Annotated in this window: 50 protein-coding genes and 1 pseudogene (1 of these 51 running past the window's edge); 3 read left to right on the top strand and 48 right to left on the bottom strand. The window is 53.0% G+C overall.

Annotated features, from left to right (window positions below):
• The 34 genes from Q5911_RS08120 to Q5911_RS07955 all read right to left on the bottom strand — a co-directional run.
• On the bottom strand, nucleotides 1-1,087 hold the 5' portion of the coding sequence (locus tag Q5911_RS08120) for an ABC transporter substrate-binding protein (protein WP_303182306.1). 212 nt of this gene lie to the left of the window's left edge; only the first 1,087 of its 1,299 coding nucleotides appear in the window; the start codon lies at nucleotides 1,085-1,087; the stop codon falls past the left edge of the window.
• Between the two features lie 75 nt (nucleotides 1,088-1,162).
• Nucleotides 1,163-1,999 (bottom strand): carbohydrate ABC transporter permease, encoded by an 837-nt coding sequence (locus Q5911_RS08115; RefSeq protein WP_303182304.1) that lies wholly within the window; start codon nucleotides 1,997-1,999, stop codon nucleotides 1,163-1,165.
• A 15-nt stretch (nucleotides 2,000-2,014) separates the two neighbouring features.
• Nucleotides 2,015-2,896 (bottom strand): carbohydrate ABC transporter permease, encoded by an 882-nt coding sequence (locus Q5911_RS08110; RefSeq protein WP_303182302.1) that lies wholly within the window; start codon nucleotides 2,894-2,896, stop codon nucleotides 2,015-2,017.
• Nucleotides 2,880-4,172, bottom strand: coding sequence for an MATE family efflux transporter (locus Q5911_RS08105; protein WP_303182300.1), 1,293 nt, complete (start codon nucleotides 4,170-4,172; stop codon nucleotides 2,880-2,882). Before Q5911_RS08105 ends, Q5911_RS08110 begins: the two co-directional genes overlap by 17 nt.
• A gap of 170 nt (nucleotides 4,173-4,342) precedes the next feature.
• Nucleotides 4,343-5,194 carry a MurR/RpiR family transcriptional regulator gene (locus tag Q5911_RS08100; protein WP_303182297.1) on the bottom strand — a complete coding sequence of 284 codons (852 nt, stop codon included), beginning with the start codon at nucleotides 5,192-5,194 and terminating at the stop codon, nucleotides 4,343-4,345.
• A 103-nt stretch (nucleotides 5,195-5,297) separates the two neighbouring features.
• Entirely contained in the window at nucleotides 5,298-7,040 is a 1,743-nt protein-coding gene (locus tag Q5911_RS08095; protein WP_303182295.1) for a [FeFe] hydrogenase, group A, read from the bottom strand.
• Nucleotides 7,034-8,866 carry an NAD(P)-binding protein gene (locus Q5911_RS08090; RefSeq protein WP_076779227.1) on the bottom strand — a complete coding sequence of 611 codons (1,833 nt, stop codon included), beginning with the start codon at nucleotides 8,864-8,866 and terminating at the stop codon, nucleotides 7,034-7,036. Before Q5911_RS08090 ends, Q5911_RS08095 begins: the two co-directional genes overlap by 7 nt.
• 155 nt (nucleotides 8,867-9,021) lie before the next feature.
• Nucleotides 9,022-11,313: an adenosylcobalamin-dependent ribonucleoside-diphosphate reductase gene (locus Q5911_RS08085; protein WP_303182293.1), complete on the bottom strand. Its 2,292-nt coding sequence runs from the start codon at nucleotides 11,311-11,313 to the stop codon at nucleotides 9,022-9,024.
• 93 nt (nucleotides 11,314-11,406) lie between these two features.
• The gene (locus Q5911_RS08080; protein WP_076779231.1) at nucleotides 11,407-12,042 is read right to left on the bottom strand and encodes an endonuclease III domain-containing protein; all 636 of its coding nucleotides are present in this window, start codon (nucleotides 12,040-12,042) and stop codon (nucleotides 11,407-11,409) included.
• Nucleotides 12,043-12,084: 42 nt separating this feature from the next.
• Nucleotides 12,085-13,173: a DUF3878 family protein gene (locus Q5911_RS08075; RefSeq protein WP_303182291.1), complete on the bottom strand. Its 1,089-nt coding sequence runs from the start codon at nucleotides 13,171-13,173 to the stop codon at nucleotides 12,085-12,087.
• A complete protein-coding gene (locus tag Q5911_RS08070) occupies nucleotides 13,170-13,829 on the bottom strand; it encodes a YkgJ family cysteine cluster protein (protein WP_303182289.1) in 660 nt (219 codons plus the stop codon). Before Q5911_RS08070 ends, Q5911_RS08075 begins: the two co-directional genes overlap by 4 nt.
• 18 nt (nucleotides 13,830-13,847) lie before the next feature.
• Entirely contained in the window at nucleotides 13,848-17,048 is a 3,201-nt protein-coding gene (locus Q5911_RS08065) for a UvrD-helicase domain-containing protein (protein ID WP_303182345.1), read from the bottom strand.
• A 215-nt stretch (nucleotides 17,049-17,263) separates the two neighbouring features.
• Entirely contained in the window at nucleotides 17,264-17,932 is a 669-nt protein-coding gene (locus Q5911_RS08060) for an Rpn family recombination-promoting nuclease/putative transposase (RefSeq protein WP_303182288.1), read from the bottom strand.
• A gap of 227 nt (nucleotides 17,933-18,159) precedes the next feature.
• Nucleotides 18,160-19,110, bottom strand: coding sequence for a D-alanyl-D-alanine carboxypeptidase family protein (locus tag Q5911_RS08055; protein ID WP_303182286.1), 951 nt, complete (start codon nucleotides 19,108-19,110; stop codon nucleotides 18,160-18,162).
• A gap of 132 nt (nucleotides 19,111-19,242) precedes the next feature.
• Complete coding sequence (locus Q5911_RS08050) at nucleotides 19,243-20,298, bottom strand: sensor histidine kinase (protein ID WP_303182285.1); 1,056 nt, start codon at nucleotides 20,296-20,298, stop codon at nucleotides 19,243-19,245.
• The gene (locus Q5911_RS08045) at nucleotides 20,285-20,980 is read right to left on the bottom strand and encodes a response regulator transcription factor (protein WP_303182283.1); all 696 of its coding nucleotides are present in this window, start codon (nucleotides 20,978-20,980) and stop codon (nucleotides 20,285-20,287) included. The genes Q5911_RS08050 and Q5911_RS08045 overlap by 14 nt, the downstream gene beginning before the upstream one ends.
• 120 nt (nucleotides 20,981-21,100) lie before the next feature.
• Nucleotides 21,101-21,292 carry a hypothetical protein gene (locus Q5911_RS08040; protein WP_076779246.1) on the bottom strand — a complete coding sequence of 64 codons (192 nt, stop codon included), beginning with the start codon at nucleotides 21,290-21,292 and terminating at the stop codon, nucleotides 21,101-21,103.
• A gap of 28 nt (nucleotides 21,293-21,320) precedes the next feature.
• On the bottom strand, nucleotides 21,321-22,319 hold the full coding sequence (locus Q5911_RS08035; protein WP_442913482.1) for an SPFH domain-containing protein: 999 nt from the start codon (nucleotides 22,317-22,319) through the stop codon (nucleotides 21,321-21,323).
• Nucleotides 22,320-22,503: 184 nt separating this feature from the next.
• On the bottom strand, nucleotides 22,504-23,121 hold the full coding sequence (locus Q5911_RS08030; protein ID WP_331592145.1) for a sugar O-acetyltransferase: 618 nt from the start codon (nucleotides 23,119-23,121) through the stop codon (nucleotides 22,504-22,506).
• Nucleotides 23,122-23,182: 61 nt separating this feature from the next.
• On the bottom strand, nucleotides 23,183-23,368 hold the full coding sequence (locus Q5911_RS08025) for a hypothetical protein (protein WP_076779250.1): 186 nt from the start codon (nucleotides 23,366-23,368) through the stop codon (nucleotides 23,183-23,185).
• 86 nt (nucleotides 23,369-23,454) lie between these two features.
• A complete protein-coding gene (locus tag Q5911_RS08020; protein ID WP_281725861.1) occupies nucleotides 23,455-23,994 on the bottom strand; it encodes a prolyl-tRNA synthetase associated domain-containing protein in 540 nt (179 codons plus the stop codon).
• Between the two features lie 5 nt (nucleotides 23,995-23,999).
• Nucleotides 24,000-24,164, bottom strand: coding sequence for a hypothetical protein (locus tag Q5911_RS08015; protein ID WP_226394903.1), 165 nt, complete (start codon nucleotides 24,162-24,164; stop codon nucleotides 24,000-24,002).
• A gap of 4 nt (nucleotides 24,165-24,168) precedes the next feature.
• Nucleotides 24,169-27,276 carry a SpaA isopeptide-forming pilin-related protein gene (locus Q5911_RS08010; protein WP_303182276.1) on the bottom strand — a complete coding sequence of 1,036 codons (3,108 nt, stop codon included), beginning with the start codon at nucleotides 27,274-27,276 and terminating at the stop codon, nucleotides 24,169-24,171.
• Between the two features lie 290 nt (nucleotides 27,277-27,566).
• Nucleotides 27,567-27,932: an MGMT family protein gene (locus tag Q5911_RS08005; protein WP_303182274.1), complete on the bottom strand. Its 366-nt coding sequence runs from the start codon at nucleotides 27,930-27,932 to the stop codon at nucleotides 27,567-27,569.
• 5 nt (nucleotides 27,933-27,937) lie between these two features.
• Entirely contained in the window at nucleotides 27,938-28,681 is a 744-nt protein-coding gene (gene yaaA / locus Q5911_RS08000) for a peroxide stress protein YaaA (protein ID WP_076779258.1), read from the bottom strand.
• Nucleotides 28,678-29,589, bottom strand: coding sequence for a Cof-type HAD-IIB family hydrolase (locus tag Q5911_RS07995; RefSeq protein ID WP_303182272.1), 912 nt, complete (start codon nucleotides 29,587-29,589; stop codon nucleotides 28,678-28,680). The genes yaaA and Q5911_RS07995 overlap by 4 nt, the downstream gene beginning before the upstream one ends.
• Nucleotides 29,590-29,708: 119 nt before the next feature.
• Complete coding sequence (locus tag Q5911_RS07990; RefSeq protein ID WP_303182270.1) at nucleotides 29,709-30,431, bottom strand: AlkZ-related protein; 723 nt, start codon at nucleotides 30,429-30,431, stop codon at nucleotides 29,709-29,711.
• 31 nt (nucleotides 30,432-30,462) lie between these two features.
• Nucleotides 30,463-32,613, bottom strand: coding sequence for an ATP-dependent helicase (locus Q5911_RS07985; RefSeq protein WP_303182268.1), 2,151 nt, complete (start codon nucleotides 32,611-32,613; stop codon nucleotides 30,463-30,465).
• The gene (locus Q5911_RS07980; RefSeq protein WP_303182266.1) at nucleotides 32,597-35,281 is read right to left on the bottom strand and encodes a DEAD/DEAH box helicase; all 2,685 of its coding nucleotides are present in this window, start codon (nucleotides 35,279-35,281) and stop codon (nucleotides 32,597-32,599) included. Before Q5911_RS07980 ends, Q5911_RS07985 begins: the two co-directional genes overlap by 17 nt.
• Before the next feature lie 71 nt (nucleotides 35,282-35,352).
• The gene (locus tag Q5911_RS07975; protein ID WP_303182264.1) at nucleotides 35,353-36,399 is read right to left on the bottom strand and encodes an RQC-minor-1 family DNA-binding protein; all 1,047 of its coding nucleotides are present in this window, start codon (nucleotides 36,397-36,399) and stop codon (nucleotides 35,353-35,355) included.
• 9 nt (nucleotides 36,400-36,408) lie between these two features.
• Nucleotides 36,409-38,109, bottom strand: a complete 1,701-nt coding sequence (locus Q5911_RS07970) for an SWIM zinc finger family protein (protein WP_303182262.1) — start codon at nucleotides 38,107-38,109, stop codon at nucleotides 36,409-36,411.
• 224 nt (nucleotides 38,110-38,333) lie between these two features.
• Complete coding sequence (locus Q5911_RS07965; RefSeq protein ID WP_303182260.1) at nucleotides 38,334-39,137, bottom strand: MerR family transcriptional regulator; 804 nt, start codon at nucleotides 39,135-39,137, stop codon at nucleotides 38,334-38,336.
• A gap of 131 nt (nucleotides 39,138-39,268) precedes the next feature.
• Nucleotides 39,269-39,871, bottom strand: a complete 603-nt coding sequence (locus Q5911_RS07960) for a hypothetical protein (RefSeq protein ID WP_303182258.1) — start codon at nucleotides 39,869-39,871, stop codon at nucleotides 39,269-39,271.
• On the bottom strand, nucleotides 39,868-40,902 hold the full coding sequence (locus Q5911_RS07955; RefSeq protein ID WP_303182257.1) for a threonine aldolase family protein: 1,035 nt from the start codon (nucleotides 40,900-40,902) through the stop codon (nucleotides 39,868-39,870). The genes Q5911_RS07960 and Q5911_RS07955 overlap by 4 nt, the downstream gene beginning before the upstream one ends.
• 168 nt (nucleotides 40,903-41,070) lie before the next feature.
• Here Q5911_RS07955 and Q5911_RS07950 point away from each other — a divergent pair, with 168 nt between their 5' ends.
• The gene (locus Q5911_RS07950) at nucleotides 41,071-43,368 is read left to right on the top strand and encodes a glycoside hydrolase family 3 C-terminal domain-containing protein (RefSeq protein WP_303182255.1); all 2,298 of its coding nucleotides are present in this window, start codon (nucleotides 41,071-41,073) and stop codon (nucleotides 43,366-43,368) included.
• Between the two features lie 424 nt (nucleotides 43,369-43,792).
• Here Q5911_RS07950 and Q5911_RS07945 read toward each other — a convergent pair whose 3' ends face one another.
• Nucleotides 43,793-43,984 carry a DUF6472 family protein gene (locus tag Q5911_RS07945; protein ID WP_303182253.1) on the bottom strand — a complete coding sequence of 64 codons (192 nt, stop codon included), beginning with the start codon at nucleotides 43,982-43,984 and terminating at the stop codon, nucleotides 43,793-43,795.
• Nucleotides 43,985-44,014: 30 nt separating this feature from the next.
• Entirely contained in the window at nucleotides 44,015-44,374 is a 360-nt protein-coding gene (locus tag Q5911_RS07940; protein ID WP_076779288.1) for a molecular chaperone Hsp90, read from the bottom strand.
• A 258-nt stretch (nucleotides 44,375-44,632) separates the two neighbouring features.
• On the opposite strand from Q5911_RS07940, the pseudogene Q5911_RS07935 reads away from it, so the two are divergent.
• Both Q5911_RS07935 and Q5911_RS07930 read left to right on the top strand, forming a co-directional pair.
• Nucleotides 44,633-45,502 (top strand): annotated as a pseudogene (locus Q5911_RS07935) (phosphoribosylaminoimidazolesuccinocarboxamide synthase); the annotation flags it as partial.
• Nucleotides 45,503-45,731: 229 nt separating this feature from the next.
• Nucleotides 45,732-45,926: a hypothetical protein gene (locus Q5911_RS07930; protein ID WP_076779292.1), complete on the top strand. Its 195-nt coding sequence runs from the start codon at nucleotides 45,732-45,734 to the stop codon at nucleotides 45,924-45,926.
• Here the strand turns inward: Q5911_RS07930 and Q5911_RS07925 are convergent, their stop codons facing one another.
• From Q5911_RS07925 to Q5911_RS07870, 12 genes are all read right to left on the bottom strand, one after another.
• Nucleotides 45,927-46,700, bottom strand: a complete 774-nt coding sequence (locus Q5911_RS07925; protein WP_076779294.1) for a hypothetical protein — start codon at nucleotides 46,698-46,700, stop codon at nucleotides 45,927-45,929.
• 23 nt (nucleotides 46,701-46,723) lie between these two features.
• Entirely contained in the window at nucleotides 46,724-48,346 is a 1,623-nt protein-coding gene (locus Q5911_RS07920) for a phosphotransferase (RefSeq protein WP_303182250.1), read from the bottom strand.
• Nucleotides 48,347-48,466: 120 nt separating this feature from the next.
• Nucleotides 48,467-49,291 carry a helix-turn-helix domain-containing protein gene (locus Q5911_RS07915; protein WP_076779298.1) on the bottom strand — a complete coding sequence of 275 codons (825 nt, stop codon included), beginning with the start codon at nucleotides 49,289-49,291 and terminating at the stop codon, nucleotides 48,467-48,469.
• Nucleotides 49,292-49,427: 136 nt separating this feature from the next.
• Nucleotides 49,428-49,952: a GNAT family N-acetyltransferase gene (locus Q5911_RS07910; protein ID WP_303182248.1), complete on the bottom strand. Its 525-nt coding sequence runs from the start codon at nucleotides 49,950-49,952 to the stop codon at nucleotides 49,428-49,430.
• Nucleotides 49,945-50,946 (bottom strand): choloylglycine hydrolase, encoded by a 1,002-nt coding sequence (gene bsh, locus Q5911_RS07905; protein WP_303182246.1) that lies wholly within the window; start codon nucleotides 50,944-50,946, stop codon nucleotides 49,945-49,947. Before bsh ends, Q5911_RS07910 begins: the two co-directional genes overlap by 8 nt.
• A gap of 44 nt (nucleotides 50,947-50,990) precedes the next feature.
• The gene (gene deoC, locus Q5911_RS07900; protein WP_303182244.1) at nucleotides 50,991-51,662 is read right to left on the bottom strand and encodes a deoxyribose-phosphate aldolase; all 672 of its coding nucleotides are present in this window, start codon (nucleotides 51,660-51,662) and stop codon (nucleotides 50,991-50,993) included.
• A gap of 1 nt (nucleotide 51,663) precedes the next feature.
• Nucleotides 51,664-52,629, bottom strand: a complete 966-nt coding sequence (add, locus tag Q5911_RS07895; RefSeq protein ID WP_303182242.1) for an adenosine deaminase — start codon at nucleotides 52,627-52,629, stop codon at nucleotides 51,664-51,666.
• 36 nt (nucleotides 52,630-52,665) lie between these two features.
• Nucleotides 52,666-53,478, bottom strand: a complete 813-nt coding sequence (locus tag Q5911_RS07890) for a purine-nucleoside phosphorylase (protein ID WP_303182240.1) — start codon at nucleotides 53,476-53,478, stop codon at nucleotides 52,666-52,668.
• A 16-nt stretch (nucleotides 53,479-53,494) separates the two neighbouring features.
• A complete protein-coding gene (locus Q5911_RS07885) occupies nucleotides 53,495-54,226 on the bottom strand; it encodes a Crp/Fnr family transcriptional regulator (RefSeq protein ID WP_076779310.1) in 732 nt (243 codons plus the stop codon).
• Nucleotides 54,227-54,246: 20 nt separating this feature from the next.
• Nucleotides 54,247-55,515 carry an amidohydrolase family protein gene (locus Q5911_RS07880; protein WP_303182237.1) on the bottom strand — a complete coding sequence of 423 codons (1,269 nt, stop codon included), beginning with the start codon at nucleotides 55,513-55,515 and terminating at the stop codon, nucleotides 54,247-54,249.
• Between the two features lie 33 nt (nucleotides 55,516-55,548).
• A complete protein-coding gene (locus Q5911_RS07875; protein ID WP_303182235.1) occupies nucleotides 55,549-56,490 on the bottom strand; it encodes an ABC transporter permease in 942 nt (313 codons plus the stop codon).
• 17 nt (nucleotides 56,491-56,507) lie between these two features.
• Complete coding sequence (locus Q5911_RS07870) at nucleotides 56,508-57,599, bottom strand: ABC transporter permease (protein ID WP_303182233.1); 1,092 nt, start codon at nucleotides 57,597-57,599, stop codon at nucleotides 56,508-56,510.
• Nucleotides 57,600-57,671: the final 72 nt, after the last annotated feature.

Here is a 57,671-nt window from a genome sequence, read left to right as displayed (position 1 = left end):
CCGGCACTTCCTGTGTGGACTCACGCACTGCCACGTATCCTGTAGCCATGGACCATTTTGCCTGGTTCTCCGGTGTTGTGAAGTATTTCATAAATTCATACACGCCCTGCTTCTCTTCATCAGAGGATCCCTCCAGCATAACAAGCTGCAGTGCGTCTGCTGTAGGTGCGGACGGATTGTCGCCAAATCCCGGCTGCTCGATGGCTCCCACAATGCTGAAGTCAAGGTCTGCCTGGTCTCCTGAGGATCCTGTGTATCCGCCGGCCTTGTTCTGAAGCACATCGTCAATGGTTGTATACCAGTACTCCCATCCCTGTCCACCGGAATGTACTTTCATGATCTGGTCATCGTGGATCCACTGACGGAAGCTCTCCCACACATCTACCCACTCTGGGGAGTTGATCAGACATGTCTCCCCGTCCTCGCTGATCAGGGAAGCGCCGTTGCTTAAGGCAGCATCCACCAGGTTTGCGTAGCCCCACATAGGCTCCCAACCGATGACAGAGCCGTCGTCTGTCGTGATCTTCTCTGCTGCTGCCTCAAGATCCTGCCATGTCTTGATGGTGGTGGGATCAATACCTGCGTCTGCAAAGATCTGCTTGTTGTAGTACAGTACCTGTGTGGTTCCGTATGCCGGAAGGGCAAACAGCTTTCCATCGGCATCTACGCCCTGCTCATAGAAAACTTCAATGTAGTCGTCTTTGTCAAACTCATCGTCAGCCTCTACATACTCGTTAATGTCTGCCACAAGGTTCTTTTCGGAAAGGTTTCTGGACTTGTCTGTGTCAAGAAGTGCCATGTCCGGCGCGTTCTTTCCGGCAATACCTGCCTGGAGCTTCTCGTATGTCTCTGTGTAGTCAGCCTGGGTTGTAGTCGCTACCTCGTACTGATCCTGTGATGCATTGAAATCATCCACGATCTCCTGGAACACATTTACGGCTGTCTTTCCGCCGGAATACCACAGATCGATCTGGATCTTGCCGTCTGCTGTGGTTGTTGTCTCAGAAGCGGAGTTGCCGCCGCATCCAGCCAGAAGAGAGGTTGCCATTGCGCATAATAAAAGTGCTGATACAATTCTTTTTTTCATGTCATTTCTCCTTTTTTGTTCAATTCCTTTTTTACTTTTCCTTTGTTCAGTTAAAAATAATCTATGTAAGAGGGACTAGCCCTTCATACCCGTATCTCCGCCGATGCCGTTGATAAACCATTTCTGGGTAAAGGCAAAAAGGATCAGAAGCGGCAGGACGATGATGGCGCTTCCCGCCATAACGAGGGGCCACTCGGTTCCGTAGGCGCCTCCTTCGATAAAGAACTTTCTAAGTCCCTGGGACACCAGCATTTTCTCGTCTGAGTCTGTGATCAGGGACGGCCACATGTAGTTGTTGTAGCAGGTGATAAAGTTCATAAGTCCCATGGTGATAAAAGAGGACTTTGTCATGGGGCACACCACTCTCCAGAGGATCTGCCAGTGGCTTGCCCCGTCTATCCTGGCCGCCTCGATCATTCCCGCAGGCACCTGCATGAAGGCCTGTCTGAGAAGGAAGATGCCGAATATGCTGACACATCCCGAGATAATAAGGCCTGTGTATGTATTCAGAAGTCCCCAGTTGGCCAGAATGATGTAGCTGGGTATATAGGTGGCTGCCGTGGGCAGCATGTACGTTCCCATGATAATGGCAAACAGAACTTTCTTACCCTTAAAGTTCATAAACACGATGGCATAGGCGATCATGGCCCCTGTGACAATCTGTATCAGCAGTGTAAATGCAGATACATACAAGCTGTTTGCCACGTATTTCAGAAGCGGGGAGTTAAAGATGACTTCATAAAAATTCTGCCACTGAAATTCTGCCGGGAAGAAGGCAGACACATCCATAACTTCCGCCTTTGTCTTCAGCGCACTCAGCACCATCCAGATGAAAGGGAACACTGTAAATACGCAGAACACAAGAAGTATGATGATTTTTCCTGTCTTTTGAATTCCTGTTTTTATCTTCATATTTTTTCCTCTTTTCTAATAGTGAACCCATTTTTTGGATGCTGTGAACTGTATGGCTGACAGGAACACCGTCAGAATGATCATGACGATAGCCACCGCTGTAGCCTGTCCCATATTAAATTCCTCAAATCCAAGCTGATAGTACATATACAGAAGCGTCCTTGTGCTTCCCGACGGGCCGCCCTGGGTCAGGATCTGTATCTGATCATAGGCCTGCAGGGAACTGACCATTGTAATGATCACCAGGAAAAATGTGGTGGGGGAGATACACGGCAGCGTCACATCCCGGAATCTCTGCCAGCCCTTCGCCCCGTCAAGGCCGCTTGCCTCGTACAGCTCTCCCGGAACTTTCTCCAGAGCCGACAGGTAGAAGATCATAGCGTATCCCAGGCTCTTCCAGACAGTCACAATGATCACCGCCAGCATGGCTGTCTCGGAACTTTTTATCCACTGCAGTGCCGGAAGATGCAGAAATTCCAGCACTGCGTTTGCAATTCCGGTGTCCGGATCATAGATCCAGGTCCACACAATGGAAATTGCCACTGTAGGCGTGATCCACGGGGAAAACAGAATAAACTTCACGATCCCGCTTCCTTTGAACGCCTTCTGCATCAGCAGCGCCAGGAGCAGTCCCAGTACGATGGTGGGAACCAGGGTTCCCACAGTAAATACAAGTGTATTCCACAGTGCATCGTAGAAACGGTCGTCCTTAAAAAGCGCTATAAAGTTGTCAAGAAATACAAAATTGTATGTTGGCGACATGTAATCCCAGTCTGTAAAACTGATGTAGACTGACCGAAGTATCGGGTAAATCCAGAACACGATCAGCGGGATCAGTGCAGGCAGGACAAACAGCCACACACTTCCCACCTTTCGGAAATTAATCCTTTTTTTCATAACTCATTTCCTTTCTGTTTATAATTCCATAGATCACAAGCATTGTAACCGCCGTTGCGGGCAGTGAGATCCATATGCCGGACATCCCCACAGCCACCGGAAGCAGAAACAGGTACGCCGGCGAGACGATCAGACTTTCTGCAAACGTGAGGATCACGGCCAGCTTCGTCTTCAGCACTGCATTCAGATAGGACAGATTAAATTTGACAAAGCCTGTCACAAGAAAGGCAAGTGCGCTGATCCGCATGCCGGTTTCAAAAAATACGGCCGCCTCATCCGAAAGCCCGAACCACCGGGCCAGGTGCGGCGTAAAGATAAACACTGCCGCCATGGTGATGACTCCCAGCACACCGGCTCCGGCTCTTGCTGTCTTTCTGACCTGCGCCAGCTCAGCAGGCTTTCCCGCGCCGTTGTAGTAGCTGAGCAGCGGCTGCACGCCGTCTCCTATGCCGGTGAGAAGGTACTGTACCGGAAACACAATATAGGAGATCACTGCATAGCAGGCTACCGCCGCGTTTCCACCGTACCGCAGGCACTGCCAGTTGGTGAAGATCAGAGCCACCGTGGGAGCCAGGGATACGCCGAAAGCCGTGACGCCGCTGCGGCAGATCCCTGCGGCCAGCTTTCCCTCCAGAGCCGGACGGGCTTTCTCTTTGTAAGCCTTAAGAAGAACCGCCACGCTGATGACGAGGACCACAAGCTGGGCTGTCACCGTGCCCCAGGCCGCGCCCCGTATCCCCATTCCCATTGGAAACATCAGATAATAGTTGACTCCGATATTGACCGCAAATCCGGTCACCATGCTGATCATGGCCGCGAAGGACAGGTTCATGTTCCGCAGGATGGGAGTAATACCGGTACCGCATACCTGGAGCACGCCTCCCGCGATAATGATGCCTGTGTACTTCTGTGCCTCTTCCAGCACCTCACCTTCCGCCCCTAAGATCTGAAGAAGAGGATCTCTCACAAGAAAGAGGAAAAGTGACAGGAGAATACCAGCCAGGACAAGAAGGGTCGCTGTGGTATTGAACATTCTCCTGCAGCCTTCCCGGTCCCCCTTTCCCATCATATTGGAATAGAGGACGCTTCCGCCTGTTCCGATCCCGACTCCCAGCGCAGTGATCACTGCCGGTATCGGCCAGGCGATATTGATCGCCGCAAGTCCGATGTCCCCCGCCGCTTTTCCCACAAACAGTCCGTCCACCACACTGTACATGCCTGACATCGTGAATGCGATCATGGTCGGGAGAGCCTGTTTTAAAATTCGTCTGAACATGGATTTCTTATTCCTTTCTCCTGCGTCCTTTCGGACACAACCCGGATTATAAACAATGATTTTTAAAAAATCTTCAAAGAAATGTAAAGTCTGCGTTAAGTCATTTTCTGCGGGAGAGCATAAAAAAAGGACCTCCCGGAGCAACGCTCCGAAAAATCCTTTTCCCCATTTTATTCTTCTTTATGATGCATATCCTGCTCGAACTCCTTCGTGGACTGTATCAGCATCCTGTCAAACCGTTCCGGATCGCTGAGCATGATCGCCCCGCACAGGGCGTCCACAAAAGCCATCTGAGAGATCCTGGATGAGATCCATCTGCTGATCTCCGAAAAATGGATCGTGGGCGTAATGAAAATGTAATCCGCGATCCGTGCCAGCTCTGACGTCTGGCCGCCTGTCACAGCCACCGTCACTGCCCCCGCCTGCTTAGCCGCCGCCAGGGAATCTATGACAGCCTGGGTTTCTCCGGATATGGAGAAACCGATGGCCACGTCCTTTTTCCCCAGATGCCCGGCGCTGACTTTCTGAAAGAACAGATCCGAGTAATTCCGGCTGGTAAGTCCCAGATGAAGCATCCGCCCCGAAAGTTCAGCCGCCGCGTTGGCCGAGTTGTCTGTCCCGTATACATCGATGATCTTGGCCTTTTTAATGACTCTGACCACCTCTTCCATCTGTCTGAGATCCAGGTGTTTTGCCATATCGGATATCATGGTCAGATCATCCCGTATAATCTGAAAGACTGCCTCGTACTTCTTATTTTCACGCTTCTGCCCGGTCTGCTCACCGGACAGTTCCTGCTGCCCCTTCTCCTGCCACACAGTCTTCTGAAAGGCCGACCAGCTTTCATACCCTGCTGCCTGCAGCATGCGGATAATGGTGGCCTGCCCCACGCCGGCCCGATCTGCCAGTTCCCGCACAGTCATGTTCCCGGCCGCCTCCGGATTTTCCAGAAGCAGATCTGCCGCTTTTTTCTGGTTCCGGCTCAGCATGGCATAGCAGAGCCTCAGTTCAGTCTCCCACATATCTGTCACTCCCTTGTCCGGAACATTACTCCGTTTTTTTGACTTTTTTCAATGTCTTATTTTAGCATTGTCTGCCGGACAAGGGTGTAGAAAATCTACAATTTTACAAAGATTTAACCTCACATTCGTGTTCTGTGTGCAGCAGCATATGTGCTTTATGTGACATAGGCTGCCCCATATACTCGTCATAGAGCTTCAGGATATCCGGGTTCTCGTGTGAAAAGCGCACCTTGTAATCCCGGTCCAGGCGATAGAGCTGCTTCCCTCTTTCAAATGCCAGCTCCTGTCCGTCGTGGATCGGCTGTCCGCCGCCGCCCACGCAGCCGCCGGGACATGCCATGACTTCCACAAAGTCATACTGCACTTCCCCTTTTTCCATTCTGTCAAGAAGGGTTCTGGTATTTCCAAGGCCGCTGACTACTGCCGTGCGTACTTTGATCCCATTGATGGTAAGCTCTGCCTCTGCCACGCCGTCATTTGCGTTAAATCCGGGACTTCTGACTGCCTTGAAAGCGTCCGCGTCCGGATTTTCTCCGGTGATGATCGCATAGGCCGTACGGAGAGCCGCCTCCATAACGCCGCCTGTCACACCGAAGATGACGCCCGCTCCGGTTCCCTCCTGCATAGGGGAGTCCCCGGGAATATCCTTCAGCGTATCCGGACTGATGTGGGCTGAGCGCATCATCTTCACCAGCTCTCTTGTGGTAATGACTGCGTCCACATCATGTCCTGCGTACTCTTCATAGAAGAGTTTCTGCTCCCGCTCCGCCTTCTTGGCCACGCATGGCATGACGGATACGGTGTAGATCTCCTCCGGCTTCTTTCCGATCTTCTCCGCGAAATAGGTCTTCATGACCGCCCCGAACATCTGCTGCGGGGACTTGGCCGTGGAGAGATATTTGACAAGATGAGGGTACTGGGACTTGATAAACCGCACCCATCCCGGACAGCAGGAGGTGAACATGGGGTACGCCTTCAACTCGCCCGACGTAAATCTCTGTACAAACTCGTTGGCTTCCTCCATGATCGTAAGGTCCGCGGAGAATACTGTGTCAAATACATAGTCCGCTCCCATTCTCTTCAGAGCGTCCATGATCTTTCCAATGGTGGCATCTTCCGGCGCAAGTCCGGTCTGCTCTCCCCAGGAAGTGCGGACAGCAGGCGCCACCTGGACAACCACGGTCTTCTTCTCATCTGCCAGGGCATCCCACACCTTCTCTGTGTCGTCCCGCTCACGCAGGGCTCCCACCGGGCAGTGGGTGATGCACTGTCCGCACAGGGAGCAGGGAGCATCCTCGATATTCATGTGCCCGGACACATTGACTGTGGTCCGCGAGCCGGTTCCCTCCACATCCCAGACAGACAGCTTCTGCACCTTGTCACAGATCTGGATACAGCGCATGCATTTGATACACTTTGCCGAATCGCGGATCAGCGGGAAGTCCATATTCCACTCTCTCCGGTCTACCTCCTGCCGGTAGGGAAGATCGATAATATTCAGATCATTGGCCACCTTCTGCAGGCTGCAGTTGCCGCTGCGGGCACAGGTGACGCACTGGCAGTCGTGCTGGGAGAGGATCAGCTCCACATTGGTCCGCCTGTCCTTGCGCACTTTCGGGCTGTTGGTAAAGATGACCATGCCCTCTTCCGCCACATTGTTGCAGGATGTGATCAGGCGCTCCTTCCCCTGCAGTTCCACCACACAGACGCGGCAGGCCGCAATCTCATTGATCCCTTTCAGAAAACAGAGGCTGGGGATGGGAATGCCGTTCTGTCTTGCCGCTTCCATGATCGTTGTATTTTCTTCTACGGAAATACGCTTTCCGTCAATCGTCAGATTTACCATATACTCTCACGCCCTCCTTTGAATATTCCGTAGCCGAAATGGTCGCAGCGCAGGCACCGTCCTGCCTCCTGCTTCGCCTCGTTTTCCGTCATACAGTTTTCGACTCCTTCAAAGTCTTTCACCCGCAGACAGGCCTCGCGCTCTGTCAGGTTGACCCTGCCACACGGTGAGCGGTCTGAGAGATTGGGTTCCGGGATCTCCACATCACAGGAAATCTCGTGATGGTAGCCCAGATACTCGTCAATATTGGCTGCCACCACTTTGCCGGCCGCAATGGCGGTGATGACAGAAGCCGGACCACTTGCGCAGTCTCCGCCTGCAAAGACGCCGGGCATATTCTCAAAGGTTCCCGTGCTCTTTGTGCGGATCTTTCCTCTCTCTACCGGGATGCCCGCCTCCTCAAAGTGGCGCGTCTCAATGTTCTGGCCGATGGCTACAATAAGCACGTCGCAGGGGATGTAGAGGTCCTCTTCGCCGGTAGGCCGGATGCTGGCTCTGCCGTCCTTGATGGCGCTGACCATCTGGGGCGTCACATAAAGACCCTTCACCTGACCCGCCTCATCCACGTCAATGGCTGCCGGTGCTTTCAGTGTCTGCAGCTCCACGCCCTCAGCGATGGCTCCCTCGATCTCCTGGGGCAAAGCGGTCATATCTGCCCTGCGGCGCCGGTAAACAATGCTGACTTTCTTGGCCCCCAGACGCTTCGCTGTGCGGACAGCGTCCATGGACACGTTTCCGCCGCCTACCACGGCCACTTCCTTGCCGGTCAGATCCATGATGATATTCTTCCCTACATTTCTAAGGAACTGTACTGCCGAGAGTACGCCGTCCGCGTCCTCTCCCTCCAGTCCCAGCTTCTTGTCCGTGCTGGCGCCAATGGTGATGAGCACAGCGTCGTACTCCTTCCTGAGCTGCTGGATCGTAATATCCTGGCCGATCTTCATGCCGTATTTTACCTGTACGCCAGTCTTCAGGATACAGTTGATATCGTCCTCAAGCCGCTCCTTTGGCAGCCGGTAGTTGGGAATGCCGTATCGCAGCATGCCTCCCAGCTTCGGCAGCATCTCGTACACCACAGCCTGGTGTCCCATAAGCTGCAGATAGTAGGCCGCGCTTAAGCCTCCCGGCCCTCCTCCAAGGACAGCGATCCGCTTTCCGGTGGAAGGAGCACATGCCGGCGGGTCCACCTCGCCCGCATAGTCTGCCGCCATCCGCTTCAGTCCCCGGATGTTGATGGAGTCGTCCACCATATTCCGGCGGCATCTTGCCTCGCAGGGATGCTCGCATATGAATCCGCAGGTAGTGGGGAACGGGTTGTCCTTGCGGATCAGACGCACGGCATCTGCGTATCTTCCTTCGCCTACAAGAGCTATATACCCGGGCACGTCCACATGGGCCGGACACAGTGCCACACAGGGCACGGGCTGATTGTAGCTGCATGTACATCTTCCATTTTTTATGTGCTCAATATAGTCATCCCGATATCCGATCAGCCCTTTGTAGACCATCCGGGCCGCCTCGTAACCGATGGCGCAGTCCGCCGACTCCATAATGGAGAGCGCTGTCTCTTCCATGTAATCCAGCGTCTTCATGGTGGCTTTTCCATCCAGCACATCCTTGATAAAATGGTTGAGCTGCCCAAGACCGATCCTGCACGGCACGCATTTTCCGCAGGTCTGGGCATGGCACAATTCCAGGAAGGCTCTCGACATGTCCACAGGACACAGTCCCGGCGGACTGGACTCGATCCGTCTCTCCAGATCTTTATAGAGACCTTCCATGACAATTCTGGCTCTGTTTGGAGCCTTAATCTCTAGTCTGCTCATTTTCTTCTCTCCTCTCGACATGTTTCCCCATAGTTTTTTTATTATAACACTACCCGGACCGGTTGTAACCAGATTTGCCGGAAGTAGATTTTTTAACAAAAAAATAATTGTGCGGCACACACCGCACAATTATTTTTATCAACATGTTTTATTTTCTAATGGCACTTGCTCCATCCGCAGCTCTTGCAGATATTGCATCCTTCCTCAAATACAAGAGGCTCCCCGCACTCCGGGCAGTACATTTTATCCTTGTCCATCTCGGTGGACACTGCCTTCGGCTTCGGTACTTTCTTTACCTTTTTTACCGGCTTTTCTGACTCGCAGTTTTCTTTCGCGGCCAGCTCCTCCTGCATCTCATTGTACATATCCATGAGCGCGTTGCCCACAGCCATAGGACAACAGGCGCCCCTGCTTGTATCTTTCCTTGTCACCCTTCTTGCCGTGTAGGACGGGCAGGAACCGCTGGAATTCAGCTGATCCACGATGGTCTCAATGCTGATACCGCCTCTCGCGCTGATGGAGATCATACGGGACAGGCCCACCATGAAGTTGTTGCATCCGCCTGTGGAGCCCTTGCTTAAGTAAGTCTCCAGAAGAGCGCCTGTGTTGGGGTCAAACAGGGCGATACAGTGCAGGCTTCCGCAGCCTGTCACCAGCTTGCGCTTCTTGCCTACCACGTCGTCTGTGACAAGAAGGATCTCGCCTCTCTTCAGTCCCTCGCCTGCGGTGACTTCCTTTTTCTCCTTCTTCATATCTGTATTGAGGATACCGATCCTCTTGCAGCCATCCCGGAAAATGGTAATGCCCTTCAGCCCTTTCTCGTAGGCGTACATGTAGAGGCCTTCCGTCTCCTCCACCGTGAATCCGTTAGGCACGTTTACTGTGGAGCTGATGGAGGCGTCGATATGCTGCTGCCAGATGGACTGCATGTCGATCCTCTGACGGTAATCCAGTGTCATGGCTGTCACAAAGTAGTCCGGCAGCTCCGCGTCGCTCTTGATGCCAAACTGCTTCATGTAAGTTTCCACGATCTTTGTGTACACCTTATAGTAAACGTCTGTGCCGTGGAGAGACTCTGTCTTTCTCTCATAGTAATTTGCATAAACCGGCTCAATGCCTCCGGAAATGCCCAGCATGGTGGACAGTGTTCCCGTGGGCGCGATGGTCAGAAGCTGGGAGTTGCGAAGACCGTACTTTTTCACCAGCTCCCTTGTCTTCTCTGTCGTGTTTGCCAGGAAATAGGGGGTGCTCATAACCTCATCGATCTCACAGGCCGGGTAAGCGCCCTTCTCTTTGGCCAGCTTTGCAGAGGCGGCGATCGCTGAATCTGCCATGGCAAATCCGATCTTGTCGCACATGACCACAGCATCCTCCTCACCGTAGGCAAGTCCCAGCTTGATGAGACAGTCTGCAAGCCCCATGATGCCAAGTCCGATCTGACGCCACTTTGCCACGCTCTCCTGCTGCTCCTGCAGAGGATGCAGGGGGAGTCCTTCCTCCAGCACTTCGTTCAGAGCTCCCACAGATACTTCCACGCAGTGTTTCAGACCCTCGAAGTCAAACTGCGCATGATCTGTGAACGGGTCTGTCACAAAGGCGGAAAGGTTGATGCTTCCCAGCAGGCAGCTTCCTCCTGCCGGAAGAGGCTCCTCCGCGCAGGGGTTGACTCCGGCGTAGGAGAACTCCTTTGTGTTGCTGAGAAGGTTCCAGCCCTCAATGCGGTCCCAGAACAGAGCGCCCGGCTCTGCATAGTCCCAGTTTGTCTCCGCGATCTTGCGGAACAGATCCCTGGCATTTACCTGCTTCTCGATCACCTGTCCTGTGGCCTGCCTTGTATAGTGAAGGAGATAGTCCTCGTTCTTCTTTACTGCCTCCATAAAGTCCTCGTGAATGCGGACGGAAATGTTGGCCTTTGTCACTTTCTCCAGATCTGTCTTCAGATCAATGAACTCCTCCACATCCGGATGAGAACAGTCGATGGAAATCATCAGCGCTCCGCGTCTTCCGTTCTGTCCAATCAGCGCTGTCACAAGGGAGTAGAGCTCCATAAAAGAAACCGAACCGCTTGTCTCTTTTGCCGCATTGTTGATGCGCGCCCCTCTCGGGCTTAATCTTGAGATATCCACCCCGCAGCCTCCGCCGTAGCTGTAGGTCCGCGCCAGCTTTTTGGCGCAGTCAAAGATGCTCTCAATATTATCCTCCGGCGGGTCCACCACGTAGCAGTTGGAGTAGGTTACCTTCCTGCCTTCCTTGTCCAATCCCCTGTTGGACAGGATCCTGCCGCCGAACAGGAACTTTTTCTCGCGGATATACCGGGCGATCTCTTCATTTCCGCCGCTGATACGCCCAACCCACTCGTCAAAGCTCTCTCCCTCGTTACAGTATTTTTTTGTCCATATGTCCGTGCCGAGCTGATTGTCCTCGCCCAGCCATTCTTCTACAGTCATTCCACGTTTCTCCTTTTTTCGTATTCAGCTATACCAGAATACCACTATATCATGTGCTTTTCAAGTATACATTATACATTATCTGCACTTTATCTATACACCCTGCTTCTTGCAGATATCCTCCAGACAGCACCTGTCGCAGTAGGGCTTTGTCCTTGCCGTACACACATCCCGTCCATGGTACACAAGCCTGTGGCACAGGTCGCTTCCCTCCTCCGGGGGAATGATCTTCCAGAGAGCCATCTCCACCTTTTTGGGCTCCTTGATGCCGTCCACCAGCCCGATCCGGTTGGTGAGCCGGATGCAGTGGGTGTCTGTCACAATGGCAGGTTTTCCGAATACATCCCCCATGATCAGGTTGGCGCTCTTTCTTCCCACACCGGGCAGCTTCAGAAGCGCGTCAAAGTCGTCCGGCACTTTGCCGCCGTACTCTTCCTTTAAAATCTTCATGCAGGCGCTGATGTCCCTGGCCTTGCTCTTTCCAAGCCCGCAGGGGCGCACGATCTCCTCAATATCCGCCACATCCGCATCTGCCAGGGCGTCCACAGTGGGATACTTTTCATATAGGACTTCCACGATTTTGTTGACTCTCTCGTCCGTGCACTGGGCCGCCAGCCGCACACTCACAAGGAGCTTCCAGGCCTGATCATAGTCCAGGGTGCAGCCTGCGTCCGGATATTCTTTTTTCAGCCTCTCGATCACTTCCAGGGCTCTCTGCTTCTTTGTCATCTGTCCTTCTCCTTTTCTTATTTATCTTCCGGTTTTATCTTTTTATTCTTCCAGTTCTCCCAGCAGCAGATCCAGGTCCTCCTGTATACGGCCCTCTCTTCCTCTGCCACTGAAGAATCCGCAGTTTCTTCCCATCTCTTTTTCTTTCCTGCACCTGGAAACCATGAACCGGATACGGAAGGTAAAATCCTCCGCCTCCATGGTAGTGAAAGGATGTTCCTCCGCAGCCACGATCTGCACGTTTCCTTTTGTGTAAACCGGGTATTTCCCGGAAAATCCCGCTCTGTGCAGCTTCTGATGAATCCGCTTTCTCTCGCCAAGGATCTTTCCATCCAGCTCCTCACCGTAAACTCTCTTTGGATATTTCAGAGAGGCCGCCCGTATTTTCTCATATATATTCTCGTACAATCCCTGCCGGGCCGGGCTGCACAGCTTCTTTGCCAGCTTTCTCTTCAGAAAACCGGCCGGAAATCTGGCATAGATCCCTGCCAGCCTTGCGTATCCTTTATCCCCTGCCTCCAGGGCCATCTCCTTCATGCACAGGGCCCCCTCCCGGGTGGAGGGATACCGGTCATCCAGAGACTCGCCTACAGGGGACCAGTACCGGAAAGGCGAAAATTCGATAAGCCGCATAAATGCCTGCTCTTCCGTGTTACAGGCCGCATCTCCCAGATACTGGTATTTCTCATAGACAGTTCCCACCATATAGACAAGCTGGCGCCACTGCTCCTGACCCTGTACCCAGAAATGTCCAATCCTGTGGTACTGATAGCACTGGAACACCTCTGTCAGCTCCGTGAACCATATGGTGAATACATTTTCCTTTCCCTGTTTGACAATAAGGGCAGACTTATCGTCCCGCCAGGCAAGCTGTCCCTGTATGGGATATTCTTCCGGGTCAAGTTCCAGATAATCTCCTGTCATCCACGCGTCCCTGAGTACCAGATAGCACTCCAGGGCGTCGTTCATCATGTAGGGGATATAGAAATCTGTCTTCCTGCCCCTTTCCTCTCCCAGGTGCAGTTCAAACACCCGGTGCTCAAAGATCTCCGCCAGTTTTCCGTAGCACTCCGGCATATCCTTCTGGAGCCCCGGCAGATAGCCTCTCAGCTCTTCATATCTCTCTATCATAAACCAAGCTTCTCCTTTACCTGCGCCAGCCGGGCATAGAACTCTTCATAGAAATCGTCCCCGCTCCAGGGCATCTGATAAAATGTGCGAAGCAGATACATCTGCAATATTTTCAGACTGTCCCCATCCAGCCCCTCCGACTCCCGCTCACAGAGCTTCAGAAAGCTGTGCCATTCAAAAATGTATGCCTCATATTTCCTGAGGTCGGGGATATCCAGCCATTTCCGCACCTTGATCTTGCTCCGGTCTTTTCTTTGGCACTCATGCACCTGAAGGAAATACCGGAAGCCTGTGTCCTCATAGTACCTGCCAAGCGGAAACATCCGACAGATCCCCGGCCTGAAAGCGTGGACAGAGCACCGCCCGTTCTCATCCAGGAACGTACAGGCCTCCTCTTTTCCCGCCATCCGAAGGCTTGGAAGGATGATCCCGTCCGCCAGCCCCAGCTCAATATGTTCTGCCAGAAGTCCGGCAAAATCCTTCCCCGTACCCCTGGTCAGAAGCCAGATATCCCAGGGGTCCAGCAGGATGGAGCTGCCCACGCCATGGCAGCAGGCAGAGCATCCCTCGCAGCCCCGACAGTCTGCCTTCACCATATCCTCTGCCGTGTAGAGCTTTCCATCGGAAATGTCCTCCAGCCGTATATTTCTCCTCATCCACTCATCCTCCCGTTCTCAATCTCCCAGTTCAAAGAGGCTCATCTGATGACAACTCTCCTCTTTTTTCCGCGGTTTTTCTTTTTCCCGGAAAAGAGCGTTCCCGGAAAGATGCGCAAGGAACCTGGACTCCTCCCCGGAGCAGGTGAGGATCAGTTCCTCCTTGGCCCGGGTCATCCCCACATAGAGAAGTCTCCGCTCTTCCTCTTCGTCCGCCGGGCGCTTTTCATTTTCCAGAGGGATGTTCCCCTCTCTGGCCCCGTAAATGAACACTGCCGGGAACTCCAGACCCTTGGAACCGTGGAGCGTCATCAGCGTGACAGCGCCAGAATGATACTGTTTGCCGCCGCATCTTCTGAGGTCGCTCTCCACCCCCAGCTCAAGGTCCAGAAGAAATTCCGGCATCGTCTTATAGAAGACGGTCATGCCTGCCATCTTCTTCATGGCCTCTGCTTTCTGAAGATCCAGGTCCTCCATCCACATTTCCAGAAATTTCCCAGGCTTCTTCTTCGCATAAAGAGGGCGGTATTTTTCTGCCATGGTACGCACCATCTCCTCTGTCACCTGGTTCCACGAAAGCTTCAGGAGAAGCTCAGCCGCTGTCCGGGCCGCAGACTGGTCTTCCGGATGCTCCAGGTACCGGAAAAAGCAGATGCTGCCCTGGACCTTCTCATCCGCAAGAAAACTCTCTCTTCCAGCCACAATGTAGGGGATCCCCTCTTTGCGCAGGCAGGTCTCCACCAGCTCCGCCTGCCGGTGTGTCCGGGATAGGACGGCAATTTCCTCAAAAGATCTGTGCTTCCTCTCCCTGCTTCCGGACAGCTCCTGGGCCTCCAGCATGCCGATGCCTCCGGCCATACGCCCTATTTCTTTTGCAATAAAAATGGCCTCTCCCATCTCGCTTCCGGCTTTCACCAGGCGCACCGGCTCTCCATCCGGACAGTTGGGATGCAGAGGCACGCAGCCCTGCATCTTTTGCGCCGCCTCAAGGACCTGGGGTGTGGAGCGGTAGTTTTCTGTCAGCTCCACTGTGCAGAACTCTTCCCCGCGCTTTTCCACATCTGCCTTCAGCCGTTCAAAGCATCCTGCATCCGCTCCCCTGAAGCCGTAGATGGACTGGTTTGGATCGCCGATGACAAAGAGCTCTCTCGCCTGCCTGTCCCATGCTTTCACAAGATCATACTGGAGAGGATCTATATCCTGAAATTCATCGATCAGCAGGCAGGTGAACTGCTTTCCAGCCGGAGTGCCGTTTTCCAGAAGGCGCAGTGTCTCCAGGAGCAGGTCGTCAAAATCAAGGAGCTTCTGCTCACGCTTTTTCTTTCTGTACAGCTCCTCCGCCCGCCGGAAGCATTCTCTGTTACTCTTCTCCCCGCTTCCGTCCGGCTCTCCCAGCTCTCTCTCCCATCCCGGCATGCCAGCCTGCTTCCGGGACAGGACATCCAGGAATTTACCGCTGCCGAAGGGCAGCCCCGCCTCAGACACCGCCTCCCCGGCTATGTTTTTACACTGGGTCTCTCCTGCCAGCGAAAAATCCATTCCCTCTCTTCGCAGGAAATGCAGGCAGATACTGTGGAAGGTGCCGATCTGCAGGCCGCTGATCCGCCTGGCTCCCAGCTCTTTTTTCAGGCGCTCCCGCATTTCCCCGGCAGCCTGATTGGTAAAGGTGACCGCTGTGATCTCAGAGGGCTTTACTTTCCTGTGCTCCAGCATATACTGGATCCGGGATACAAGCGTCCGGGTCTTCCCGGTTCCCGGCCCGGCCATGACTGCCAGATGGCGGCAGATCTTCTGCACCGCCTCCTGCTGCCCCGGATTGAGGGACGCAGCTCTCCCTGACGTCTGAATCTCTGCCTGACTCTGATGCTGCTCTTCCGCTTCTCCTGGCTGGACAGACGCCGGCTCTTCCGGCTGTCTCTTCCCCATCGTTTCCGGCTCCACACCGATAAGGCTGAAAAAATCCATCTGCCCATCTGTATTCTGGATCTCCTCTGCCGTGAAGAGCCTGACCGTGCCGTACTCCCCGTCAAAGCCCGGTATTCTCTCTACTTTTCCCTGTCTTAGCCTCATGATCCCCTGCGCGATCCGATGCCCCGCAGCCCTCTGGATCTCCTCTTGGGGGATTGTCCTCAGGATTTCAAACTCCGGTCCCAGTTTCGCCAGCATCTCTTCATACTCTCTCTGGACTTTCCGGCTGGCAGCGGAATGTCCCAGCGAAGCGCCGATCACCTCCGGCAGCGGCACCAGACTCTCGAAAGCTGCTCCCCCCGGCTTCACATAGTTCTCCGGTCTGTCCGCCAGCTCTTCCACCCGGTGGGATACGCCGATGGTGATCTTCCTGCCGCACACCGGGCAGAGGCCGCCATACTTTTCCGTCTCAGAAGGCGTCAGACAAAGACCGCATTTCCTGTGGCCGTCCATGTGGTATTTTCCCTCCTCCGGGAAAAATTCAATGGTTCCATAGAGTCCCTTGCCTTCCTGGATGGCACGCCGCAGCCCCTGGTAGGACATCTCGATATCGAGAAGATTGGCCTCACGGCCCAGCTTGGCCGGAGAGTGGGCATCTGAGTTGGAGATGAGGTGATACCTGTCCAAAGCCGACACCCGCCAGTTCATGGGCGGGTCAGAAGAGAGCCCTGTCTCTACTGCATGGATATAGGGTGTCAGGTCCTCAAAGCACTCCTCCACCGTGTCAAAGCCGGAGAACGCTCCAAAAAGGGAAAAGTGGGGTGTCCAGATATGGGCGGGCACATAGACACTCTCCGGGCAGGTAGTAAGCAGGATCTCCAGCAGATCATGGCAGGGAAGGCCCAGGATCGGCCGCCCGTCCGAGTGTATATTGCCGATCTCCTCCAGCCTGCCTGCGATCTCCTCTGCCTCCTCCAGTCCGGGCAGGAGGATCAGGCTGTGGACTTTGCGCACGCTTCCGCCTTTTTTGTAGATGGAGCTTATTTCCCCTGTAACAACAAAACGAGGAGTCATACTGCCCCTCACTGTCTCATCCTCTATCCTGTATTCATCTTTCAGCACGTACAGCCCATCCTCAGCAGGCTTCAATTTTTCCCTCAGTTCCTCCCGCCAGGCAGGGTGGGTAAAATCGCCGGTTCCCACAATGTGTATGCCCTTCCGCCGGGCCCACAGATCCAGATGTTCCGGTGTACAGTCCCTGCTGGTGGCGCGGGAATATCGGGAGTGTATATGAAGGTCCGCTATGTACATGATCATTCCCTCTTTCGTCATCGCCCCTGCCCGGCTCCGCGCTGCCGGTTGTCCGGGCGGGGCTTATCTTGTCTATTATAATATGGATAGCGGAAAATTACAATTCCCGGGCTGCTTCATTCTGTGCCTCATTCTGTGCCTTCTCCACTTCCTCCTGCGTCGCTCCGGTCAGCCCCATGATCTCTTCCGGGCTGGCGCCATTGTCCAGCATCTTTTTATTGCCGGCCCTGTTCCAGACCTTGCTCCAGACCTTGCTTCATACCGCTCTCCAGACCGTTTTCCCAAGCGCTCTTCATGATCGCATCGTGGTCTCTTATGGCCTTCTGCCGGGCCTCATACTCCAACCGGGCCCTCTCGTCTGCGCTCATCCTCTCCAGCTCTCTGTATGCCTCTTCAATATATTCACTTGTCCCTGCCATTTCCTCGAACTCCTTCCGGGTCTTCCCTGCCAGGAAGCGCATCCAGCGGATGACCTCATTGTCGCTCTGCAGTTCCTTAGCAAACCGGACAAAGTCCAGGATACTCACATGGATACACTTCTTCAGCTTTTCGTAAGAATCTCCCTTGTTCAGCTGTTCTGTGTACATCTTACTCAGGTAGAACAGCGACCTGGCATCCCAGTGTTTAAACGATTCCACCTGCATTTCCATGTTGATCTGGGCCCCGTCTTCCATCATGGTGCGGACATCCAGGATCCCCAGTTTTTCATCCGGGTATTCCTGCCGCAGCGCCGTGGGAAGCAGGATCGTCTCCCGGACAGACGCCGGGTCAGCCTTCAGAAGAGCGGCGATAAAGCCTTTCCGCACTTTGGGATTGTACATCAATCCCTTAAAACACACATCCACAGTGGGAAGCATGATAAAATTGTCATCTTTTTTTGCCACAGTCTTCTCCTTTCCTGTAAGTTGCTGCAGGAAAGGGGGCTTATCTTTTTGCATATCCGGCCCAGGTCTCAAAGGCACGGCCCACGTTTCCTGCTCTGTTCAGTTGTACAATATCGGGGCATGCCTGGAAATCAGGGTCCGAATAGATAGATGGGGCGGCAGATACGCCGCCTCGACACATTTAGAATAACATAATTCAATCAGAACTGCAACAAAAAAGCCAAAATTTATTCCGGGTTTTCCCCGATCCTTCCATATACTTTCACTGCATCCAGCACATGGTAAGGCTCACTCTGGTGATCCCCCGGAGCCCCGGCCGTCACAAGGACATACTCCTTTCCGTTCACCACTGCCAGACTTGCCAGACAAAGGCCCGCCTCCTCCGTGTAGCCGGTCTTTCCTCCCAGGATCTCACCTCCCGGGACAGACGGGTCTGAAAGTCTGGCAAAGAGGGTGCTTGTCACGGTAAATCCCCCGGGATGAAAGGCAGTGGACGCCATAGTGCAGGACCTGCTGGTAAAGGCCTGTCGAAAGACGTCATTTTGCAGGGCATACACCACAAGCCGGGCCATGTCCTCCGCCGTAGAGTAGTGCCGTCTGTCGTGGAGCCCGGTACAGTTGGTAAAATGGGTGTCCCTCATCCCCAGCTCCTGCGCTTTTTCATTCATCATCTCCGCAAAAGCGCTCTCGCTGCCTGCGATCTTCTCCGCAAAGGCCATGCAGCACTCTGCCCCGGAGGGAAGGAGCGCGCCGTAGAGGAGCTCCCGGTAGGATACCTCCTCCCCCGGCTCAAACCCGGCCATGGACGCATTCTCCTCATAGAGCTGTCCGTAGAAATCTCCCGGCATGGTGATGGTCTCATCCAGGCCGGAGATATGCTCCAGCGCCACCACAGCAGTCATGATCTTTGTCATGGAGGCCGGATAGATACGCCTGCTCCCGCCGGATGCCCCCAGCTTCTCCCCGGTCCCGGCATCCACCAGAGCTGCCGATGTACTGTGCAGGTCCTCCAGGCAGGCGGACAGCCGCCCTTCGTCCCCGGAGCTGGGAAATCCCAGCCCCTCCATATTCATATAATTTTTCGCACCAAGCCATATAAAAAACAGCATCAGCGCCAGCAAGACAACGGCAAGCCGGTTCCTCCTGCGTCTCTGCAGCTTCTTCTTTCTTCTGTCCATAGCATTCTCTCCCTTCTTCTGGCTCTTAATCTACCAGAGAAGGGAGAGCGGAACTTTAATATGGAGTTGTTTGATCACTAAGAAAAGATTAAGACTTTGTGAGCATCTGAAAGGATTTTTCCGCAGCCGCGCCTAACACCAGGCGGGCAGACGCACCTCAAACCTGGTGGTCCTCTCCTGGCTGTGGGCGGCGATGCTGCCGCCGTGCTGGCTGACGATCTCCTTTGCAATGGCAAGCCCCAGCCCGGACCCACCCGACTCTTCTCCGCGGGCCTCGTCCAGACGGAAGAATTTATCAAAGATCATCTCCAGCTTTTCCCCGGGTATGGTGACCCCCGTATTTTCAAAAATAATGGCAATCTCCTCCCCTTTTCTCCGGGTCCATATCTTAATGGGGGTATCCCGGTCGCTGTAGGCCGCCCCGTTCTTCAGCAGATTGTTGAAGACCCGGGCCATCTTCTCCGGGTCGGCGTAAATGTACTCCTCCTCATCCACCTCATTTTCCACTCTGTTTCCGTGCTTTTCAAGAACAGGGTAGAGCTCCTCTGTCACCTGCACAAGGAGGGCACACAGGTTGACCCGCCGCTTTTCCAGTGGCATTTTTTGAAGATTGTACCGGGTGATGTCAAAAAATTCGTTGATCAGCCCCTCCAGCCGCTCTGCCTTGGAGAGGGCTGTGTGCAGGTATTTTCCCCGCTGCTCTCCCGGCATATCCGGCGCCTCATCAAGGAGACTCAGATATCCGATGACCGAGGTGAGAGGCGTCTTCAGGTCGTGGGCAAGATAGGCGATCAGGTCATCCTTCCTCCTCATCTCGTCCTCAATGACCTGGGCCTGCCTCTTCTGCTCTTCCTTCATGCTGTCCATGCTCTCCTGGGCCTCCCGCCGTATCTTCGCTGTATTTCTCTCTGTAAAAACAAAGACAAGGATAATGACGGCCGCAGCCACCACGGCCATACCCCAGAAGATGAAATTTTTCAGGGAAGGCCAGAAGATCTCCTCACGCATGACTGTCGTCCCTGTCTGGGGATCGTACCAGGCCGGCACAGAGGTGACAAAATTTCTTGTAAACCACTCCACAAACACGCCATTGCAGACATAGTCCACAAAATCAAACAGAAAATAGAGCACAAGCAGGGACACAAGAACCCCTGCCGCCGCTTTCCAGTACTTTTTACTGCTCTTCAATTTTATAACCGCACCCCCAGACTGTCTTGATATGCCTTGGATGGTCAATGGAGTCACCCATCTTCTCCCGCAGATGCCGGATGTGTACAGTGATGGTATTGTTCTTCCTGCTGTAATACTCGTCCTTCCAGATGGCGTGGAACAGCTCCTCAGAGCTGACCACGCTGCCCTTCTTCCGGCACAGGATCTCCAGCACGGAGAATTCAGTCGGCGTCAGCTTCAGGTCCTTTCCGCCAAGGGTACACTGATGGGTCCGCACATTCAGGTTGAGACCTCCCCGGACCAGCAGGTCCTCCTCCTGGCCGGTACAGTTGTATTTCTTGCAGCGCCGCAGCTGGGCCTTTACCCGTGCCACCATCTCCAGGGGCCGGAAGGGCTTTGTGATGTAGTCGTCCGCCCCCAGTGCCAGGCCATTGATCTTGTCGATCTCCTCCCCCTTTGCGGTGAGGAAAATAACCGGGTACGTATCTTTTTTCCGTATCTCCCGGCAGACAGTGAGCCCGCTCACTCCCGGCATCATGATGTCCAGGATGGCAAGATCCGGCTTTTCCCGGCGGACCTCCTCCAGCGCCTCCTGCCCGGAATAGCATGCCCTTGTCTCGTAATTCTCATTCTGAAGATAAAGGCAGACGAGATCCGCGATATCCGGTTCATCGTCTGCCACTAAAATTCTCTTGCTCATCTGTTTCTCTCCTTCCTGCCCTCCTATAAATAAAATAGGAAAGGTACCACCTCCTGTGGGAAATGGTACCTTCATGATAGCAGGAAGACTTTAATGTTTTCCTTGCAAAATCTTAAGATTTTATAAATCCTTCTTCCCCTTCCTGTGCTTCACGCATTCTGTCAGGAGATACTCAATCTGGCCGTTCATGGATCGGAAATCGTCCTCCGCCCACTGGGCGATCTCATCGTACAGCTTTTTTGACAGCCGGAGGGGCACCTGCTTTTTTACCTTGGACTTATCAGCCGCTTTATTTTCTTTTTCCAAAAGCATCCCCCTCCTTTCTTATCGTTCTGTCATTTTAATATAAACTTCCGCTGTTCACAATGGGCTGGGCGTCCTTGTTTCCGCAGAGTACCACCAGCAGATTGCTCACCATGGCTGCCTTTCTCTCCTCGTCCAGCTCCACGATGTCCTTCTCATTCAGCCTGGAGAGGGCCATCTCCACCATGCCTACTGCTCCCTCCACGATCTTCTGCCTGGCATCGATGATGGCCGCCGCCTGCTGTCTCTGGAGCATAGCTGACGCGATCTCCGGCGCATAGGCAAGGTGGGTGATACGCACATCCAGTATCTGAATCCCCGCATCTTCTGTCTTCTCCTGCAACTCCTTGCTCATAATGTCCGCAATCTCCTGGCTGCTGCCACGCAGAGACTTCTCATCTGCCCCCTCACTCATATCATAGGGGTACTGCCTGGCCGTGTTCCGGATGATGGAGTCGCACTGGATGGACAGATAATTTTTGTAGTTCTCCACATTGATGACTGCCTTTGTGGGATTGACCACCTTCCAGATGACTACCGCTCCGATCTCCACGGGATTTCCAAGCAGGTCATTGACTTTCTGCTTTTTATTATCCAGCGTCATTGTCCGCATGGAAACTTTCTTTTCCTTATTCCCCACAGATACAGATACGGACTTTCCATTGCCCGATGCCGCCACGACAGGCGCTGACTTTACTGTCGGGTTGATGGCAGAGCAGAAAGGATTGACCCAGAAAAAGCCTTCTTTTTTCAATGTGCCGTAATAGTTTCCAAACACGGTGAACACATAGGCCTCGTTTGGGTTAAGAACCTTCAGCCCGCACAGAAGGATGATAGCTGCTGTAAGGACAATAATCCCAAGGATCACGCTGATGACAGCAAGCGCACCGCTTCCGCCCCGACTTCCTGCGATAAATCCCGCGATCATAATAGCGATCCCGGCGATCATTCCCACAATGCCAAGAAGCAGCATCAGATAGCCGCTGACCGGATTCAGTATTCTTTCCTGCCTGACCTTTTCTTTACTCATAATCATTTCCCCCTTCTCCAAAATCAATTGCTTTATTTTAATATCATTTTGATATCATCATAATATCATTTCCAGGGGAAACTGTCAATAGCACGCCTGCGATATTCTCCTGTATGTCCGTGATAATGTGAAAAAGTACGGGCAGGAGATCTTCCCTCTCCTGCCCGCGTCTGTCTGTCTATATTTTTCCCTACACACCTCTGTCGTAGGGGAGCTTTTTAAAATAGTACTTTTTATCCTCCTCCGTGATCTTTCGGATCACTTTCGCCGGATTTCCTCCAACGATCACGCCGTCCGGTACATCTTTTGTCACCACGCTCCCAGAAGCAATCACACAGTCATTGCCGATGGTCACTCCCGGGTTGATCACACTTCGTCCGCCGATCCACACCCGGTCACCGATCCTCACTTCCCTGGCGTACTCCCACTCCGTGCAGCGCGTCTCCGGATGGACCGGATGCCCTGCCGTGTAGATATCCACGTTGGGGCCGATCATCACGTCATGACCAAAGATCACCTTTGCGCAGTCCAGTATGGTAAGGTGTACATTGGAATAAAAGTTGTCGCCGAACACGATATTGCATCCGTAGTCACAATAAAACGGCGCTTCGATCCATGTGTGCTCCGCCTGCTCACCGATCAGTTCCTTCATGATGGAGGCCCGCCTCTCCATATCCGCCGGATCACAAGTATTGTAAAGATATGTCAGATGCTTGGCCCGGATACGGGCCTTATGGAGATCCTGGTCCGCCGCATTGTACAAAAGTCCGGCCAGCATTCGCTCCCTCTGCGTCATCTTCCCATCCATCGAAAATTTCCTCCTTATCTGTCACGTATATCCATCACGCTAAACATTACATCTTTACCGGTCAAAAAGCAAGTTCATTCTGGTATACGTCGTAAAAACATCTGGCACAGAGCTGTCCTGCACCTTCTACATAGTATCTTCTCTCCGAGATATGGCTTTCTCTCCACACCGGGACAGTGCGCCCGCACAGCACACATTTTTCCAGTCTCTCTTCCGGCTCTGCAGCCTGGCGATATACATCCTCCATCCTGCCTGTCCCCTTTCTGATCCGTTCTCTTTTTTACAGTTTATACCAAAAGGGGAACATATATACCACTTTCCCACAGCCCACTTCTACCTGCTCAGCCTTACTTTTATGTAATCATGATGCACGGCCTGCAGAAATTTTCCCAGCACATCCTCTGTCCGCAGTTTGATGCTGGATGTATTAATACAGGGGTGGCAGGCAAAATATTCTTCCTCCAGTACCTCTTCGTCGATCAAAAGCTGGACTTTATTTTCCGGGTCAAAGATCAGACCCATGATCGTAGCGGATCCGGGCGTCACATTCAGATATTTCTCCATATCCTCCCCCGACGCAAAGGACAGGCGTGAGGATGGGATCTGCGGCGACAGCTCCTTTGTCTGCAGATTTTTCCCGCCCGGCATGACCAGAAGATAGTAAGCTGTCTTCTGGCGGTTGCACAGAAACAGATTTTTGCAGATCTCTATCTGCAGTGCCTCATCCACTTCCCTGCATGCCTCGATCGTCATAACCGCCTCGTGGTCTGCCCGGACGTAGGAAATCCCCAGTTCGTCCAGAAGTTCATATACCCTCATCTCTTTTTCCATCCTGTTTCCGGCTGCAGCCGGGCGGCCTTCATAAATCTGCATCACTTTCACTCCTCTGTCTTATTTTTTCTGTTCTTTTCCCCATTATATCCACTTTTTTCTTCCATGACAACGCCCGGTTCCTGCTCCTTGCCCAGCACCGCCTGTATACAGTTTATACACACATGCGTCCCCTCCGGGACGATGCTTCCGCAGATCACACAATAATCCATTCCGTCACTTCCTTCTTCTGCTCCGCAGCACCCATGTCATCAGGACAAGGGAGCCAGCTGCCGCTGCCGCAAGGCCGGGGATATAAGAAATGTCTCCTGTCCTCGGCGCCTCCACCAAAGGCTCATCCAACATCTCCACCTTCTGTTCTTCCCCGGTCTCCTGCAGGGTGAAGTCCACAGGCTTTGCTTTCGTATATCCCTCCGGCGCCTGCTCCTCTGTCAGCACATACTCTCCTGGAGGCAGCCTGTCAAACTGCTTTTCCTCCTCCCCGGAAGTCCAGCTCTCCACCAGCTCCCGCTCTCCGCTGTCCAGCTTTCGCTCCAGTTTCAGTTCAGCCCCCGGCAGATACTGACGGCTGCCTCCATCCAGCTTTGAGATCCGCAGCTTGGTATAATCGTTTTCACATCTCCATACACAGACAGCTTCTCCCTCTATCCGCCCCTGGGCGTCCACATAGATCTCATGGACTGTATCTTCCGGGAGATAACCCGAAAGGGTCGCCACCTCCTGTATACAGTATGTACTGTCCGGCAGAAGATAAGGAATCTCAATTTTACCGTCCTTGTCTGTCTCGTATATCTCTTCCAGCGTATAGTCCGGATCTGGGGAAGCTTCTTCTTCCCCATCCGTCTCCTGGCCCTCCTCCGTATGCTCCTGTTTCAGCCACACTTTAAACTTGACACCTGCCAGCACAGTCTCCCCTTCTGTGCCTTTCTCACATTTGCGTATTACAAGAGAAGTTGGTTCATTATAGACAGTCAGATGCTCCTCCACAACAGGTGTGGTCTGGTCTTTGTATTTCAGTTCCACCTGGTACGTTTCTTCCGCCAGGGCAAATCCCGGGATCTGCCTGGTCTCTTTGATCGTATACTTTCCAAGAAACAGCTCCCCAGATACCGTCTCTCCCCTCTCTGTCGTCAAAGTCCCGGCCAGCTCTCCCTTTTTCAGCCGGACAGTCCCATCCGGTGTCACAATATCCTCCGCTGCACGTATCTCAAATTCTGCGCCCGCCAGATGCTCTTTTTGCCCTGTCTCAAACTTCGCAACACAGATCCTTCCCATGGCATTCTCGTCTGCGAACCGGATTACCAAAGGACTGCCCCAGTCCTTTTCCTCCTCCACGGAAAAAGCCAGCTCTTCCTCACTGAGCAGGTAACCCTCCGGCGCTTTTACTTCCCGCAGATAGTAGCTCCCGTACTTCAGCTTTTCCGGGAAAGTAAAACGCCCTTCCTCATCTGTGACAAATGTATCATATACCTGATACTCTGGATAGCGGGCAGTCATGGTCACCACATGTTTGTCTGCGTCCAGCAGCTGGAACTGCGCCCCTGCCACCGGGATCACTTTCCCTGTGGAGACGTCCACCTTCAACACCTGGATGGGGCTGGTGATCAGGGTATCCTGCCGGTATATGCCGCTGACTGTCACTTGTTCTTCCGCTATCGTGACCTCAAAAGGCTCCACAGGGTTGTACCCTTCCGGCGTCTTTGTCTCTGTCACAAGGTACGTATCATAGACCAGCCTCCCCCTGGGCCAGTCCCTGTCCCTGGTCGTTGCTTTCCCCTCACGGTCTGTCACGATCCGGAGCACTTCCTTCCCCGTAGTTCTGGATGTAAGAGTAAATTCCACGCCTTCGATCCCCTCCAGTACATCTTCCTTTTCCTCTTCGTTCTGGTAGACTTTGATGATCTCCAGGTCTCCCCGGATCACGTCCTCCGCAAAATCCGGCGTCTGGTAGGTCTGCACCTGTTCCCCGGTTCCCTCCGGTGTGATCCGCCGCAGCAGCGTCTCTCCACTTATGTTGTACCCCTGGGGCGCCTTCGTCTCCTGGATCGTCACCGTGCCGAGGGGAAGGAAACATGTGCCCTTTTCATCCCTCCACACCGGGTCTCCTCCCACCAGGAATGCCTCACCCATGCGTACCTCCCCCTTCTCATTGCTTCGCAGCACCCAGGTCCTTGCAGGATCCACGCCCTCCAGCTCCTCCAGACTGTCATAGTCTCCGGGATAAAAGCGGAAGGTAAATTCAGCTCCCTCCAGAGAGGCAGCTCCCTGGGGAGCGTTTCCTTCTTCCTGAAATTCCACCTCCCTGTCGTACTTTTTCAGCAGGACTTCCAGCAGATTTTTCTGAGGAATGTCCTCTGCGTTTACCTGGGCCGTCTGTCCGACCGCCACTTCCACTTTGTACACAGTCTCATCCAGCGCATAGCCTCTGGGCGCCGTCTTCTCCTTCACATAGTAACTTCCTGCATCGACGGCCAGAAGGCCGCTTGTGCCGGAAGCATCCGTTACCAGCTCTCCCACCTGGGCTGTGCACCCGGCGTCTGTGTATACTCCGTAGACAGCTTCCTCCAGGCTGTAGCAGGTATTTCCATCTGTCACGTCTGTCTGGGCAGATATTTTCCGCAGCTGTACATTCCCTTTCGGCCGCTCTTCCAGCCAGACGATATCCTGCTGGTCATTGTAGGCAATATATACCTCATAGCTGCCCAGATTGTCATGGACCTCCGGCGCCCAGGATCCCTGGACAGCAGCTGTGGCATAGTGAACCATATTCTTCACGCCATCCTGCATACTGACGCTAAGCCCGGTAAGGCTCCCCTCGTAGGCATAGCTCAGCGCCGCATGGGCATAAGCGTAGGTATTGTTGTCCGCCTCGTTGTAGATGATCTTCCCATAGGAATCAAACCAGGGATACCCCGGCGCCATCATAAGGAGAGCCTTGATTACATCGTTGTCCAGTTTTGACACCTGGTAGATTCCGGAAGGCGGCGGACTCATAGGCTGCACACAGTAGCCTGTGTACTCTCCCGTCTCGGCTGCCACATAAAATTCTCTTGTGAACCATCCCCCATAGCTGTGGCTGGCACCGTGCGAGATGGTGCACAGGGAGCCCACTGCCGACCTTGGCGTGATCCCACCCTCTGTCACTGCACACCTGTCTGTCTCTTCCCTCTCACTGTCGCGCCCCAGTGTCCAGATGATCTCGTCTTCCTTTGGCCCATTCTCCCCCTCACTCTCCTCTGCCGCCCGGAGATGGAGCACAGCACTACACAAAATGATTACTGACAAAAAAAGCACACACCATTTTACACGTAAAACTTTCTTCAATTATGTTTACCTCCGTTTTTCTATAAAATCCCTGTCATCAGAAGTCAAAGTGCTTTTTGCAGACCACCTCCCGTCTCGGCTGAATCTGAGTTTGTTTCTGGTAATTGTCCGGCGAAACGCCTGATTAAAAAATAGAATAAATGATAAAACAAGAATAGCAGAACTGCTTTTCTATACGTACAAAGTTAACATAGCATTTCAGAAAATGCAAGAAAAAAATAAATTTATCTATATTTTTACAGCTGTATCTGGCGGCACAGCTATAAGAAGAGCATCCGGCCGCCCCGGCACTAAATCCCCAGCTCTTCAAACAGTGCGCGGAACTTTTCTGCATCCTGCATGGTGTGTTTCCACCCGTACCGTTTCCTGTCCACCTGCCATCCCTCTCGTGTCCACAAAACTTCCACGCCCTCTCCGGCCAGAAGATTTTTCTGCATGTCAAATGTGTCAAAGGCCGCCGCTCCGCTCAAAAGCCCCCTGCTGTTGACCACTCTGTGGGCAGGGATCTCTTCTCCCAGCCTTCCCTTGTTGAGCGCATACCCTACCTGCCTTGCATTTTTCGGCTTCCCGCACAGCAGGGCGATCTGTCCGTAGGAGGCCACTGTCCCCCGGGGAATGGCCCTGCACACAATGCCAGCTCTCTGATAAAAATCCACCTTTTCTACTCCTTTATAAATACATATTCTTCCGGTCCGGACAATTCCTCCCTGAATCGGTATCCCAGATGGTCAAATCCTTTTGCGTCCTCCGGATCCGCGGCGCCTGTCTGCGCCAGATAGCGGACCATTTCTCCTCTGGCCATCTTGGCCAGCGTGCCCTTCTGCCGCACCTTCCCGTCTGTCAGTTCCCCAAAGACGCAGGTCACAAACCTGTCGCCCGGAACCCGATATTTTTCTACACATCTGGAGTACTCTTTGGATGCCAGATTGAGAATGGTCCCGTCCCCCTCTGCCACTGCCCGGTAAATCCTATCTCCCCAGAATTCATACAAATCCCTGGTTCCGGCAACCGTCGCCTTTGCCTGCATTTCCAAACGGTAGGGCGTGACACCATCCAGTGGGCGCACCACTCCGTAAAATCCCGAGAGGATACGAAGATGCTCCTGAATGTAAGAGATCTCCCTCTCCTCAAACACTGCCGGTGCCATATACTGGTACTGGATGCCCTCGTAGGAGAGGATGGCCGGTGTCAGTCCTCTCTCCAGATCCATATCCTGGAACCTTCGGAAGTTCTCCTTCGCAATGGCGTCACTGCACTTCCAAAGCTCCTTGGCCTCCTGATATGTCAATTTCTGTATCCAGTCCGCCAGCTGCCTGGCCTCCGCAAGAAAAACCGGAAGTTCCCGGCAAGGATACAGGTCTGGCTCACTTTTCATCTTCTTGGCCGGTGAAATAATGATCTTCATATCCGCTTCCTCCTGTCCTGTTCTGTACAGTCTTCTGTCTGACCTGCCATCTGATCCGACGGACAGTTCTCTGGCTGCAGGGACAGCAGCCATTCAATCCCCTCCGCCACGCCGTCTTCATCATTGGATCGGGTGACATGGTCCGCCGCCTGCAGGCATCCCTGTGATCCGTTGGCAACTGCAATCCCTATCCCCGCAAAGGCAAGCATGCCCCTGTCGTTGTCCCCATCGCCGAAAGCCGCGGACTCCGTCTGCTCCAGCCCAAGGTATTCCAGCAGAAACCGAAGGGCTGAATCCTTGCCTGCATCTTTGTAGGAAATCTCCAGAAGCTGCGGCACAGAGGAAGTCACATAGATATCCGGCACCTCCTTCTCCAGAAGCTGCCACAGTCTGCGTTTTTTCTCCTCGCCCTTCACTACCACATCCAGACAATCCAACTTTCCCGCCGCTCCGCCAGTCCGGATAAACGTCTCCATGTCCTCCACCGGCTCCCGTGTCCTGCGTATATAATCAATAGCCGCCGGCATAGCTCCGAACCGCACCGGATCTTCCACATAGGCGCTTTGGGCGTAGGCTTTCCCGTCTATGAACGCCTCATAGGCCACCTGCTCATCCTCCATGAGAAGGAGGATCTTCTCCACCGACTCTTCTGTCAGCACAAATTTACGCAGATACGTTCCTGTATGTACATCCACCACTGCTGTTCCGTTGGAAGTGATAACATAGCGGACTTCGGGGATTCGCAGGATCTCCCCGGGCAGGGAGTCAAAAGAACGCCCACTGGCAGGGATCACACAGATGCCGCTTTGGGCCGCCCGCACAAGAGCCCGCCTTGTCCTTTCACTCAGTACACCTTGGCTGTTCAGCGTAGTGCCGTCCAGATCCAGGGCAATGCTTGTGATCTTCATGTTCTGGTCTCCTCCTGTTCTGTCTGCTGATGTCCGTGCTTTGCTGCTCAGATAAATTTATCATACCTTTTCTGCCCGATGTATGCAACAAAATCACAGATCTTCCTGCAACGCCCGCATCATCTGCACACCTTCCGTATCTTCTTCTCATCTGCATCCGGGTACAGCTCTCTGACCCGGTCCATGATCCTCTGCCCTGACTTCTCCGGCGCTTCCCTATAGGCCGCAGATACCATCTCATATCCCCACAGTGTCTCCGGTCTTACATAGACAGACGCAGCCATCCCGTAAGTCTGACCTTTGCGGTTCCTCTTCTGTCGAAAGTCTCTGGTCACCAGATAGGTCTGCATCTGCAGCTCCGTCACTATGCCGCTGAAGTTCTTCTCCCCTCCTTTTCCAAATCCGGCATCCTTTTTCAGTTCATAGGATGCATACGTCTCCCCCTCATCAAATAGATCCATGATCTTCTTACTTCGATATCCGGCCAGGCCGTCCTCCCACCTGGCATCAAAGTCATAGCCGTCCCGCCTGTAATTAGCGAAATACGGGAACCATTTCAGGGAGATAAATCCCGCCTTTTTGTTGAAAAATTTCCCGTAGGCCACTTTCTCACTTCTGGCGATCATAGCTCTCCACTCCCAGGGATCCTGCTTTGGATCTCCTGTCCACCAGAAAAGAGGCGAGGTCTTCTCCTCCACCGAAAATCCGTCCACCTCATTTTTAAAAAGAGGCAAAAATCCAACCTGCTCTACATAGTCTGTCAATTCTCTCCAGGACCGGATGCGCTCCCGGCTGTCCCAGTCCATTCCGTGAAGAATCCACTCTCCATTTTCCACCGCCATGGTCATCATCTCCTCTGCAGCGATCTCGTTTTCAATCTATTTCTTCCACTTCCCCCAAGGCCCTGAGGAACTGCTTTCGCCCGTAGCTTACAAACTCCACCTCGATCATCATCTCGTCCCCGCCCACAATGACCCCTTCTCCGTATTTCCGATGGCGGGCTCTCCTTATCTTCCTTACCTCCGGATCAGTTTCTTCCCCGTAGGACTTCTCCGGGCAGTGTTCCTCTTTGCAGGGCTTCTGCTCTTGCTGTCTTCTTCTCATCCCGGCCGCCACCTCTCTTCTTAGTTCCTGTAGGCTGGCTCTCTTCTCCTCCTGACTGCGCAGTTCTCTCCAGTCCAGAAGATGCTCCGGGATCATCCGCAGATAGGGACTGTATCCCTCCAGAACTCCAGGTTCTCCCGGGTTCGTGTAGTAGGACAGTTCCAGGTGATTCCTGGCTCTTGTGATCCCCACAAAGAAAAGCCGTCTCTCCTCTTCCTCTTGCTCAAAGTTCTGGCACCGCAGGGGGATCAGTCCCTGATTCATACCGATCAAAAACACCGTGTCAAACTCCAGTCCCTTGGAGGCATGGAGGGTCATCAGCCGGACGCCATCCCCTTCTTTTTCGTCTCCCTTTAGAAATTCCAGGCCATAGAGCATAGAGCTGTCCAGGAAACGGCGCAGATTCTCCATAAAGGTCCCATCCCTTCCCTGGCAGAACCGGCAGATATGCTCCAGAAGTCTCATCACTTCCTCCGCATCCCTTTCGCAATCGGCGGAAGTTGGGTGCAGCTGTTCCCTGAGGTCAAAGTAGTCAAACAGCCACTGGGGGCAGACCTGTCCCTGCAATTCTTCCACCGCCCCGGCAAACCCGGTCATCCGGTCCAGAAGAGGGGAAACTTCTTTCTCCCGCCCCTCCACAATGGCAGCCGCTTTTTTCAGACTGATCTTTCTTCCATACCTCCGGTCCGCCAGCACCTGTATCCCTGTCTGGCTGTCAGCGGGATTGACGGAAAACTTAAGGATCTTTACCAGATAGTCAAGCACCGGCACATCTCCCAGGGTCCTTTTCAGCGACAGACTGCAGGGAATACCCGCTCTTTGAAAGACCTTCTCAAGAACTTCGGCCTGTCTCTGGAGACGGTAAAAGACGGCTATCTCCCTGTAGTCCAGGCCATCTGCGTGGAGCTTTTCTATCCGATCAGCCAGATACTCCGCCTCCTGGAAAGGATCGTAGTGGTTGCGCACAGCAATCCTTTCCTGTGTCCTTCGCGCACCCTCGATCTTTCCTCCGAACTGCAGAAAACGGTTGGCCGCCTCCAGGATGGACGCATTAGAACGGTAGTTCACCGGAAGGGAGAGTTCTTTTGCCTGAAATCTGTGTTTGAGCAGGAAGAACATATTCTCCGTCGTGCCCCGCCAGCTGTAGATCACCTGGTTCGGATCCCCCACCGCAAAGAGCCGCGACCGGCGCTCTCCCTCTCTGTCCGTTCCAAGCGCCTCCAGAAAGTCCAGCTGCAGGACGTCACTGTCCTGCACTTCATCCACAATGATCCACTCCGGGCAGTTGTCTTCTCTGCGCAGAAGAGCCGTGCTGACCTGGATCAGATCCGAAAAAGTCATCTTGTTCTGCCGCTTTTTCTCCTGTTCAAACAGGGGAAAAAGCTGAAACAGATCGTCTCCGTATCTCGATGTCTTCCCCTGCTGCCAGGAGGTACGCTCCTGCTCCAGCCGCTTTTTCAGCCTGTTTTTGTACTTGATCTTCAGTCCTCTCTGTGCTGCAAGACCCAGGGCCAGCTCCGTCTCTTCATCCGGGTCCATGACAGAAAAATCTCCTGTCCATCCTTCCCTCTCCAGAGGAAGGCAATTTTTCAGGAGAAAAAGCGCCACGCTGTGAAATGTCCCGAAACGGGCTGTCTCTTCCTCTGTGACTGAGGGTTCCCGCTCCAAAAGTCTCTGAATGATCTCGCCTGCCGCCTTGTTTGTGAACGTAAGTACCACCATATTCTCCAGGGGAACCTTTTTTTCAAAATGCAGATAAAGGATCTTCTCAATAAGTACTGTCGTCTTTCCGCTGCCTACATTGGCATTGACCACACAGGCAGGGCTCGCATCCAGCACTGTCTCCCTCTGGTACGCGTTTAACTGGTGTGTACGGATCTTACAGAACCTCTCTTTTTGTTTCTCACGAAAGTCGGTCATCGTATCTGCGCCTCAGCTTTCCCTTTGTCTTTTCCACTCGCTCCCCGTCTTCCTCCACGCGGAATTCCACCCTCATATCTGCCGGGCAGGATACGTAGCGGCGCAGAGTGCTTTCTAACCACCGCCGGTTGTTCGGATCATCCATCCACGTCCCGTAAAAGCGGCTTCCCAGCGTCAGGATCAGGCAGTGTCCTTCTATCTCCACTTTTTGGATCATACCCAGGAACGCGCCGCCCCTCTCTTTGCTTCTCACTACTGTGTCGCAGAAGGCTGGCCACTGATCCGCCAGATTGAAAAAGGAGAATGCTTTCTCTAAAGCAGGCGCTTCCACCCCGGCCTTTTTGCCATGAAAATCCGGCGGCGCAGTCTGCTCTCTTAAATTTTCCAACCCCCACAGGACCATTTTCTTGTCCAGACTGTAATCCCCCACGCAGGCAGGACATCCATCCTCACAGGCACATCCTCCCACCATCCGAACAGCGGCGTCCACGATCTGGGGCACCAGGTCATAGATCTTCTCCGAGTACCCAAGCCCTCCCTCATATTTGTCGTAAATATAGAGACAGACTTCCTCTCCTGTCCTGCCATTTGGAATGAGGGCATTGTTGGATACGATCACATCAATGTCATCCCGCTCTGTCATGGTCACCATCATAGCCGCATTCTTTATAGCCCAGGCCATTCCCTCAAAATGATTGTTCAGTGTCAGCTCTCCGTTCCTTGCAGGCGCTAAAAGGCTGCGGTAGGTCCACACCACATTCTCCGGGATCGTGATCCAGGTACTCTCTGTGTCGTAGTCTTTCTGCAAGGGGACTGTCAGAGAAGTATAACCCAGATTCTGGTGGTTGTGAAACTGGAGCTTTTTGTACATGGAGACCACTTCATTTACATTGATGTCCCCAAAACAAATATGGCTCCTCTCAAAGTCCTCCTCCTGGAACACCTGCAGGATCCTTGTCTCCTGGGTTCCCCCAGGCACAGTGTAATAATTGCCCTCAAAGGGCACTGCCTCCGCTGTCCGGCTTACAAGATCCAGCTTCAGCACCTCGTAGAGCTCCCCGTCGTGCATGTAGACCGCCCCCGGATGGAGCTCGTGGTAGGCCTGGGACTCATCCATCTCGGTGATCTCACGCATGGTCCCGCTTCCCTCCTCGCAAAGAAGCAGTTTAAACCGGGTCTTATCCATGTTCCTCAGACTGTAATCCCCTGCCGGAAAAGCAGATCCTGACCAGGCAAACCGGCCTGACAGGGCGCGGACCTCCTCTGCATTCAGGAGCACAGGTATCACCTCACCCAGATCCGGAAAAAGGGCTGCATCGTCCAGAGAGAGGGGCAGCTCTGCCGCAGCTGCCCGGATATGCGACAGCTGGATCAGCAGATTATCCGGGTCTACGATCGCATTCTCGCTGCCTCCGGCAAAAAGCCAGTCCGGGTCAACGGCAATGTACTGATCAAAAGGCTGGTTTTCCAGGATCAGATAATTCACACACTTCTCTCCGTTTCTTCCGGCCCGCCCGGTCTGCTGCCAGAAGGAAGCACGTGTCCCCGGGTATCCCACGATCACTGTGGAGTCCAGCTTTCCGATATCAATTCCCAGCTCCAGCGCATTGGTAGACACAAGACCAAGCAGTTCCCCATTGGTCATCTTCCCCTCGATCTGCCTTCTCTCCTGTGGGGTATATCCCCCTCTGTATCCGGCGATCCGGGAGCTGTCCGCCCCGGCCAGAAATCCGGCCTCATCCAGTCTGTCCCTGGCCTCCTTTAAAATAACTTCCACATTTCTCCTGCTTTTCCCAAAGGCAATAAAATGATGCTCCTCCTCCGCAAGAATAGGGATCAATTCTGCTGCCACAGAGGACGCTGACTGCCTGCCATACTCCTTATCATTGCGGCCCTTAATGCAAGGAGGCTGAAGGATCCGGTACTCCTTCTCCGGAGCCGGCGCTCCGTCTCTGCTGACCAGAGCAAAGGACACGCCGCAGATCTTTCGTGCCAGCTCCACCGGGTTTGCAATGGTGGCGGAGCTGCACAGAAACTGGGGCTGGGACCCATAGTATCCGCAGACTCGTTTCATCCTGCGGAAAATATTGGCAAGGTGAGCTCCAAAGGCTCCCCGATAGCTGTGAAGTTCATCGATCACCACATATTTCAGATTGGCAAAAATAAAATCAAATCCGTATTTACTGTGGTTGGGCAGAAAAGCTCCATTGAGCATCTCCGGGTTAGTGAGGATAATGTTCGCATTCTTGCGTATCCTGCTCCTCTCTGCAGGCATGGTATCCCCATCATACACTCCCGCCGAGATCCGTCCCTCCCCGAAATACTCCAGTACCGGGCGCAGTGCCCGGTACTGGTCGCTTGCCAGAGCCTTTGTGGGATAGACAAAAATAACCCTCGTCAGAGGGTCCTTAAGGATCGCCTGCAGCACAGGCAACAAAAAGCTCAGAGTCTTACCGCTGGCCGTGGATGTCGTGATCACCACATTCTCTCCGCTGGCCGCCTTCTCGAACATCTCTGCCTGGTGGATATAGAGACGGGAAATGCCCTGCTTTTCCAGATAGGAACCGATTTCCGGAAGGAGGTCTCCGGGGAAATCCGCATACTCCCCCGCCCGCGCCGGAACTGTCTTTGTATAGATTGTCAGGTCTTCGCTTGTCTGTTCTCGCACTGTAGCCACTTCCTTTTTCGAACATGTGTTTGTTCAAGTATCATAACATATTGTGTCGCCGGATACAATCCTCAATGCAGCCTTTTTTCCATAATCTCGTATACAAGCACCGCCCCGTCGAAAACAGACATGCTCTGGTGGGAGACCGTCCTATACCCGAGCTTCTCGTAAAAGCAGCAGGCCGGGAGAGAGGCATCCAGCACTGCCCTGTCATGGTGCTTGCGGATTTCCTTTTCCAGTTCCCCCATGATCCAGGCGCCGTATCCCTTTCCCTGGAACTCAGGCAGCACATACACTCTTGTAACGTGCTCCTCCTCCAGGCTCCCGGTTCCGATGATGCGCCCGTCCAATCGCAGCACCCACACCTTCCCCTCCAGTATATCCTGCGAAATCCTGTCCTTGCTGTGAAACATAGCGAAAAAATCTGCCACTGCCTGCGGATAATATTTGGGGTAAACTGTCCGCACTGTCTTCTGCACCAGTTCCGAAATTTCCCTGGCGCTGGTCTTCCCCGCCTTCACAAACGAAACGGTCGGCTCATATGCAGGGCTGCCCAGCGATTTCTGAACACTCTCTATCCTCTCCCGGACCTTGCGCACTTCAACCTTCTTCCAAGCTTCCAGCAGAGGGATAAACTCTCTTTTCCCGCTGTTTCGGATCATTTCCAGCACATCAAACACCACCTGCCGGTTAATATCCTTCATCCTGGTGATGACAGACTGTTCCCCCTCGCTCAGGGCACGGCAAAATTCTGCGTAAATCTCTTCCGCAAACGTCTTCTCCTCAATCCCCCATCCTTTTTCGGAAAAAACAAGCATGGGAAGCCTTCCGCTGTACTCAATCCGCAGATAGTCCTCCTCCAGAGTCCAGTCCACTCTTCTGGATATTTCTTCCATCGTCAGGCTGCGGTAATATCCGTATACAGGACACTCATCCAGGTGATGCTCCAGGATTTTCTTATCTTTGGAGCCCTTCAGTATTTTCACCAGCATGCTTCGTCCTCCCACACCGATCAGCTCATCCGCCGCCCGCAGAATGGCCCGTATCTCCTCGTCCCTCAATTTTACAACATCTCCCGAGTCCAAGGATACCCCGACTCTCTGCCGTCTTCTTCCCATAAAGACCTCCTAAAATCCAGCCCGTCCAAGCTCGTCCATCATGGCGGATCTGCGCCGGTACTTTTGTTTCCATTCGTCTGCAATCTTCCGGGCAATGTCCTCTCCGTCAGGATATCTCTTTATCTTCTTTAAATATACCACAAGCTCCTTATACATTTTCCTGTAGGATGTCCTCTCCGCCTGACTCTGCACATAGCGGATATACATATCCCTTACTCGCTCCGGGAAATGCTCCTTCAGCACTTTTTCATACTGGTCAAGCCGGCTGATCCATCCTTCCCTCTCTATTTCCGCCAGAAGCCGCCCGTACAATTTCTCATGCTCCAGCAGCATAAACTTCACAGGCTCTCTTCCCGACTGCTCCAGATATTTCTCCCGGTATCCGTTCCATTCCTGTTCAGTACATATTTTTTTTAGTCTCATAAGACGTTCCAGGTCGCTCTGTCCGCAGTGAAACACATTCCAGAGAAGTTCCTTCCTGTAAGAAACCTGATCTCCCATCCTTTCATAGATGTCGATCAGCTTCTGACTGTAATCCGACACCAGGCCGCACTTGTCCTTATCCAGCTCTTTGCTCTCTCTCAGCACCTCCGCAGCCTTATCATAGTCTCTATCCTGCTGGTACTCTCTGACTTCCTGCATGCGTATCCCGGAGAATTGTCGGTACTGGTCTCTGTACGTCCGTATGTCCTGCCTGGAATATCCCAGACGCTCCATAATGCTGATCCGGCGCAGGACCGCCTCCTCACACTGATATCCGGCATACCAGTCCTTGTCCACGCTCTGCTCCAGCTCCCTGATCTGTCCATCCAGATCCCGCAGCTGTTCGTGGAGCAGCTCCTCATTTCCAAACTCGCTTATCATGAACTCTTCCATGACATCCTGCAGGTAGTCCAGGACATACCATTTCCGATGCTCCTGAAACCACCGGATCATTTCTTCCTCTTCCCTCTCATCTGACGCATCCAGTATCCGGCGCCACATCTCATAGCACGCGCCTGCCACCTCCATCGTCCCACCATCAGAATCGTCCATATCCCTGGTCCCAATTTCGTGGAAGACATGATTGGTCAGTTCAAATGCCTCCTTCAGACAATTTCTCCCGATCAGCTCAGGCACGTGCTCGTATAGGACATCCTGTAATTCACATGCATAATCATAGGCTTCCTCATAGTCCACAAAGCCGCTCTGGTCAGAGTGTCGCCATCCGATCTCATCCACCTCTTTTTCCAGACGCACAAGCATCATCGGATCCCTGGGTCCGTATTTTGTCAGGAGAGTATTGCAAAAAGATGTATCCTGACGCGCCAGGGATATGACAATACCCCGCAGCTCCTCCTCAGGAATAGACGCTACGATTTCCTGTATCTGATCCTCTTTTTTATTTTTGCTTTTCTTTGCTTTATCAGCCCGGTCTCTCCCGTCACGGTTCCCGGAATTTAGGTTCTCCACATCGCCCTCCCCCACCGCGTAGAGCACTGCCGCCATATGCTTGCAGTAATTGCCGTCGTCCGCATAAGGGCAGTCACAGTACATTTCTGCAATCTCATCCCCATCCAGCTCAATCTCCACCTCATAGTCCTCTGTTCCCGACACAGTGGCCCTATAGCCTGTAGGCGTTGTGGTGAGAGACTGTACCGCACCGTCCTTATAATAGTTCCAGCCCCGCTCCAGGATGCGGGGAAGAAAATATTCCTGCCAGTTTTTCATTGGTGTTCTCCGTTCTTGAGCTATATTAAATTTTTATGCTACTGCATTGATCATATATCATCGCCAAAGTTTTTTTAATACTAACACATCCTTATCAACGATTTCAATCTCGTCTCCTCTTTATCACACAAAAAGACCCGCTTTTTGTTATTTCCATTTTAACAAAAAGCGAGTCCAATAAAACGAACTTCCACGTCCTCTATCCGCTTATTCTGAATAAAATTTTATTTCTTCCTCACCGGAAAATACACCTCCGTCTCCCACTCCTCCGGGGAAAGGGTGTCAAACTGGGTCCTGAGATAGAGCTCAAAGGGCTCCCCCGCCATCTCATAGCCGTTCTCCATGATCCAGGAGACCACCGCCCCGTAGGCCTCCGAGAGGGTGGAGTAGCTGCCCCTGTGGAGCGTCATGGCGCACAGGCGGGGCTCCATCACCTCATCCGCCTTGTCCTTCTCTTTTATTCCGATAAAGAGCTCAATGTCCGAAGATTCCCGGTCAAACTCCTTATCGTAGTACCTGGATCCGTTTATTCCGGTGGGGGTGACCCGCTCCTTTGGCACCCGCTCAAAGAGGGGGCTGTAGTACTTCCCGAATTCATCCACACTCATCATGGCCCGGTTTGTCAGCACATTCATGGCCGGCGAGTCTTTCACTTCGATCCTGTAGCCTTTCTGGTATGTCATCATGTCACCTGTCCTTTCAAATACAGAAATATGCGTCTGGAGCTCGTTCAGGATGATGGCTCTCTCCTGCTGCTCCTGCTTGAGTCTCTCTTTCTGCTGCCGCAGCCTGACCAGCATTTCTCTATCATCCGAAAGGGTGAGGAGCTTTTGGATTTCATCCAGCGAAAAGCCGTAGCGTTTCAGGCGCTGGATATAGTTCATGGCATCGATCTGCTCCGCTTCATAGTAGCGGTACCCCGTCAGCGCGTCCACCTTTGCAGGCGTCAGAAGACCGATCCTGTCATAGTGGTGCAGCGTCTTGACGCTCACCTGGCATATTCTTGAAAATTCACCGATCTGAAGCATGTTCCTCTTCCCCTTTCTGCTGGCATTGATCCGGATCTGATGACAGTGTATCCCCTGCCCCAGGTGGAGGGTCAACCCCTTTTTTGAAATTTTTCCTTTTTCCTCCCAAAGTCCCCTTTCAAAGCCATAGTCTACATTACAGCTCCCTTAAGCCGCCTCTCAAAGGCAGCTACCAGTTCTCCCTCGTTCTCATATCCGCCCACCAGCAGATAACGTCTCCTTCCTCTCTTTTTGTTCGGATACTCTACCTGGCATATCACACGCCAGCCATTTCCCGCCATCCGCATCTTCTCCACTGACAGAATCTGCGTCTCCACCCCGGTAAGACTTGGCCTCTGCCGCATATATCTCTCCAGGATATGGCTTGTCTTCATATTTTTCTTTGCCTTCTGCATCTGAAAGAGCATCTGGACAAATCCGATCGGCCCCCTCTGGCAGCCGACAAATTTTCGGATGTCCACTGCAAAGAGCCTGCCCTCGTCATCCTGGCAGAACACCGTGCAGTACTGATGGACTTTCCGGCCGATCTTTCTTGCCAGAAAGACGGTCAGAGCCACTCCCCCGATGCAGGCCGCAAGAGAGACTTCGGCTACAGGTCCGCCAAGGATCAAAGCCATCAGGGTAACCCCGCAGGGCAGAGCAATGGCCGCAACAGCCAGTCCGATCACGGACAGCGTAATACCCGCCGCAAAATGATCCTTCTCTCTCACCTGCTCTTCCATCCATATTCTCATAGTTCCCTGATATCCCTTAAAAGGGCCTCCACTTCCTCATCTTTTGTGCTCCAGCTTGTGCAGAAGCGGACACAGAAACGGCCGTCCTCCGTCCGGAACTGGTTTTCGAATATATGGTTCTTTGCCAGCTTTTCTTTCTGCTCTTCTGTCAGCAGGACAAACTGCTGGTTAGTCGGGCTCTCGATATAAGACGGTATGCCTTTCTCGGCAAAAGCCTGCCGGATCTGCATGGCATAGCGGTCCGCCTGCTCTGTGATCGCAAAATATGTGCCGTCTTTGAACAGAGTGTAGAACTGAAGTCCCAGCACCCAGCCTTTTGCCAGCAGTCCCCCATTCTGCTTCATATAATTGCGGAAATGATCCTTCAGCTCCTCATTTACGATCACCACAGCCTCTCCCATCATGGCACCGCATTTTGTGCCGCCGATGTAGAAAATGTCCGCTGCCGCCGCAATATCCGCCAAAGTCACGTCATTTCCCTCCGCGCCCAGGCCGTAACCCATCCTGGCGCCGTCCACCATCAGATAAAGTCCGTACTCCCGGCAGACCCGGCTGATCCCGGAGAGCTCTTCCTTTGTGTAGATGGTGCCGTACTCAGACGGGAAGGACAGGAATACCATCTTAGGCTGCGTCACGTGTTCCGGGACATCGCTTGTCCGGTAGCTCTCCGCCTCCTTCTCCACAGCTGCCGCCGTAATCTTTCCGTCCACTCCCGGAACCACGTGGATCTTGTGGCCTGTGTTCTCCACTGCACCGGTCTCGTGAACCTGGATATGTCCTGAGTCAGCACAGATGATCCCCTGGTAAGGGCGGAGCGCAGCGGCGATCATTGTGTAGTTCACCTGGGTTCCTCCCAGCATAAAATGTATGTCCGCATCCACACCTCCCAGGTACTTCCGGATCTCCCCGGCCGCCTTCCGGCACCACTCGTCCAGCCCATAGCCTTCATAGCTGCTGTCATTTGTATCTGCAAATGCCTGCAGGATAGCCGGGTGAGCCCCATGATTATAATCGTTGTTCCATCTAATCATTTTTTCGCCTCCCATTTCCAATCTATCCTCTATTTTATATAATATAACTCCCTCCCGCAATCCGAAAATTTTCCGTCTATCATTTCCACGGTGTTTATGCTATCGTAAAGGCGTAAAAGAAAGACCATGCCGGTATCTCCCGGCATTTTAGAAAGGAATGGTACATTTATGGAACGTGATATCAGATCCATCATCAGCCAGATGACTCTGGAGGAAAAAGCCGGCATGTGCTCCGGCAAAGATTTCTGGCACCTGAAGGGAATGGCGCGCCTGGGCATCCCGGAAGTTATGGTCAGCGACGGCCCCCACGGCCTCCGCAAACAGAACGAGAAAGCTGACCATCTTGGGGCAAACGAGAGCATTAAAGCTGTCTGCTTTCCAACAGCCTGCGCCACGGCCTGCTCCTTTGACCGGGATCTATTAAAAGAATTGGGGGAAGCTCTGGGAGATGAGTGCCAGGCCGAGGATGTGTCAGTCATCCTTGGTCCCGCAGTCAACATCAAGCGCTCTCCCCTGTGCGGACGGAATTTTGAATACTTTTCTGAAGACCCCTACCTGGCCGCTCAGATGGCAGCCGCCCATATCCAGGGCGTACAATCCAAAAACGTGGGCACCTCCATCAAACATTTTGCTGCCAACAACCAGGAGTACCGCCGTCTGTCCTGCTCCTCCGAGATAGATGAGCGGACGCTCCGGGAAATCTACCTGGCCGCATTCGAGGCACCGATCAAAGAGGGAAAGCCGGACACAGTCATGTGCTCCTACAATAAGATCAACGGCACCTTTGCCTCTGAGAACCACTGGCTCCTGACAGAAGTTCTGCGGGACGAGTGGGGCTTTGATGGCTATGTCATGTCCGACTGGGGAGCCGTCAATGACAGAGTAGAAGGCCTGAAAGCCGGTCTGGATCTGGAGATGCCCGCCAGCGGCGGACATACAGACGCGGAGATCGTGGCCGCCGTCAAGGCAGGCACGCTGGACGAGTCCGTTCTGGATACCGCTGTGGAGCGCATTTTAAGGATCATCTTTAAATTCGTAGATCATCGCATGCCCGGAAACTTTGACAAAGAAAGGCATGACCAGCTTGCCGCGAAGATCGCAGAAGAGTCCATGGTCCTCCTCAAGAGCGACGGCATTCTTCCCCTTCCCAAAGAGGGAAAGAAGATCGCCTTTATCGGCAGATTTGCCGCAAAGCCCAGGTTCCAGGGCGGCGGCAGCTCCCACATCAATTCCTGCAAGATCACAAGTGCGCTGGATGCCGTGAAAGAGAGCCCTACGATCACCTCTTCTGTCACCTATGCCCAGGGGTATGATGTGGCGGAGGACCGGACAGATCCGAACCTTCTGGCAGAGGCAGTGCGGACTGCTTCCGAAGCGGACATCGCCGTCATTTTCGCCGGCCTTCCCGACGCGTTTGAGTCCGAGGGATACGACCGCACCCACATGGAGATGCCGGAATGTCAGAACGAACTGATCAGGGAAATCCTCAAGGTACAGAAAAACACGGTGGTTGTCCTCCACAATGGCTCTCCCGTAGAAATGCCCTGGGCCGATGACGTAAACGCCATCCTGGAGTCCTACCTCTGCGGCCAGGCAGTGGGGGCCGCCCAGGTCCGTCTCCTCTTCGGCCTGGCCAATCCCTGCGGAAAACTGGCGGAGACCATTCCCCTGAAGCTGCAGGACAATCCCTCCTACCTGAACTTCCCCGGAGACGGGCAGAAAGTGGAGTACAAAGAAGGGGTATTCGTGGGATACCGGTACTACGACACAAAAGCGATGGACGTTCGCTTCCCCTTCGGCCACGGTCTCTCCTACACCACCTTCCAGTACAGCGACATGCAGCTCTCCTGCGACCAGCTGGCAGACGACGACACACTGACTGTGTCTCTCAAAGTGAAGAATACGGGGAACATGGCCGGAAAAGAGATCGTGCAGCTCTATGTGGCAGACCAGACCAAAGCCGCGAATCGGCCGGAGAAGGAACTAAAAAATTTTGTCAAAGTCTACCTGGAACCCGGACAGGAAAAGGCCGTGACCATGACGCTGGACAAGCGCAGTTTTGCCTGGTATAACACACAGATCCACGACTGGTACGCTGCTTCCGGCGACTACCAGATCCTGGCGGCCGCCTCCTCCAGAGACATCCGCCTTTCCAGGACCGTCCGCCTTTCCACAGACACAAAACTGCCTTTCCACATCCACCGGAATACTACCGTGGCAGAGCTCCTGGCCGATCCCAGGACGGCCCCGGTCATCCGCTCTATGATGGAGGATCTGGCCTCCGATATGATCGGGGGAGGAGACAACTCCTCAGAGGCCGCCTCTGAGGCCATCACCCCGGAAATGACGCTGAAAATGCTGGAGAACTCTCCGCTGCGCTCCTTCAAGAGCTTTTCCGGTCTGTCCGAGAATGAGCTGACAGCCCTGATCGAAAAGCTCCAGGCTGCAGCCGGATCGGATAACTAGTTCACCGTTATTCACACAGGGGAGCAGTCTCTCAGAGGCTGCTCCAATCTTGTCTGAAAATTTTATGTTTTATATACAAATTAAAAATTTTATATTTTTTATTCATCATATAAATCTGTTATCTTTTAAATAATTTTACTTTTTTCTGATTTTTATATTGACATTTTCTCTTTTACGGTGTATGATAAAACCATCAAAAGAAAAGGAGGACGGACCACCGAAAACTGAATCTTAAATCCAATTTTTAACGAAACTAATGAAAGAGGTAAAGACCAATGGGAACGTAATTTAAAACAAAAAAAATTCACTATTTGAGATAATAGTTTCAAATAGATATCAAGTAAATAAGGAGGTAAATTCCAATGGATGGAATAAGCTGAAAATCCACTGTACCTTTAAAATCAAAAAGATACAGTGGATTTTTTTACATCTGTTTTCTGACTATCCTGTAATCGTCCCCGTTGCGGTAGTAAGGACAGGCGTAGTGACTGTCCGATATAAAGCGGATATACTCATCCTCATCCATGTCCACATCGCAGATATAGGCGCCGTACTCCTCATCATAGCTGTAAAACGCACAGCTTGTACAGCTGTGCGCCGTTTCCTTTTTCTTCACTTTATCCACTCCTGATCTGCCGGCTCCTTCTCAGTTAGCCAGCATCTCCTCCTTTTTCGCAAGGATAGCCTCCACAGCCGCGCAGGCCGGGCAGTCGCAGTATTTCGCTCCGGCAGCCTTGATCTGTCTTGCATGCTCTGCCACACCACCGGCGGCGTCTCCGAAAACCTTGACTCCCATATCAGACTCCGCAAAGGCGATGAGCCCCTCCAGCGGCATGATATCCTCTTCCAGCTCAGCGATGTATTTCTTTGTCTCTTCTGCTTCCGCTGCTGTTCCCAACGCATCAAGCCATGCCTGGGCTGCTTCTTTTGCCTCTTTGCTGCAGGAGGCTGCCTCCATCAGCTCGTGAGTTTTCTCTACAACATAGTCTTTCACTTCTGCGTTCATATGAAACACCTTCCCTTTCTTTATTTCTGTCTTTATCTTATCACAACAGCACTGATTTACAAGAGGCCAGTCCGTCGGCATGATTATAAGCACTTATTATAAAAGCTAATAAAAGAATACGTGAAAATTAGAGCAAATTATAATTTTTGTGTTATAATCTGTTTAGCATGATATCCCAAGGCCGGATGCAGCCGCAGCGGGCAGGGATATCCAAGCGCCGCAGAAGACGCAGCACCATCAACAGGTCATAGAAATGAGGTATATGATATGAAGCCAATCAAAGAAGGAAAAGTACGCGAGATCTACGACAACGGCGACAGCCTGATCATGGTCGCAACAGACCGCATCAGCTGCTTTGACGTGATCCTGAAAAATGAAGTGACAAAGAAGGGGACTGTGCTGACACAGATGTCCAAATTCTGGTTTGACATGACACAGGACATCCTGCCCAACCACATGATCTCCACAGATGTAAAAGATATGCCGGAATTTTTCCAACAGCCAAAATTTGACGGCAACAGCATGATGTGCCGCAAGCTGGAGATGCTCCCCATCGAGTGCATTGTCCGTGGCTACATCACAGGAAGCGGCTGGGCCAGCTATCAGAAAGACGGCACTGTGTGCGGTATCAAACTGCCGGAGGGCTTAAAAGAGTCTGACAAACTTCCGGAGCCTATCTACACACCGTCCACAAAAGCGGAGATTGGTGACCACGATGAAAACATCTCCTACGAGCAGAGCATCGCTCACCTGGAGAAATATTTCCCGGGAAAAGGCGAGGAGTATGCAGCCCGCCTTCGCGACTACACTATTGCCCTCTACAAAAAGTGCGCTGATTACGCTCTGACAAAGGGGATCATCATCGCAGACACCAAATTCGAGTTCGGTCTGGATGAAAACGGCAATATCGTCCTGGGCGATGAGATGCTGACACCGGACAGCTCCCGCTTCTGGCCGGCTGAAGGGTATGAGCCGGGACACGGACAGCCCTCCTTTGACAAGCAGTTTGCCCGCGACTGGCTGAAGGCCAACCCGGACAACGACTGGACACTGCCGGAGGACATTGTACAGAAGACCATTGACAAATATCTGCAGGCATACGAGATGCTGACAGGCGAAAATCTTTAGAAAAAACGGATGGCTCTAAGGAGAGTCATCCGTTTTTCCTTTTTCTGCTGACTGTAACCTCGTCACAGAAAAATTTTTATTTTTGTCTTACAATACAGTTACAACAAAAGCAGAAAGGGTGATCGATATGCATTTTAAACTGGATAAACGTCTGACAGACCACATGAAAGAAAAGGGCCACAGCCACATCCTGATCAGCCCCCACGTGTGCTCCACATGAGGCGGCCCGATGTTAAATATATCAGCAAGGTTTGTTGATCAGGACGAGGCAGCTGCCTTAAAAGAAAATGGTTTTCAAAGCTTTTCCCACGATTTCGGAGACATCTTCATCTACAGGACGCCTCTGAAATACAGCGAGACAGTTCAGCTGGGCCTGTCCCGCTTCTTTAAACGGATCACAGTAGACGGGATCTACTCCACGTAATTATCTTCTTTCTTGCGTAAGCCTCTGGATCGTCTCCTCCACAGTCAGATTGATCTGCCCGGCGATCTGACTGCTGATAATAAATCCTTTGGAAGTTCCGTGTGTTTTTTCTCTCACCTTTTTGGCCCCTGGAATGTATTCTCCTTGCAGGACCACTCTGGTATACAGCCCGTACAGTGCCTCCCTCGGAAGAATATAAAACTCTTCCTCCGTTCCGATCAGAAAGTATTTTGTCTCGTCCGGCTTCAATATCCCGCTGTCTACCCACACACCTTCCCTGGTCATTCTCTCCTGGTACTCTATATAGACATTCCCTGTCTCGCGCAGCTTCCTGTCACACTTGATCTCTATACCTGCCTTTGTCTCCCCCTGGGAGTACTGCTGCTGTTTTCCATAATAGAGACCGATGTCATATCCTCTCTGTCTGAAACAGTAGTCTATGTACACCTCAAATCTGTGGGATGTCTCCAGCTGGTTCAGATAATAATCCGTCTTTTTCCGGTCCGCCCATATAACAGGTTTCTCGTACTCCCATATCCTCTCGTGATATCTGGCCCGCCAGACGTCCAGCTCCTTCTTCATCCGCTCCGTGATCCTGAAGATCTCCTCTCTCCTGCTTCGATTGGACGGGGCATTATAGGCGTTGATCAGCTCCTCCGTAATGCGGAAAGATCGATAGTCCTTCTCCGGGTCTACATAGATATGGAAATAGTACCACAGCACAATATGGTCCTCACACGTCAGCCGCTTCTCATAATCAATAAACTCTACCACACGACCACCCCTGCTTCTGCCGTTTACTTTGTATATTTCTGCACGATCTCCTGCATGCGCTCAAACTGCTGCTCCATCTCGTCCACCAGGCGGAACTGGGTTCTGGCCCGGATCAGGTTGTGCTCCGGATAATCCGTCTTAAAATACGTGTCTCCCTGGAGATAATCTGTCAGGAAGCGGATACCGCACTCCAGCGTCATCAGACGCGCGCCCCACGGAAGACTTCCAATCTCAGCCTCTGTAAGAACATCCTTCGTCTCCTCCAGATATCCCTTCACATACAGCTCATAGAGAGAAATGTCAAAATGCATAAGATCCAGGTTCGGCTCGTCCTCCTCTGCGGTGGCAGCGCCAAAGCGGATGGAATCTCCGAAATCATTTGCCGCAAGTCCGGGCATGATGGTATCCAGATCAATGATGCACAGCCCTTTCCCCGTCTTCTCATCAAAGAGGATGTTGTTCAGCTTTGTGTCATTGTGGGTCACCCGGAGAGGAAGGATCCCCTCATCCTGCTGATGCACCAGCACGCCGCAGTCCTTCTCTCTGGCCAGCACAAAGCCGATCTCAGGCCGGCAGGAGTCCGCCCGGTTTTTCAGATCCCTCTTCAGCGCAACCTGGAATGCCTCGAACCGCCTGATCGTATTGTGGAAATCCGGAATGGTCTCGTTCAGCTTCGATGCCGGATAATCACTGAGCTGCTTCAGGAAATGCCCGAAGCTGCTGCCGGACTGGTAGAACTGCTCCGGCTCCTCCACAAGCTGGTAGCAGACAGAGTCCGGAATGAAGTTGTAGCATCTCCAGGGCTCTCCCTCGCTGTCCTCAAAATAGTTGCAGCCGCTCTTTGTCTTGATATAGGAGAGGGTCTCTCTGTCCGGATCTCCGCCCTCCCTGCGGATCACATTCCGCAGATACTCTGTCACGCCGAAGATATTGTCCATAACTCCCGCAGGATCTTTAAATACGTTGCTGTTCACCCTCTGCAGGACATAGGCCAGCTCGTCGCCGCCCTCCCCGGGCATGTACACAGCGTAGGTCTCATTGATATGACCGGCACCAAAAGGCTTGACATAGCTGCAGCGGTTTCCAAACCCAAAGGCGTAGATGGCATCCTCCAGGTTCCTGTCCTCCACACCGTCGATCTTCCGTCTTGTGGAAAAGATCACTTCCCCGGCTTCCACCTTCACTTTGGGGGCAATGCTGCAGTTAGCTTTTACCACACTGCCAAGTCCGATGTGGGCCCCGCAGCCGATATGGGAGTCGTGATCCACGACCGCACCGCTGTTGATGAGTACGCCGTGTTCCACTATCGTGTGCGTATTGACAACAGCCCTCTGCATAATAAAGCTGCCATTTCCAATAGATGCACTTGGGCTCACCACTGCCGACGGATGGATGATGGCCGGCACATGGTACCCTGCCTCCATCAGCTTTTCCGTCCAGTGGAGACGCATATTGTTATCCCCCAGGGCTGCCACAGCCGTATCGTACTGCTGCAGAAAGCTCTCATAATCACAGCATTTTCCCACTACGTCCGGGCCTTTCACCGCATCGTCGAGAAAGACCGCTTTCTCATATCCCAGGAGCCGGGCTGTCTCCTGGATCATATGGCCGAAGCCGCCAGCTCCCAATATCAGTAAACTTTTCATAACTTTCTCCACAGAGGAATGAATCTGGACATCCTCTGTTTCCTTTCTTCTTATTGTCGGATAAACCCTATTATATCATATCCCGACAAAAAGGAGAACATATTCAGCAAACATACAAAATCAATCCTTCCTGGCGTATCCTGCCAGGATCTCCTGAAAGTCTTCCCTCTCTCTGAGAAATTGATACTGGTCATCCCTTTCTATCGCCATCAGGAGCGCTTCTGCTATCTGCTTTCCGAAATCCGGATCCATCTCCTTTGTGGCTATATGGGTAAACAGGATCGACTTCTCCATCTCCAACCGCCTGGACAGAGAGTCCAGCATCTCCCGCAGGATCTCCACACATCGGTCTGCGTCCTTTTCCTCCATGGCCACCGTAAATTCCAGCGCGCTGTATGCCGGGAGACGTTCCAGGAGCGCCTCCGCCTTCTCGTAATCTTCTTCCTGGATGCAGAGGGAAGCCATTGCGTATCTTGCCCGGTCCGCAGATACAGGGTTATCACATTTCTCAGCCCTCTCATACAGGCGGAATGCATATGCCTGCCATTCTCTTTGCAGCCCCTCCTTCGCCTGCCCGAGGACAGCCATCCCCTGCAACATCGCAGCCATCTGGCACAGCAGCTCTCCGCAGGAGGGATACTCCTCCACCAGCTTCCGCACTCTCTCAAAAGCCGCCTCGCCCCCGTCCTTCCTGGAAATCTCAGCCACCTCGTTCATATACTGCGCGATCTCCTCACGGGTCGGGTCTTCGTGAAAGCACATCAGCGTGTTCAGGTCTGTCTTTAAAAGCCGGGCCAGGGCGGGGACGAGAGAGAGGTCCGGGTATGTGGCGCCGCTCTCCCACTTATTGACAGCAGGAGCCGACACGCCCAGATACTCCGCCATCTGCTCCTGGGTGAGATCAAGCTCCTTGCGTTTTCTGCGTATCACATCTTTCATCTGCATAACAGACTGTTCCTCCTCGTTCTTTATTCTGAAGGCCTTCGTTACTGTTATTGTAGCAGATGGAAATTCCTGTGTATATTGAGCAGTCATTAAGTTTCAGGAAGTTTTTTTAACTGGCAGTTACGTTTTTTCCCTCCTACAGCATGCAGGTCATCTCATGCCAGCTCTCTCCGCCCCAGGAGGATTGGGACATACCCTGGTCTTTAAATCCCATCTTCTCGTACATCCCTACTTTCTCCTCCAGGCAGGTGAGAACGAGCATCCTGCGGCCCCGCTCCCGCTCCTGCTGCGCATACTTTTCCATCAGCGCAGAAGCCAGCCCCTGCCCGCGGTACTGGGGCAGCACCCCTAAGCTGAGGATCATGACATTGTTCCCTTCCGGGTCGTGCAGGCCTGTCTGCCTGAAGAACGCGTCCCGCAGACTGGTCTCATCTGTCACCAGCCCGTTCAGATACCCTGCGATCTTCCCGCTCTTTCTGTCTGCCGCCACCAAAAACTGCTCTCCTGCCAGGGCCGCTCTTTCCTCCACGATCTCCCTCTTCCCTGCTTCATTGGGCGGAAAGCATATCCTTTCCGCTTCCGCCGCCTCCGCCGCCTCTTCCGGCCGGATCAGGCGGATCTCAAACCCCCCCTCTTCTCTTCCACTATCTATATCATGCATCTTCTGTTCTTCCTTCCTGTTTCAGTCTGTACTGGATGTCCTCCTCTAAAGGCAGCTCATATGCAAGGAGCCCGCTTCCATCCATATCTTCCGCTCTCATATCCACGGCCTGTATCCTGTGGTTGTCGTAGGTCTTAAAATAGTACACGCCGGTGCGGGCATTGACACAGCAGGAGTAGGTGGTGATATCCTCCCGACCTTCCTCAGTCAGTACCATCCCCCGAACCATCGCCACGCTGTCAAGAATGTGAAAAAACTGGGACACATTTGCCTTCTCCTCCCGCCTGGCTCTGGAGTTCCACTTTACAAAAGCGGCCCGCACAAACCGGGACGCCGGCGACGCATCTCCCGGAAGGCCGACAGCCCCCATTCCCTGGCCGAAGGGCTTCATATCTGTCCCCTCTCCAAAGCGATTCTCCGGAGCCTTCGCAGTCAGGTTCAGATACTGCTGCATGTTCATAAGATGGAAGGGAAAAGGCGGGTTGTTTGTCAGCACGCCAAAAGGATTTTCGTAGAGCTTAAGCCCCTCCTCCACCGGCTCCGCCACCAGGGCGCCGGTCTTGTCTGCCAGCATAAAATGCAGAGGCGCCAGGGGAACGTCCGCTGCGAATGGTATCCCCACAAGGTCTGCCTGTTCCAGGTACATGCGGGCCTCTCTGACTGTGGCACAGCATCCCAGTATCCAGGGGATCACCTCATAGGGTGTGACCTGGTACTTCTTTTTACCCTCCAACGGATAGAACGCATTGCCCGGAAAATTGAGCCCTGCCATGCCAAGCCCCTTCTCATTGACCGCCTCGGCGTACATAGGATATCCCCCCATCACCGACGCCATGCCGATCATACTGTAATGGCAATCCATCGCTGCCTCTTTTTTGAATGTCAGAGGATAATTTCTCGGTGTGATGACCACCCTCTCTCCAAAAGAATACTCCAGATCCAGATTCCTCCCAAAATAAAAGTCACCGTTCTCGTACGTGATGCAGGTGCACACGCCCGCCGCCTCCTTTCCCTGTCTCTTGTTTGCCAGTATCCGACTTAATATCCGGCTCCTGCGTCCGGGCTGTTTTTCACAATTTTCACCAGCCTGCTCGTGCCCAGCCGCTCTGCCCCGAGACGGATAAATTCTTCCGCGTCCTCAAAAGAGGAAATGCCTCCGGCTGCTTTTACTTTCACATTTTTTCCGACGTGGGTCCGCATCAGCTCCACATCTGCAGCGGTTGCGCCTGCAGTGGAAAATCCGGTGGATGTCTTAATGTATTCTGCCCCGGCTTTTGTGACGATCTCACACATCTTGATCTTTTCTTCTTCCGTCAGAAGACAGGTCTCGATAATGACTTTCAGTATCCTTCCGCCGCAGGCCTCGTGGATCTGGCGGATCTCCTCTTCGATCTTATCATACTTTTTGTCTTTCATGTGGCCGATGTTGATGACCATATCGATCTCGGAAGCGCCGTTTTCCACAGCGTCTTCTGTCTCAAATACTTTGACCTTTGTTGTGCTGTAGCCGTTTGGAAATCCGATGACTGTACAGATCGGAAGTTTTCCCTCCACATAGTCTGCCGCCTGTTTCACATAGGATGCCGGAATGCAGGCGGATGCTGTCCCGTATTTCATGGCATCATCCAGGATCTGGCGGATCTCCTCCCAGGTTGCGCTCTGCGTCAGAAGCGTGTGATCTACATATTTTAAAATCTCTTTCTTTTCCATTCTAAATTCCTTTCCATTTCTTTTCCAGTGTATCCTTGACCTCCGGGTCAAAGGCCGTCTCTGCAGCGTTTCGGAGCAATGTAAAGATCAGTTCATCGTTCCGCCCGTACTGTTCGTAGACCTTCGTCAGCTCTTTTGTCATGCTGGTGCCGCTGACTGTCCGGTTGTCCGTGTTGATGCTGACCTTGATCCCCGCGTCCAGAAACGAAAGCAGCGGGTAGTCCTTCCAGCCTGCTGCCGCCTTGGTCTGGAAGTTGCTGGTGGGACACATCTCCACACCGATCCCCTTTTCTGCGTATACCTTCATCAGCTCCGGATCTTTGCGCAGCGCAATGCCGTGTCCGATCCGCTTTGCCCCCAGCTCGCAGGCCTCGCGGACGTTTTCCAGATTGCCGGTCTCCCCGGAATGAATGACAAAGGGCATGTCCAGCCTTTTGGCTTCCCGAAAGACCTCACGGAAACCGGCTGTCGGGAAGGCGGACTCATCGCCTGCCAGATCCAGGGCGCAGACACCGCAGCCCAGGTATTCTCTCGCGCACCTGAGCATGGCCAGATTCTGTTCCAGGCTGTGGTTTCTCATAGCACACACGATTATGCCATACTGCAAACCAAAATCCTCTTTTGCACGCTCCATCCCCCTGCGCACCGCTTCGATCACCTTTGCGCAGCTCAGGTCTGCGTGGACGGAGAGCATCGGCGCAAACCGGACTTCTATATACTCTACCCGCTCTTTTGCGGTCTCCTCTGCAAATGTATAGGCGCCCTCTTCCAGCCCCTCCTCATCCTGCAGGCATTCCAGAGGCAGGTCAAATTTCTCCAGGTACTCTGTCAGGTTTGGGCAATCCTCCGCAACAGTCAGTTCTTCTTTTGTAACACTTCGCCCCAGATGGCGCTGGATCATGGATTTTGTCAGCGATCCATCCAGATGGCAGTGCAGCTCCAGTTTGGGAATTGTCTTGATATCCATATGCTCACGCCTTTCTTCGATCTTCCCGGAACCCTCCTACATCGTTTCAATGATCTTTGTCACAAGCCGTTTAAAATCTTTGGACACACGGTCCGCAGTCTCCTGCACTTCCTTGTGATCCAGTTTTTCCTTGCTGATGCCTGCTGCCAGGTTGGTAATGCAGGAGATGCCGCCGATTTCCATACCCATATGGCGCGCGGCCACTGCCTCGCAGGCCGTGCTCATTCCAACGGCATCGCCTCCCCAGATCTTGCACATCTTGACTTCTGCCGGCGTCTCATAATTTGGCCCGGTAAGCTGGACATACACGCCCTCTCGCAGGCTGATCCCGCAGTCAGATGCCGCCTCTCGGATCACGTCCTGTATCCTGCGGCTGTATACTTCGCTCATATCCGGGAACCGGGGTCCCAGTTCCTCCAGATTCGGTCCGATCAGCGGGCTTGGAACGCCTGTGGCAATATGATCGGTAATCATCATAAAGTCGCCTGGCCGAAAATGCTCGTTGATGCCTCCTGCCGCGTTGGTGAGGATCAGTTTTTTTGCTCCCAGAAGTGCCATGAGGCGGGTCGGCAGCACTACATCGGTCATCGGATAGCCCTCATAATAGTGTACCCTTCCCTGCATGATTACAACCGGCACCTCTCCCACATAGCCGAAGACAAAGCGCCCTTTATGGCCTGTGACAGTAGATACCGGGAATCCTTCGATCTCAGAATAATCCACCGTGGTCTCGATCTGGATCCCATCTGCATAGTCTCCCAGCCCGCTTCCCAGGATCAGCGCAATCTCTGGTTTAAAATCTGTCTTTTCCCGGATACTTGCAAGACAGGTCTGTAATTTATTTTTCATCTTTCATCCACTCCTTCTATAAGTCTTCCGCCAGGATCTCAGAGATCATCTCTTTCATCCTGCGGTATTGTTCATAATTGATCGTGATATAGCTTCCCTGTGTCGTGATCATGCCGTTTTCCTTGAATTTCTTGATGGAACGGCTGATGGTCTTCATGCACAGTCCCGTGAAATCCGACAGTTCCTGCCGGTCTCCTTTCATCTTCAGCACGCCGTTCTGGGCATATTTGCGGTACCGTTTCATCAAAAGAAATGCCACCCGATCGGCTCCCTGAAGAAAGAGGAGCATCCGGCTGTCCCTGGCCTGTTCCAGCAGGTACTCTCCCATCAGACGGCTCTCCTGCTGCAGGGCCCTGATATCCGAGTCCATCCATTTTTTAAAGCCCTCTTTCGGGATCTTCAGCACCGTGCATTCCGTCACGGTCTGCAGGGTCGTCTGGTACTTGTCCAGGTTGATGATCACTTCCATCCCGCCAAAGGCATAGACTTTGTCAAATACAGTAAAGTCATAATTGATCCCATATATCCGATAATCTGTGGCCTTGATGAGCCCTTTCCCGATAAAGAAGATCATGTCCGCAGGCTCTCCCTCCTGCACAAAGACCGTCCCCTTTTCCAGCTCTTCCACCACAAAAGTATCCATCAGCCACATGGGTGCTGTCCGGAAATACTGTTCAAACTGTTCTCTTCTGTCCTTTTCAATCTCATTCAAAAACGGCAGAATCTTTGCCAGATAGTTGTTTTCCATTTTTCACCTACCGCCCTCGTTCAGATCACCTGTTTCCCTTTGATATATTTTGCATCCACGGAGGCGTCCCCGTCCAGATAGATCAGCCGCTCCAGGCGTTCCCGCACAGAGACCGGCCGTGCATGCCGTATCTTCCGATCGTCGATCACCACCGCGTCAAACTCATACCCTTCCTCCAGGCTGCCTGCTTTTCCGAAGAAAGCACCGCCGCCTTTGGTGGCCAGGTAAAAGACCTCCGTCGCCGTGAGCGGCGCCTGGCTCTGGTCCACAAGCCTCCACCGGAGTTTGGAGCACTGGACAGCCATGGCCATGGCCCGGAACATAGAGAGGGACGATCCGGCTGCCACGTCGGTGCCAAGTCCCACCTGCATGCCCAGCTCCATGTACTTTCTTGCCGGCGCGATCCCGGAGGCAAGATTTGTGTTGGACTCCGGACAGTGGGCGATGAATACGCCCTGCTCTTTCATCATCCGGATCTCCTCTTCTCCGCTGTACACACAGTGTGCCATGATGGTAGGGCAGCTGCCTCCGAAAAGTCCGTGCATCCGGTACGCATCGCCATAGCAGGACGCCTCCGGCTGCAGCTGTCTTACCCAGTCGATCTCACTTAGATTTTCAGAGAGGTGGGACTGCACCGGCAGGTCATACTGCTTCTGAAGCGCGGACAGTCTCTCCATCAGTTCGTCCGAACAGGTGGGGATAAACCGGGGCGTCAGGATCGGCCGGACATTGGAAAGGCCTGCCGAGGCAAGGATCCAGCTCTCTGTCGCTTCCGCCGATGCCTCCGGGCTCTCCTCGCACAGCCCTGCCGGACTGTTCCGGTCCATATTGACCTTTCCCACGTATCCCGCAAGACCTTCCGCCTCCATCTGTTCCATGAGCCAGAGCGTCGCGTCCTTATGGCAGGTGCCAAAGACACAGGCCCTGGTGGTGGCGCTGTGGAGCAGATCATCCAGAAAGATAGCATACGCCTTCTGTGCATACGCCAGATCACCGTATTTTTCTTCTTCCGGAAATGTGTGTGTATTCAGCCAGTCGATCAGCTCCTGGTCCATCCCCAGCCCCCGGAAGGGGTACTGGGGTGCATGGACGTGCAGGTCGATGAGTCCGGGGATGATCAGCCGATCTCCGTAATCGTAGCAGGGAATCCCGCTCCATGCCTCCGGGAGGGTTTCAAATACGCCGGCGCTTTTCCCGTCTTCACACACCACATACCCGCGCTCCATGGTGCGTATCTTCTTTTGACTTTCACTATAGCAGATCTGCCCTCTGATCGCAAATCGTTCCATCTTGCTCTCTCCTTGCTTTGAAATTCTGTCTTTTTACCGCTGTCCTTTATCGTAGGGGATACCTTCCGCCTTGGGCGCCCTGGAGTTCCTTGAGAACAGAGCCAGCACCACAAGGGAAATGATGTAGGGAAGCATGTTGTATACAGCGCTTGGAATCTGCAGCGCCTCCAGCACATCGAATCCGGAGTACACATTGGACAGTGCCCGGAACAGGCCGAACAGGAGGGCTGCCAGGCCGATCAGCTTCGGCTCCCACTGTCCGAAGATCATCACCGCCAGGGCAAGGAATCCAAATCCTGCCACGCCGTTTTCAAACTTCCACTCACTGACGCCGGCTGTAATGTAGACGATCCCGCCGATCCCGCCAAAGAATCCGGAGATCAGGACGCCGGCATAGCGCATTTTGTACACGTTGATCCCGACGGAATCTGCTGCCTGTGGATGCTCACCGCAGGCGCGCAGCCGGAGTCCGAACCGTGTTTTATAGAGAATCACATGGGCGGCAATGAGAAGGAGCACAGCCAGGATCATAAACCAGCTCACCTCAAAGTTTCCGATCTTGAATGCCGCGAAGGCTTTCCTCTGCTCAATGTACTGGATGGAGGAGGAAACATTATTTACATTTTCCGCCATGTTGATGGCTTTGACAATCACTGTGGCCGCCGCTGTACCCAGCAGGTTCATGGCCGTTCCCACCAGCGTCTGGTCCGCCTTGAAATTGATGGCCGATACGGCAAGTAAAAGTGTATAGAGCATGCCGAAGATCACGCTGCCCAGGATGACCGCCGCGATCATCAGCGCTGCCGGAAGATCTCCCATGTACTTCATCACCAGGGCGCCGCCCAGAGCACCCATGACCATGGTCCCTTCCAGTCCCAGGTTGATCACACCGCTCCGTTCAGAAAAGCATCCGCCAAGGGCCACGAGCATCAGTACTGACGCATAGATCAATGTATATTGTAATAATAGTGCCATTTCTTCTTCCTCCTTCCCTATTTCTTTGCTTTTCTGTTCATGCAGTGTTTAAAGAATAATACAAAACCGCAGAAGTAGATGATGATGGCCGTGATCAGATCCGATATCTGCGCGCAGTATACCATCTTGTCCACATAGGATCCGCCGCTTGTGATATGCTGGATAAAAAATGCGGAAAAAATACTTCCAATGGGGTTGAGGCCTCCAAGGAAGGCTGCCGCTATCCCGTTAAAGCCCATGGCCGGAACTGCTGTCTGGGCGCAGGACCACTGCTCGATCCCGCTCAGGTAAAGGAAGGCAGCTCCCAGCCCGGAGAGGCAGCCTGCGATGACCATGGTAAGGATCATATTCTGCTTCTCTTTCATGCCTGCGTATTTTGCGGCATTTTTATTGAGTCCCGTTGCCTTCAGTTCATATCCCAGCTTGGTCTTGCTCATCAGCACCCACACGAGAATGGCGAAAACCACTGCAAGGGGGATGGCGATGGTCACATACCGGTTGCCGGAGAACAGCTTGTCCAGTCCAAGGCTCGGGATCAGAGCGCCCGGGCTGTTTGTTTTGAGCGCCATCGTGTAGGTGGTGCTGGATTCCTTGACGTTCGTCAGGAGCATGTTCACGCTGTAAAGACTGATCCAGTTCAGCATGATCCCCGCAATCACTTCATTTACATTTAAGTATGCTTTTAAAACGCCTGCGATCCCTCCCAGGATCCCGCCGCCGATCATGGCAGCGATCACGCAGACATACCAGGGCATCTGATACGCCAGCGCAAGATAGAGGGCCAGTCCGGCTCCCACGGCATACTGCCCGGAGGCTCCGATATTAAAGAGCCCCACCTTGTAGGCAAAGAGGACTGACAAGGTACACATCAGAAGCGGAGCCGTCTTGGCAAGCGTGCTTCCGAAATACTCCAGCGCAACTTCCGGTCTCGGGAAATACAAAAAGTTTTTCAGGATCGCGCTCATGGCATCCCAGGCTCCTGCCGGGTTGATGCACAGCAGCACAATATAGCCTACCAGAAGTCCGAGGAGAATACAGATGAGAGATGCTATGACCGTCTGTACGCCGCCGATCTCCAGGAACCGTTTCTTTTCTTTTTTCGTATTCATATGTTACACCTCCTGCTTCTTTGCTGATGTGTGATAAAGAAGTAGTAGAAGTGTAAAAAATTTTGCCGTTCC

It is taken from the genome of Lachnoclostridium phocaeense (assembly GCF_959599685.1).
Taxonomy (GTDB): domain Bacteria; phylum Bacillota; class Clostridia; order Lachnospirales; family Lachnospiraceae; genus Claveliimonas; species Claveliimonas monacensis.
Note: the sequence above shows the minus strand (reverse complement) of the source record. Positions and strands in the feature narration are given on the sequence as shown.

What these genes read in the sequence shown, in the direction of transcription:
- Q5911_RS08115 (WP_303182304.1), bottom strand. Translation starts at nt 1,999, where the DNA reads ATGAAGATAAAAACAGGAATTCAAAAGACAGGAAAAATCATCATACTT.
- Q5911_RS08110 (WP_303182302.1), bottom strand. Translation starts at nt 2,896, where the DNA reads ATGAAAAAAAGGATTAATTTCCGAAAGGTGGGAAGTGTGTGGCTGTTT.
- Q5911_RS08105 (WP_303182300.1), bottom strand. Translation starts at nt 4,172, where the DNA reads ATGTTCAGACGAATTTTAAAACAGGCTCTCCCGACCATGATCGCATTC.
- Q5911_RS08100 (WP_303182297.1), bottom strand. Translation starts at nt 5,194, where the DNA reads ATGTGGGAGACTGAACTGAGGCTCTGCTATGCCATGCTGAGCCGGAAC.
- Q5911_RS08095 (WP_303182295.1), bottom strand. Translation starts at nt 7,040, where the DNA reads ATGGTAAATCTGACGATTGACGGAAAGCGTATTTCCGTAGAAGAAAAT.
- Q5911_RS08090 (WP_076779227.1), bottom strand. Translation starts at nt 8,866, where the DNA reads ATGAGCAGACTAGAGATTAAGGCTCCAAACAGAGCCAGAATTGTCATG.
- Q5911_RS08085 (WP_303182293.1), bottom strand. Translation starts at nt 11,313, where the DNA reads ATGACTGTAGAAGAATGGCTGGGCGAGGACAATCAGCTCGGCACGGAC.
- Q5911_RS08080 (WP_076779231.1), bottom strand. Translation starts at nt 12,042, where the DNA reads ATGACAAAGAAGCAGAGAGCCCTGGAAGTGATCGAGAGGCTGAAAAAA.
- Q5911_RS08075 (WP_303182291.1), bottom strand. Translation starts at nt 13,173, where the DNA reads ATGATAGAGAGATATGAAGAGCTGAGAGGCTATCTGCCGGGGCTCCAG.
- Q5911_RS08070 (WP_303182289.1), bottom strand. Translation starts at nt 13,829, where the DNA reads ATGAGGAGAAATATACGGCTGGAGGACATTTCCGATGGAAAGCTCTAC.
- Q5911_RS08065 (WP_303182345.1), bottom strand. Translation starts at nt 17,048, where the DNA reads ATGTACATAGCGGACCTTCATATACACTCCCGATATTCCCGCGCCACC.
- Q5911_RS08055 (WP_303182286.1), bottom strand. Translation starts at nt 19,110, where the DNA reads ATGGACAGAAGAAAGAAGAAGCTGCAGAGACGCAGGAGGAACCGGCTT.
- Q5911_RS08045 (WP_303182283.1), bottom strand. Translation starts at nt 20,980, where the DNA reads ATGAGCAAGAGAATTTTAGTGGCAGACGATGAACCGGATATCGCGGAT.
- Q5911_RS08040 (WP_076779246.1), bottom strand. Translation starts at nt 21,292, where the DNA reads ATGCTTTTGGAAAAAGAAAATAAAGCGGCTGATAAGTCCAAGGTAAAA.
- Q5911_RS08035 (WP_442913482.1), bottom strand. Translation starts at nt 22,319, where the DNA reads ATGATTATGAGTAAAGAAAAGGTCAGGCAGGAAAGAATACTGAATCCG.
- Q5911_RS08030 (WP_331592145.1), bottom strand. Translation starts at nt 23,121, where the DNA reads ATGGATGGGAAGATGACGCAGAGGGAGCGAATGCTGGCCGGACTTTTG.
- Q5911_RS08025 (WP_076779250.1), bottom strand. Translation starts at nt 23,368, where the DNA reads ATGGAGGATGTATATCGCCAGGCTGCAGAGCCGGAAGAGAGACTGGAA.
- Q5911_RS08020 (WP_281725861.1), bottom strand. Translation starts at nt 23,994, where the DNA reads ATGCAGATTTATGAAGGCCGCCCGGCTGCAGCCGGAAACAGGATGGAA.
- Q5911_RS08015 (WP_226394903.1), bottom strand. Translation starts at nt 24,164, where the DNA reads ATGGATTATTGTGTGATCTGCGGAAGCATCGTCCCGGAGGGGACGCAT.
- yaaA (WP_076779258.1), bottom strand. Translation starts at nt 28,681, where the DNA reads ATGAAGATCATTATTTCACCGGCCAAGAAGATGAAAAGTGAGCCAGAC.
- Q5911_RS07995 (WP_303182272.1), bottom strand. Translation starts at nt 29,589, where the DNA reads ATGAAGATCACAAGCATTGCCCTGGATCTGGACGGCACTACGCTGAAC.
- Q5911_RS07990 (WP_303182270.1), bottom strand. Translation starts at nt 30,431, where the DNA reads ATGGCGGTGGAAAATGGAGAGTGGATTCTTCACGGAATGGACTGGGAC.
- Q5911_RS07985 (WP_303182268.1), bottom strand. Translation starts at nt 32,613, where the DNA reads ATGACCGACTTTCGTGAGAAACAAAAAGAGAGGTTCTGTAAGATCCGT.
- Q5911_RS07975 (WP_303182264.1), bottom strand. Translation starts at nt 36,399, where the DNA reads ATGGGAAGAAGACGGCAGAGAGTCGGGGTATCCTTGGACTCGGGAGAT.
- Q5911_RS07970 (WP_303182262.1), bottom strand. Translation starts at nt 38,109, where the DNA reads ATGAAAAACTGGCAGGAATATTTTCTTCCCCGCATCCTGGAGCGGGGC.
- Q5911_RS07965 (WP_303182260.1), bottom strand. Translation starts at nt 39,137, where the DNA reads ATGCTTCAGATCGGTGAATTTTCAAGAATATGCCAGGTGAGCGTCAAG.
- Q5911_RS07960 (WP_303182258.1), bottom strand. Translation starts at nt 39,871, where the DNA reads ATGAGAATATGGATGGAAGAGCAGGTGAGAGAGAAGGATCATTTTGCG.
- Q5911_RS07955 (WP_303182257.1), bottom strand. Translation starts at nt 40,902, where the DNA reads ATGATTAGATGGAACAACGATTATAATCATGGGGCTCACCCGGCTATC.
- Q5911_RS07950 (WP_303182255.1), top strand. Translation starts at nt 41,071, where the DNA reads ATGGAACGTGATATCAGATCCATCATCAGCCAGATGACTCTGGAGGAA.
- Q5911_RS07940 (WP_076779288.1), bottom strand. Translation starts at nt 44,374, where the DNA reads ATGAACGCAGAAGTGAAAGACTATGTTGTAGAGAAAACTCACGAGCTG.
- Q5911_RS07930 (WP_076779292.1), top strand. Translation starts at nt 45,732, where the DNA reads ATGTTAAATATATCAGCAAGGTTTGTTGATCAGGACGAGGCAGCTGCC.
- Q5911_RS07920 (WP_303182250.1), bottom strand. Translation starts at nt 48,346, where the DNA reads ATGAAAAGTTTACTGATATTGGGAGCTGGCGGCTTCGGCCATATGATC.
- Q5911_RS07915 (WP_076779298.1), bottom strand. Translation starts at nt 49,291, where the DNA reads ATGCAGATGAAAGATGTGATACGCAGAAAACGCAAGGAGCTTGATCTC.
- Q5911_RS07910 (WP_303182248.1), bottom strand. Translation starts at nt 49,952, where the DNA reads ATGCATGATATAGATAGTGGAAGAGAAGAGGGGGGGTTTGAGATCCGC.
- deoC (WP_303182244.1), bottom strand. Translation starts at nt 51,662, where the DNA reads ATGGAAAAGAAAGAGATTTTAAAATATGTAGATCACACGCTTCTGACG.
- add (WP_303182242.1), bottom strand. Translation starts at nt 52,629, where the DNA reads ATGGATATCAAGACAATTCCCAAACTGGAGCTGCACTGCCATCTGGAT.
- Q5911_RS07890 (WP_303182240.1), bottom strand. Translation starts at nt 53,478, where the DNA reads ATGAAAAATAAATTACAGACCTGTCTTGCAAGTATCCGGGAAAAGACA.
- Q5911_RS07885 (WP_076779310.1), bottom strand. Translation starts at nt 54,226, where the DNA reads ATGGAAAACAACTATCTGGCAAAGATTCTGCCGTTTTTGAATGAGATT.
- Q5911_RS07880 (WP_303182237.1), bottom strand. Translation starts at nt 55,515, where the DNA reads ATGGAACGATTTGCGATCAGAGGGCAGATCTGCTATAGTGAAAGTCAA.
- Q5911_RS07875 (WP_303182235.1), bottom strand. Translation starts at nt 56,490, where the DNA reads ATGGCACTATTATTACAATATACATTGATCTATGCGTCAGTACTGATG.
- Q5911_RS07870 (WP_303182233.1), bottom strand. Translation starts at nt 57,599, where the DNA reads ATGAATACGAAAAAAGAAAAGAAACGGTTCCTGGAGATCGGCGGCGTA.